Raw genomic sequence first — 55365 nt, forward strand, 5'->3', positions numbered from 1 at the left:
ACACGACAGGGCCGAGGCCGAAGACGTCGTTCAGGAAGCGATGCTGCGACTTTGGCGGATCGCACCCGAGTGGCGACAGGGCGAAGCGCAGGTGTCGACGTGGCTCTACCGCGTTGTCGGCAACCTTTGCATCGACCGTCTGCGCAAACGCAAACGCTCGGTGGGCATAGACGAGATTGCGGAGCCGGCTGACGATACGCCGTCGGTTTCGGACCGGATGCAAGACAACGCTCGGCTGCAGGCGCTCTCTGACGCGCTGGCCGAAATGCCGGACAGGCAGGCGCAAGCTGTGTCGCTCAGGCATCTGGAAGGTCTCGGTAATCCTGAGATTGCCGAGATCATGGAAATTAGCGTCGAGGCTGTAGAAAGCCTCACGGCGCGAGGAAAACGGACGCTCGCCAAGATACTGGCGGGCCGTAAGGCGGAACTGGGGTTTGGCAATGACTGACAAACACGACCACTTGGATGATTTCGAACTGGACGCCCTTTTTGCGAGCGCGCGAAAGGCCGACCTCGAACCGTCGCCGGATTTTATGGCGCGGCTCTTCGACGATATCGACTTGGTGGCCGCCGAGGCCCCGCCTGCGGAAGAGCCTGCAGTGCGCGGAGGTCTTTTCGCGTCGATCTGGGACGCCGTCGGCGGCTGGATCGGGGCAAGCGGGCTTGCTGCCGCAACGGCGGCGGGGGTCTGGGTCGGTGTTGTTTCTCCGTCCTCGCTTGATAATGTGACGAGCGCGTTTTTTGGCGATAGCGTGTCTGTCTCGCTCTTTGCGAGTGACGATGTCTTGGGAGTCGATGGCTGAAAATGACCGAGAAACCTAAATCCCGTATGCGTCTGGGCCTGCGTATCCTGCTGATCGCATCGCTCGCGCTGAACCTGATGATTATCGGTCTGGTTGTCGGCGGTATCGCCAAGGGCAAGCCCCCGCGTTCGTTCGGTGGCGGCTACGATTTCAGCCTTGGCGCTGTCGGTGCCGCGCTGGACGAAGACGACCGCCGCGCGCTGCGCGATGACCTGCGCGGCCGTGAAGACCTGCGTCCGCCGCGCCGCGAAGAGTTGACCGCTATGCGTGATGCCTTCACCGCTGCCATTATTGCCGAACCTTTTGATCGTTCGGTGTTGGAGACGCTTTTTACCGAGCAGCGTGATCGTCAGTTCGAGGTCATGCAGGCGGGGCAGCAGGCGATGCTCGACCGGCTTGACCAGATGTCGTCGGACGAGCGCAAAGCCTTCGTCGAGCGCCTTAATCGCCGTGACTGGGGGCGAGGTGGACCAGGGCGCGACGATCACTAAACTCAGGCGGCCGTGACGAGGGTGACCTTGTTGCGGCCCATTGATTTGGAACGATAGAGCGCGTCATCGGCGCGCGACATGACGGTGGTAAAGTCCTTATCCGCTGTCGTTCCCATCGCCACCCCGATCGACATCGTGACCCGCGCTTCACGTCCGCAAGGAAGCATGATCGGCGTGTCCTCGATATGGTTCCGAACACGCTCTGCGGTGCGCTGTGCGTTGTGGATCGAAGTTTCGGGCATGGCGACGAGAAACTCCTCGCCCCCGATCCGCGCCACGAGGTCGAATGCACGGACGTTGCTGCGAATACAGTCGGCCACGGTGCGCAGGACCTCATCCCCGCCCACATGCCCGAAGGTGTCGTTCACCGTTTTAAAGTGATCGATATCCAGCATCATTAGCGCAAAATCCTGATCCTTCTGGTTCGCTCGTTCCGTCAGAGCGGTCAGGTAGGGCTGCGCATAGCGGCGATTGTAGAGCCCGGTGAGTTCGTCGGTGACAGCCGCCTCAAGCCCGGTGCGCACCGTATCACGCAGCTTCTTCATCCGTGCGACGCGCTTCAGGAGCGCTCTGGTCCGGATCGCAAGTTCAGCCATCAGCGAATCCCGCATCGCGACATCATCGGCACCTAGATCGAGCACCATCGCGGCAAGGTTGCTGGCATCGTGCGGCAGGATAACGAGCTGCGCGGCGTGACGGCTTTCGGGACGGCTGCGGAGGTCGGCTATCAGTTGGAAAAGCTGTCCGTCGTTGCTCATCCCGTCCGTATGACGGCTGTCGACAATGAAAAGATCGGGCCGTTCGGCATCTGAGCCCGCCTGATGGACCTGCTCGGGCGACAGCAATTTGACCTGAGTTCCCAGTGCTTGCGACATCGCGCGGGAAAGTCCGATGGTGGTTGGCGACGCCACGCCGACGACCGCGACCTTGTTGGGCAGGATCAGCGGTTCGGACACCTCGGCAAAGCCGAACGCTTGGCTGGTTTCATTGCGTAGACGGAGCTCGGCATCGGCTTCACTCGCCCGAAGCAGACTGCGGATGCGGGCATGAAGCAGCATGTCGGAGAGCGGGCGGGGGAGCACCTCGTCGACGCCAAGTTCCAGCGCCTTTAGTCGCAATTCGGGCGAGGAGATGTTGCCGATGCCGATGATCGGCACCTTCACGTTACCATCGCGGCCGATCCGCGAATTACAGAGCGCCTTTAGTCCGTTGCAGTCGCTCACATCGGCCAGCACGAGGTCAATCGGCACCTCGGACATGACGCGCCGCGCCTCGTTGATCGACGCGCAGGGATAAACGCTGTAATGGGCACAGCAGAGTTTGACCTTGAGAACGATGCGGTTCGTCGCCACGCTGTCGAGAATAAGAATCCGACCTGACATAAAGGTCTCCTAAGGTGCGTTTGAAGCACTCTCGGGCAAAAGAGTTAAGAAACAGTTTCCCGCAGACGGAGAATGGGAATGAAACGTGAACAGGGCGAAACGATTGCCTTGCAGGCGCTAGCTTGGCTGGCGAGCAACGAAGAGCTGATGCCGATATTTATGGGATCGACCGGCGTATCGGTCGATGATGTTAAAAATCAGGCGGGTCAGCCCGAATTTCTACTTTCGGTGCTGGAGTTTATCACGATGGACGACAAGTGGATCGTGGAGTGTTGCGACGCGCTGAACGTGCCCTACACGACTTTAATGGAAGCCCGCGCCGCACTGCCCGGCGGCCAACACATGCACTGGACCTGACCTATGCCGATCCAGGGAATCATCTTCGACAAAGACGGAACGCTCTACGATTTCAACGCGACGTGGGGCGCGTGGACGAAGAGCCTGCTGGAGCAGGAAGCCGAGGATGCGGCGCACCGCGCGGCGCTTGCTGATGTGCTTGGTTTCGATCTGGAGAGCGAGCGGTTCCGCAAGGACAGCATCGTGATCGCGTCGACGTCGGACGAGGTATCTCAGGTCCTGTTGCCGCTCATTCCAGAAGAAAAGCGCGACAACTTTATGGATCGCCTGAATGCGCTGGCTGCGGTCGCGCCGCAGGTGGAGTCTGTGCCTTTGTCAGACTTCTTGAGTGAACTCAAAGGCATGGGGCTGAAGGTCGGCGTCGCCACGAACGACGGCGAGAGTTCTGCGCTCGCGCATTTGGGTCGGTCGGGAGTTGCGGGCGATTTCGACTTCATTGCCGGATACGACAGCGGTTTCGGCGGCAAGCCGGAGGCCGGTCAGTTGCTCGCGTTCTGCGATCAGGTCGGCGTCGCGCCGCAGCATTGCGTGATGGTCGGCGACAGCACGCATGACCTCGAAGCAGGGCGCAAGGCTGGGATGAAGGTCGTTGCGGTGCTGACGGGTATCGCAGAGGAGCCTGAACTGGCGCCACATGCGGACGCTGTCCTGCCGTCAATTGGTGAACTGGCGGAGTGGGTGCGCGCTCAGGCCTGACCGATCAGGCGCAGAGTGAGATCGGTAGCACGGCGGGAACGGCTGTCGATTTCCTCGTCCTTAAGCAACGGAACCGAGCCAATAACGCGGCGGATTTGCAGGTCGCCAATCAGAAGATCGTAGTAGATCTCGGCCGCTTCTTCGGGCGCGCCGTCTTCGATAAAACGTCCGAAAATCTTGGTGAGGAGGGGGATGATCGACGCGCGGCCCGCGTCTGCCAACGTGCGCCCCAGCATCCCCGTATCATGCACGTCACCGGCCGCAGCGCGGTTCAGAACCACGGCGCGTTGGCCGGTGAGGGTGTTCAAAAGCTCAGGTCCGAAAGCCAGCAGGATGTCCCGTAGCGAGGCATCCTCGGTCAGCGCCGATTGCAACTGTTCGAGCGATGTTTCGGCGTTTCGCTCGACCATCGACAGGAACAGGCCCTGCTTGTTCCCGTACCATTTATAGAGCGTTTCGTTCGACGCCTTGGCCCGTTTCGCCACCTCGAGCATCGAAGTCGCCTTGTACCCCTTGAGCGCCAGCAACCCGTAAGCTGCCGTCTCGATCTGGATACGTCGTTCGGCCTGTTTTTCTTGGTGCATCATGTGCTCCTGCCCGCATTGCTCGAAGTGTAACGAGGTATACGGTTCGCCATCAAGAATACGGCGGGCAGGTCATACGAATGCCCCGTGACTAGCCTTTCAGACAGGCCGAAAGTGCCTTCGCCGTGTCCAGAATAATGGCAGTTGCCTGATGTTCGTCAGCGGGTAGCGCCGCACCGAGGGGATCGACCACGGCAAAGCGCACATCCTGACCTTCGGCTACGAGTTCGGCCCATCCAAGGTTCGTCTGGGTGTCGGTCAGAATGCAGGTCACGCCTTCCTCTGCAACGCGGTCCCGAAGGGCGGCAAGGTGCGCCGCGCCAGGGTTCGACGCATCGGAGAGAGCGATCATGTCGGTCGATGGCATGTCGAAAGCGGTTTCGAAATACTGGAAGCCATCGTGGGACACGACGTATTTTCCATCCTGCACGTCCGTGAGGAAGGCGATGGCTTCGATGTTTATGGCATCGACCTCGGCCACGAAAGCGTCAGCGTTTTTGCGATAGCTCTCGGCGTTTTCGGGGTCGGTCGCCGACAGGGTTTCGGCGACAATGCCTGCCCAAGCAATTAGCGCGCTCGGCGACAGCCATGCATGCGGATCGAGACTGCCGTGGTCGTGATGTTCGTCTTCTTCCTCATCATGGAATTCGCGCATTGGAAGCGGTTCCCAACCGTCGGCGTGTAGGAATTCAACACTCGTCGCGTTGGCAGCCAGCGACTCGATGGGCGCTTCGAGGAACGGCGTCAGTCCTTCGCCGATCCAGAACACGATGTCCGCATTGGTCAGCATCCGCGCCTCGGACGGGCGCATCGCATAGTCGTGCGGGCTAGCACCGGGCGGGAGGAGAACGCCGACATCCGCATTGTCGCCCGCAACGGCTTCGACCAGCGAACGCACGGGCGCGATATCGGTCACGATTGTCAGCGGATCGGCGCTGGCAGTGGTGGCGAGCAGGGCGAAAACGGCGGACATACGAATCATCATGGGCCTCTTGTGTTGCGGACAAGCGGTGCGTATAAAGGCAGTGTTATAGTATAACAAGCGTGCAAATGACAGAACAGATCAGCGGCTTCGTTCCGCACGACCATCACCATTGCATCACCTCGGCGCTGGACACAGCCGCCGATCAATGCCGTGAGCGCGGCGTGCAATTCACCCCCGTTCGCAAGCGTGTGCTGGAGATTTTGCTCGAAGCGCACACGGCGATGGGGGCTTACGATGTGCTCGCGCGTTTGGACTCCGAAGGGTTGGGCTCCAAACCGCCTGTGGCCTATCGCGCGCTGTCTTTTCTGGTGGAGCAGGGCTTTGCGCACCGGATCGAAAAGCTGAACGCCTTTGTTGCCTGTTCGCATCCCGCCGCCACGCACAGCCCCGCGTTCATGATCTGCCGCTCGTGCAACACGGTGGCCGAGGCCGACATGCCCGAGACGTTCGGCGCGCCTGCGCAGCAGACGGGCTTCACTATCGAAAAGACCGTGATCGAGGCCGAGGGCATCTGCCAGAACTGCAAGGACTCCGAATGAGCCTGATTTCCGCTCGCGGTCTGACGGTGCGCCACGGTGCGCAAACCGTCCTGCAAAACGTAGATTTCGATATCGACAGCGGCGAAATCGTCACCATCGTCGGCCCCAACGGGTCCGGCAAATCGACGTTGCTCAGGGCGCTGATCAACGCGGTGAAACCAGCGACGGGTTCGGTCAAACACAAGCACGGGCTGCGGATCGGCTATGTGCCGCAAAAGCTTCATGTCGATGCGACACTGCCGATGACCGTGCGCCGTTTCCTCGACCTGCCGCGCCGTGTGAGCGATGTGGAGGCCGAGGCCGCATTGGACCGCACTGGCGTGCCCGAGCTTATCAAGCGCCAGCTTGATGGCCTTTCGGGCGGTCAGTTGCAGCGTGTTCTTCTGGCGCGCGCTCTGCTGGGTGCGCCCGATATCCTGCTGCTGGACGAGGCAACACAGGGCCTCGACCAACCAGGCGAGGCCGCGTTCTACCGGCTGATTGAAGATGTCCGGAACCAGATGGGCTGCGCTATTTTGATGGTCAGCCACGAACTGCACGTCGTCATGAGCGCCTCCGACCGGGTCATTTGTCTGAACGGTCACGTCTGCTGCGAAGGCACGCCCGAGGTCGTTTCTGCCGCGCCCGCATATCGCCAGTTGTTCGGCACGGGGACGGGCGGCGCGCTGGCGCTTTACCGTCACGACCACGACCATTCGCACGACTGCGCGCATGATCACGACCATCACGAAGGGCACCATCACTGATGTTGGACGATTTCCTCATCCGCGCCATTCTGGCGGGCGTCGGTGCCTCGGTCGCGGCCAGCCTTCTGGGCTGTTTCGTCGTCTGGCGCCGCATGGCGTATTTCGGGGATGCAACCGCCCACGCGGCGATCCTTGGCGTAGCGCTGTCGCTGGCGTTCGGATTCTCGACCCTGATCGGCGTGAGCGCAGTGGCGCTGCTGATGGCTTTGTCGATCTTTGCGCTGACCAACCGCCAGATCGCTGTCGACACAATCCTCGGCGTTCTGGCGCACGGCGCTTTGGCGACCGGCCTTGTGGCGATTTCGCTGGTGCCGAGCGCGCGCATCAACCTTGAAAGCTACCTTTTCGGGGACGTGCTGATCGTCGGCAAAACCGACCTTGCGGTGATCTGGATCGGCGCTGCACTGGTCGCGCTGGTCATCTGGCGGCAGTGGTCGCGGATGCTGACCGCAACGCTTTCGCCCGAGCTGGCCTATGCTGCGGGCATCGACCCGAAACGCCAGCAGATCATCCTGACGCTGCTTCTTGCCGCTGTTGTCGCGGTGGCGATCAAGGTGATCGGAGCGCTGCTCATCACTGCGCTTTTGATCGTTCCCGCAGCGACCGCCCGCAACCTGTCCCGCACGCCCGAAGCGATGGCGTTCGCCTCCATCGGGTTCGGAGCGGCCAGCGCGGTTGGCGGGATCGGCTTGTCGTTCCAAGCCGACACGCCCGCCGGTCCGTCTATCGTCGTGGTCTCAGTCGTGTTCTTTGCGGCGGCGCTATTCGTGCGCCGCCTGCGGGGGCTTTAAGCGGCCTGCGAAGTGACGTGCTGGGCCAGCAGGTTCTCAGCGATCTGGACCGCGTTAAGGGCCGCGCCCTTCAGCAGTTGGTCGCCCGAAATGAACATCGCGATGGTCTGGCCCGTCGGGTCGATCAGGTCGGTGCGGATGCGGCCCACTAGGACGTCTTCGATACCGCTTGCCTCACAAGGCATCGGGAAGTGGTTGTTTTCAATGTCATCGACAACCCGCACGCCCGGCGCGCTCGACAGCTTGTCACGCACGGACTCCGGCGACACGAAACCGTCGAAACGCACCGACAGCGCGATGGAGTGAGCGCGGAGCACAGGCACGCGAACGCAGGTGATGCCGACGGGCAGACGGGGCAGGTCGAGGATGCGGCGCGTTTCGGCGATCACCTTGGTTTCCTCGCCATTATAGCCCGTTTCGGGGTCGATATCGGCGTTATGGCTAAAGAGGTTGAAGGCCATCGGGTGCGGCATGATCTGCTGCTCGAACGGCTCGTCGTTGACAGCGGCGGCAGTGGCCTGACGCAGTTCGTCCATCGCAGCGGCACCTGCACCAGATGCGCTCTGGTAGGTGACCATGTTCAAACGCGTGATGGCCCAGCATCGCAGCAGCGGTGCGAGAGCGGTCGTGGCGATCGCAGCAACGCAGTTGGGGTTGGCGATGATGCCTGCATGAGGTGCGATGGTGCCGCCGTTGGCTTCGGGCACGATCAGCGGAACGTTCGGGTCCATGCGAAAAGCGGAGGAATTGTCGACCACGACAGCGCCAGCCGCGACGGCGAGCGGGGCGTACTTGCGCGATACCGTGGCACCGGCGGAGAAGAACACGATGTTGCAGGCGTCAAAGCTACGCTCGGTCAATTCCTGAACCAGAACCTCGCTGCCACGGAAGGGCAGGCGCTGACCTGCAGAGCGGGCCGAAGCCAGCAGGCGCAGCTCACCGACTGGCACGTCGCGGTTTTCGAGGCAGTTGATAATTTCGATACCCACAGCGCCGGTCGCGCCGACAACGGCGATCACTGGCAAGGGCGGAATGGATTGCTGTACGTTCATGGGTCTCTCCGGCAGGCTGGCGGGAGGAGGACGGGGAACGCTGTGATTATCTTGCTTTCAACCCCGTCCGGCTCCGGCGGGGTTGGCTTCGCTTAGATCGTGACATCCGACCACGCGAAACGCACCCCCGCCGAAGCGGTGGTCATTTTGGTGGTCATGGTTTTGTTCATCAGGATCGTCATGGCGTTTGGTTAGCCGAAGAGCGGCGCGCAATGCAATTATTATTTTCGCACTGCGCGCGAGTTGGCTCAGACCTCGGTCCAGATGGTGACGGGGCCATCGTTGATCAGGGACACCTTCATGTCGGCACCGAAGCGACCGCAAGCGGTCGGGATGTCGAGCTTGGCAACCTCGTCCTTGAACATCTCGTAGAGGCGCTCGCCCTCAGCGGGGCGGGCGGCGGCGGAAAATCCGGGGCGGTTGCCGCGCGAGGTATCTGCGGACAGGGTGAACTGGCTGACGATGAGGGCGCTGCCGCCCACGTCGACGAGCGACTTATTCATCTTGCCGGCGTCATCCTGAAAAATCCGCATTTTCGAGAGCTTAGCAGCCAGTTTGGCGGGCAGCTCATCCGTGTCGCCCTCCATGGCGCAGACCAGAACGAGCATGCCGTGGCCGATCTCGCCGACCACTTCGCCGTCGATCTTTACGGATGCTTCGGAGACGCGCTGGACGAGTGCTCTCACAGCTCGTTGCTCCACGGCGGGTTCGCGCCCGCGCGGCTGACGGTGATCGCGGCGGAGCGGTTGCCGAGGCTCAATGCGGCCTTGATCGTGTCCTCGTCGAGCGACGCGATATCGTCTTTCGACAGCTTGCCAGCCGACTGGAGCGAGGCCAGAACGCCTGCGTTGAACGTGTCGCCAGCGCCGACGGTATCGACGACTTCGACCTTGTTGGCGGGCACGAAGACCACGTTCTCGGCGGTGATTCCGTAGGAGCCGTTCGCGCCTTCGGTGATGCAAACGAGCTTCGGACCCTTGGCGATGATCTTGCGGGCGTTCTCGATCAGATCGCCTTCGCCGACGAGCCAGTTCAGGTCTTCGTCCGACAGTTTGATGATGTCACATACTTCGGTCATGCGCTCGATACGGGCGCGGTAGGCCGCTTCGTCGCGGATGAAACCGGGGCGGATGTTCGGGTCCATCATGATGACGCGCTTGGGGGCTTCGCGCAGGCAGAGCGCCTCGTAGGTCGCGCCGCACGGCTCGACGGGCAGGGAGATGCCGCCAAAGAACATCGCGTCGGCGGTGACGTCGTTCGGGAGGTCCTCGATGGCGAGCAGACGGCCCGCGGTGCCTTCGTCGTAGAACGCGTAGGTCGCTTGGCCGTTGACCAGTTTGACGAACGCGACGGTCGACGGGCGGTCAGCCAGAACGACGTTCGAGATGTCCACCTTCGACGCCTTCAGCGTATCGGTCAGAACCTCGCCCATCATATCTTGGGCGATGCCCGAAAAGAAGCCGACCTGCGCGCCGAGACGGCCGAGCGCGATCGCGGTGTTGAAGACGGCGCCGCCTGCGTAGGGGGCATAACATGCCTCGCCTTCGGTCGAGGTGCGGGGCAGCATGTCGATAAGGGCTTCACCACAGCACAGGATCATTTTGGCCTCTTTCTGGTAGCGATAACGGTTTCGCCGTGGGTGCCGTGAAACGACCTGCCAGTCAAGCGTTACTGCATGTATTCCGCGTAGTAGGCGATTCCGCCGACGATCAGAGCAACAACGATGACCGCAAAGGCGATCTTGATCGCCGAGTACGGCCGCTCGCCTTTGACCTTGCCCGTCTGCCCGTTGACGACGAACCGATAGGACTTGCCCTTGTAGCGATAGGCCGCAAGCCAGATCGGCAGCAGGACGTGCTTGAACGTGATGTCGCTGTGCACGGTATCCATCGAACTGATGCGCTGATGGTCGCCGCCGATGTCACGTTCGATGTCGCGGCGGATCTGGCGCTCCATCACTTTCTTGGCGTTCTCGAAGCCCTCATCCAGCTGGATCTGGTAGCCCTCGGCGTTGAAACCGGCGAGGAAGTTCGGATCGTAAGGTTTGAGCGATTTCAGTTCCCAAGGCTCCAGCGCGTCAGTGTGCTTTCGCGGGAGGGAATTCGACGCGAGGATCAGAACGTCATCGAAGAAGCGCTTTACGCGGCCTGACGCGTGGGTCCAGCGGGTGTGGCGTTGCTGGTAGGTTTCGGTCTTACCGTTCACCGTGCGCGTTTCGGTGGTATAGTAATCGTCGCCGCGCTGGCCCGAATATTTGGTGCGCGTGTCGGCGTCGTAGGTCCAGAACGGCACGTAGACGCCGTTCATCTTGCGGCCTTTACGGGCATATTCGGTCAGGCCACTCGGCGCGAACCAGAGGCGCCCCATCCACTTGTTCATTGCTGCATGCGCCTGAGGCTCGTCCAGCAGGAACGGCAACAGACCTTGCGGCTTGATCTGACGATGCAAGCCTGTGTCGGTCACGACGGGCGTTGCGCAGAACGGGCAGGTGGTCGCGTGATCCTTTTCGTGGATTTCGATCTGCGCACCGCAGTTGGGGCAGGGGCTAATCCGCACTTCCTCGATCTCGTGCGGCAGGAGGTTTTCACTCAGCGCTGCTTCGAAATCGAGCTCGCGGATCGGCTCGGCGTATTTCTCGATGCCCTTTTCGACGACCTCGGTGTGGCCGCAGAAGTCACAGATCAGACGGTTCTGGCCCGGATCGAAACGCATGTCTGCGCCGCAGCTCGGGCAAGGGAAGCGGTGTTGTTCTTCGACCATCTGATCGCTCCGTTATGCGCGGATGTTCTTTTCGTCTCAGACTGCGGGGGGCGGAGGCGGCGGAGGCGGTGCTACGGTGAACAGCTGCGCAAGTTCTGCGATCTCGCCTGCCTTGGTCCAGCCTGACATGCCCGCCGACCACACGAGCGTTTCGCGGGTCAACTGTCCACCGCCAGCCATACGGCCAAGGTCGGCGCGGCTAAACGGGCCGGTGGTCGCGCCGTTTTCTGCGATGTGCCACACGGTTTCCACCGGCGGCGGGGGCGGTGCTGCGGGGGCGGCGGCTTGCGGCTGTTGCTGACCGCCCATCGGACCCCAAGGCCCCATGTTCATGCCCATCGCCATACCCATGCCGGCGCCCATACCCTGACCCATCGCGTTGCCAGCGGCAGAGTTCGGGTTGTTCATCGCCTCGGCCGCGCGCCACTTCATGTGGTCGTCGAGGTTGCCAGCGATGCCGCGCGAGGTGCGGGCGTCGAGCGCTTTTTCCACATCCTCGGGGAGGCTGATGTTCTCGATATAGAATTCGGGGATCGACAGGCCGTATTGCGCAATCGTCGGCGCGATGGCATTCGCCACCAGATCGCCGACGTCCTTGGTGTTCGCAGCCATGTCGAGCACGGGAATTTCGCTCGACGCGATGGCGCGGCTGAATTCCTGAACGATCACGTTGCGGATCTGGAAGCTGATCTCGTCTGAGGTGAACTCGCCATCAGTGCCGACGATTTCGCGCAGGAACAGGCCCGGATCGGCGACCTTGATCGCGTAGGTGCCAAAGGCACGGATGCGGACGGGACCGAACTCCGGATCGCGCATCATGATGGGGTTCTTGGTACCCCATTTCTGATCGCCGAAGCGGGTGGTGTTGACGAAGTAGATCTCGCTTTTGAACGGCGACTTGAACCCGTGGTCCCAGTGCTGGAGCGAGGTCATCACCGGCATGTTGTTGGTTTCCAGCTGGTAAAGGCCCGGCTGGAAAATGTCGGCAAGCTGCCCTTCGTGCACGAAAATCGCGGCCTGACCTTCGCGGACCGTCAGCTTGGCACCGTACTTGATTTCGTGGCCGTAGCGCTCGAAGCGGTAGACCATCGTATCGCGGGTGTCGTCGGTCCACTCGATGACGTCAATGAATTGACCGGACAGAAAATCCAGAATGCCCATACCAAAGGCTCCTCTTGCTCAGGTCGCGTTACCAGTAAGCTCACTCGCTATCCGGCGGACGATCGGGCCTGCCTCGTCGGCGGTCATGCCAACCCTCAGGCGTGAATCGTACAGTATCCGAAGTAGCATTTCATCGTATCCTGTTAGTAACGCGAACTCTTCATCGTCGTTAAAAATAGACGGACGGGCACGCGGACTATCATTCGTGAGCCCCATGCCTTGGGCGAGCTCTTCGTGAACGCAGGCCTGCTTCATCAGCGTCGGGTGTTCCGCGCGGATGATGGCGAGGGCCTTGTTGTAGGTGACGCCGTCCGGCTTGAACGTGCTGATGACGAGGCAAAGCTGTTCGCGCGGCAGGTTCAGCGCGTAATCGAGCGAGGACTGTTCAATACCCGGAATCAGTTCGCGGATGCGATCCGCAGCGCCTTTGCGGTCGTCCTCATCAAGGAACAGGACGTGGAAATTCGGGCGGCTATTGGTCATGGTGATCGGCACGCCCGACAGGGATGACAGGCGGCGGGTGTAATCGTTCACCATGGCGTAGTCGGTGTACTGGTCTTCCGTCGCGACATTGGCGCCGAATTCGACCGCCATGCGGATCGGGTTTTCCCAGCGGCGGAGCGAGGCTGCTGTCGCCTCGGCCCGCAGGGTGGTGCCGTCGCTGGTGTACTCGTCGTGGAGCGCCACGTCGATGAAGCCGGTCGCCAGCTGCGTATCGGTGAACGGCGTGTCCACGCTGCCGCCGTCCGTGCGCATCAGATGCTGGTTTACCAGATCGTTTTGCAGACGGCGGTAGTAGGTCGCCAGCTGGCTGCTGGCGGTCGACGCGGGGCGGGTGCTGATCGACACTGGCTGAGCGGGGGCGGTGACCTCCGGACTCCGTGCCACGGCGGCACGCGGTACGGCCACGCTGTCGGGGGACAGGTTCGTACAGCTCGATAGCAGTGTGGTGAGAAGTACTGCTGCGAGTCCGGTGGTTCTATTCATCAGGCGCCCGTCGAAGTTCCTACGTTTGCCCTGCTACCATCGGCCTTCGACTTCGCGGATGCTAGTGCCGATTTCAATTCGAGTTCCATCTTTTGCAAATCTGCCTCAGCGGCGGCACGTTTCCGCTTGCCTTCGTCGGCAATGCTGAGGCTCTCGTCGATGGTCGCGATCAGCGTCGCGTTGGCCAGTTTCACCGCTTCGATATCGAAGACGCCGCGCTCCATCTCGGTGCGGATGGTCGCGTTCGCCTGCTGGAGTTTTTTGGCGTTCGAGGTCAGCAGTTCGTTCGTCAGGTCAGTCGCCTCGCGCACGGCGCTGGCGGCTTCGGCGGACCGCTGGATGGTCACAGCCTGCGCCAGTTGGGTTTCCCAAAGCGGCACGGTGTTGACGAGCGTCGAGTTGATCTTGGTCACAAGGGACTTGTCGTTCTCTTGCGCAAGACGGATCGACGGCAGCGACTGCATCGTCACCTGACGGGTCAGTTTCAGGTCATGCACACGGCGTTCGAGGTCATCGCGGGCCGCACGCAGATCGCGAAGCTCCTGCGCCACCATCACACCGTTTTCTTCTGATGCGGCCTGCACTTCGGCGTCCTTGGCGGGGATGATAGTGCTGTCCAGTTCGGCCAGTTTCGCTTCGCCTGCCGCGATGTAGAGCGCCAGTTCGTCGTAGAATTCGAGCGTCTTGATATATAGCTGGTCGAGGCTTTCGATGTCCTTGATCAGCTCGTGCTCATGACGGAGCAGATCATCCGTGATGCGGTCGATCTGGGCCTGCACTTCTTCGTATTTCGCGACGAACTTGGCCATCGGCTTGGCCTTGCCCATGAGGCGTTCCCAGAACGATGGCTTGCGATTGGGGTCGAGTTCGCTGACCGAAAATCCGCGGATGGTGGCCACGATTTCGCGCAGCGAATTGCCTGCGGGGCCGACTTCCTGATTTTTGACGCCGCTCAGCATGGCTTGGGAAATCTGCTGAAGCTCGGCCTGCGCGCGGCTACCGAACCGCACGATGGAGTTGGTGTCGGTGATGTCGATTTCGGCCATTCGGCGCGAGATTTCATCACTCGTCGGCTGGTCCGCCTGATCAAGCGAGACGGTGACGGCATTGGGCTCAGGCAGGACGGCGGCTGTCACTTTTTGCACTTCGGCCAAGGTGGCTTCGGCCTTTGCGCGGACGTTCTCGGACATCGTATTCTCCTGTTAATCGGGCCTGACGCCCTCGCGTTGTAATCGGTCGCGCAAGACCTTGATCTCAATATCCATGTCGAGGCGGTTGTTCTCGCGCAGCTTGCCGGTCATGGCAGAAAAATTGGTTTGCAGGTCCGAGAGTAGCGCCTCGTATTCGGCGCGTGAATTCTCGTCATGGGTCTTGCCGTAGTGTTCGGCAAATTTCAGCGACGCATCGCGGGCACCCATCAGATAGACGCCGAGGTACTTGCGCGCGCCCGTCAGATCGCGCGGATCGCTTTGCACGGTGTCGATCATCCGCTGCGCTTCAAGCTGGAACGCAGCCACCCGCCCGTCGAGGCGGCGGTCGCCCAGCGTTTCGATCGAATTGCGCATATCTGCGAGATATATTTCGGCTTCATCCACGACGCGGCTTACGCGGCTGGCTTGGAAATCATCCACGCCTTCGGTGCGCTTGTCCTTCAGCGGATCGATCCCGAACGCGGCAAGGTGCAGGGCAGTCCCCGCAATTCCAAAGATCGCCGCAGCCACCGAAGGGGAGCCGTGGCTCAGCGCCGCGCCTGCGATGCCGACGCCTGTCAGAACACCGGCAAGGATCTTGCGCGGCAGAGCAGGGCGTTTCGCGATGGCGCGGGCGTTATAGGCCGCTTCGGCGCGCAGGCCGTCGCGGAGCAACCACGCGCCAAGGCCCAAAATGGCAGCAGCAGGCAGCCCGAATGCCAGTGCAGTTGCACCGCCTTTGACCGAAAAGAACGCGAGCAAGCCCGCAGGCACGAACATCACATTGGAGCGTGCGCCAGCAGGATCGACCTTGCGGTTTTCAAATGGACTGACGGTATCGCGGGATTGCGGGTCGGGGCTGTATTTGCCGCCATAACGCTGCGCCATCACATGCCTCCGACGACACCGACGACGGTGCCGAAGAGCAGAAAAATAAGCAGGCCGTAAGCAATATGGCGAACGGGATCAGGCATCCGGTCCCTCGTTATAAAGTGTCAAACCGCATGTAAGCGCTTGGCACCGCCAAACAAGGCAAAGGCATGGAAATGCTGCCTGCGCGCGCCCATCGCTATAATCAGGATGGGCCGCACTGGATCGTCTGGCAAGTCTTACCGAGGCTTTTTCGGCGTGAACTTGCGTGGACCTTTGGAAGGGCCCGCATCATCGCGCGACGCGAAAAGTTTGCGGTCCGGTGCCTTGCTGCCGAAGGTCTTGCCACCACTGGGCTTGCCGTCAGTCGGCTTGTTGCCGAAAGTCTTACCGCCTGCGGGGCGTCCGTCAGTCGGTTTGGTGCCGAAAGTCTTACCGCCAGTTGGCTTCCCGCCGGACTTCGCCGACGATTTGCCGCCGACAGTTCGGCCGCCAGCGATCCGGCCCTTGGGGTGGGCGTCTTCGTTGCGGCGGGTGCGGACGGGCTTTTTCTTGGGCTCTTCGAGGGGCTGCATATCGCCGTCGAGGCCAAGCTGGTCACGCAGGACGCGGCGCTTGATCTCTTCGACCTCGCCAGCCTTGAGGTTGCCGATCTGGAACGGGCCGTAGGAGACGCGGATCAGGCGGTTCACCACGGCGCCGATGGCTTCCATCGCGCGGCGAATTTCGCGGTTCTTACCTTCACGGATCGAAATGGTCAGCCACGCATTCGCGCCCTGCTGACGGTCGAATTGCACCTGCATCGGCTGATATTTGACGCCTTCGACGTCGATACCCGCGCGCAGACGGTCGAGGTCCAGCTTGCTCGCCTCGCCCTTGACGCGGACGCGGTAGCGGCGGAGCCAGCCTGTCGACGGTAGTTCAAGACGACGCTTCAACTCGCCATCGTTGGTGAGCAGCAGCAGGCCTTCGGAATTGAGGTCGAGGCGGCCAATGCTCATCACGCGCGGCATGTCTTCGGGCAGAGCCGAGAAGACCGTCGGGCGATCTTTTTCATCGCGTTCGGTGGTCACGAGACCGGAGGGCTTGTGATACAGCCAAAGGCGCGCGGGTTCCGCAGCAGCCATCGGCACGTCATCGATCATCACGCGGTCTTTGTCGGTCACGTTGAGAGCGGGACTCTCGATGACCTTGCCATTCACCTTCACGCGGCCTTCCGCAATCATGCGTTCGGCTTCGCGGCGCGAGGCGACGCCTGCGCGGGACAGAACTTTGGCGATGCGGTCGCCTTCCGGGGTCTCGTTGCTCATGCCGCCCATTAGACCACTCCGGCGTCGCAGTTCAATGTCCCGCGCAGGTTTTGCGCAATTTACCTTACCGTCAGGCCAAGCTGGGCAGCCAGAGCACAATCGACGGGAAGGCGACGAGCAAGGCGATAGTGATGCCGTCCGCGACGAAGAAAGGCGTCACGCCGCGGAACACGTCCTGCACGGAAAGGTCATCTCGCACACCGGCCACGACGAAGCAGTTCAGGCCAATGGGCGGGGTAATCAGACAGAACTCCGCCATTTTCACCACGAGGATGCCGAACCAGATCGCGCACATCGGACCCGACATGCCAAAGGTGCTGTCCGCTGCGGATACCATCTCTCCGCCGTTCAGCGCCATCACGGCGGGATAAACGACGGGCAGGGTCAGGAGCATCATGCCGATGGCGTCCATGAACATGCCCAGCACCGCGTAGGCCAACAGGATGCAGACAAGGATCAGCATCGGGGACATTTCCAGCGAGGTCAGCCAGTCCGAAAACGCGCCCGGCAGGTCGGCGAAGCCGAGGAAGCGCACGTAGATCAGCACGCCCCAGATGATAGTGAAGATCATCACCGCGAGCTTTGCGGTCTCCAGCAGCGCGCCTTTGAACTCACCCCAGCGCATGCCGTTGTAGAGCGCCATGAGGAACACCACGAACGCACCGATCGCGCCGCCTTCGGTCGGGGTGCCCCAAGCCTCTCCGCCGAAGGGGTTGTAGACGAAAAGCACGATGGTCAGGACGACGATCAGGATCGGCGCGGCGGGAGGCAGGGCGGCAAAGCGCTCCTTCCACGTAAAGCCGCCAACCGAGGGGCCGAAGCCTTTGATCGTCATGGCCATGCCGATGATCAGCAGCGCATAGACGATGGCCGAGAAGACACCAGGGATGAAGCCGGCCAGCAGCAGCTTGCCCACGTCCTGCTCCACGATGATGGCGTAGATCACAAGGATTGCGGAGGGCGGGATCAGCGATGCCAGCGTGCCGCCTGCCGCCACGACGCCTGCCGCGAAGCGTTTGTTGTAGCCGACCTCCAGCATTTCGGGGATCGCGATGCGGGCAAAAACGGCGGAGGTCGCGATGGACGCGCCGGATACAGCGGCAAAGCCTGCGGTCGCAAAGACCGTTGCCACCGCCATGCCGCCCGGCACCCACGCGATCCAGCGTTTCGCGGCGGTAAATAGCGCCTTAGTCAGGCCCGCGTAGTAGGCGAGGTAGCCGATGAGGATGAACGTCGGGATGAGGCTGAGCGCTTGGCTCGCGACCTTCGAGTGCGGCACCTGACCGCCGGTTTTCACGGCGACCTCCAAGGCCCACATGAACTGCGCGGGGTCGTAGCCTTTCTTCGCCCAGAAAATCCAGATCAGTCCGGTCAGACCTGCGAGGCCCGCCGCGAAGGCGACACGCATCCCGAGGACGACCATGACCAGAAGTCCGGCAGAAACGACGAGACCGATTTCAATACTTTCCATGTCCGGTCTCCTTAGTCGTGACCAGAGACCTGTTCGGCCTCTTGTGCAGCTTGGGTTGCGACATCGACCGGCAGCGGCACGGCCACCGGCTCGGTTTCGCCCGTGATGATCGCCTTGGTGTAGGACACGAGTTGCAGCACGAGCCGCACGCACAGCACCGAAAACGCGACAGGCGCGAGCAGTTTGGCAGGCCAGATTGGCAGGCCGATGTCCATCGTACTGTCACGGCTCCAGAGCGGCATCGACATGTCAAAGCTGCGCTGGAAGTGCGCGTAGGAGCCCCAGACCAGCAGCACCATGAGGACAAGGATCGCAAACGTGGTGATCCACTCGGCGATAAATAGCGGGCGGCCCGAGAGCCTGCCGACCAGCATATCCATGCGGATGTGGCCGCCATCGCGCTGCGTGAACGAGATGCCCATGAAAGCGATCAGCGGCATCGCCTGTTGGATCCAGTCCACATATCCGGGTAGCGGGTCGTTGAAGAAATTACGCGACGAGACCGAAAACACCGCTAGCAGCATCAGGCCGAACACGGTTAGGCCACTAACGAGCGCGAGCAGTTTTTCGAGTTTGTAGAAGTTCCGGTCCAGACGGCTGAGTGTGCTGTCGTCTTCCAGAACCGAAGCAGATCCGGCCATGGCGCGGTCCTTTCCATAGGCTGAACCCCGCGCCGCGAATGGCGGCACGGGGAAAGCTGCGTTCGTGAGTGGGTTACTGCCCTTCGGCTACCATTCCCGAAACGAGGTCGTAGAGTTCCTGCGCAGGCAGACCGCGTGCGTTGTTCTCTTCGATCCATGCGTCGGCAGCCGGTCCGGCAGCAGCTTCGCGGAACGCCGCGATCTCGTCATCGGAGAAGGAAACCTGTTCGATGCCCTTTTCTTCGAGCAGCGGCCACCACTTGGCCATGGTCTCGTTCTCATAATACTCGATGTAGTAATCGAGTGCCTCTTCGACCGAACCGTCAAGCGCCGCGCGCTCGTCGTCGGTCAGTGCCTCATAGGCGTCGATATTCACGATCACGGGGCAGTTCACCGCGCCAGGGTTGAGGTTGCTGGTCCACCACGTCGCGTTCTCGATCGTACCGAACGACATGTGGGCGTGCGGCGCGAAGGAAGCCGCGCGGATCACGCCGCTGTCCATGGCCTGACGCACTTCGGTCGCCGACATGGAGGTCGGAACAGCGCCGACAGCGGCCAGAGCCGCACCGATACCGCCCGTGGCACGAACGGTCAGGCCGTCGAAGTCCGCGATGCTCGACGGGACATCACCGACGCCTGCAAGGTTGTACTGCGGCAGGGGCGAGGGCATGAGCAGCTTGGCGTTCCAACGTGCAAGGTCGGCAGCAACCGCAGGGTGCTCGTAGACGGCCATCGAGATATCGCGCTCTTGCTCAAGCGACGAAATGCCGAGGAACGGCAGTTCCATTACGGTGATCGACGGGTTTTTGTCGGGGTGGTAGCCCGCGCAGAACTGCGCCATCTCGAACGCACCGATTTCGATGCCGTCGAGGTTCTCGGTGTTCTTTGACAGACCGCCGTAGGAGATGTTCATGGTGAACTCGCCGCCGGTTTTTTCCGAAACGAGTTCGGCCAGTTTCTCGACGTGTTCGGTGAACGCGCGGCGCTTACCCCAGAGCGAGACATTCCATTCGGTGGCCATGCCTTCGGACGCGAAAGCAACGGCGAGCGCCGCGATGGCACCGCGGGTCAGAAATTTGTTCATGATCTCCTCCCAGAGATTTTTGTTTCCTCGGGAGTAGTCTGCTCTTTTTTTCGTGATCACCCTATGAGGGATTTCGCCCATTGATCGGACGCTGCCCTGCGGATTTCCGCAGAGCTACAGAAGCTCGCCCTTGTTTAGGCCGAGCTTCACGATTTTCTCGTTGAGAGTACGCCTGCCGATACCGAGCGCCTCTGCCGCGGCGTCCATCCGCCCCTTGTGGGCTTTGATGGCTTTGCCGATCAGCTCGCGTTCGAATGCGGCGACCGCTTCGCGCAGGGTTTCGGGCACATCGTCCAGTTGGTCGGTGCGCAGCGCCTCAGCGATGGAGCCGCTCCCGCGCCGTGCCAGCAGGATGCGCCTCTCGCAGACGTTGCGCAGTTCCCGCACATTACCGGGCCAATCGTGGGCCAGCAGGGCGGCGGTGTCCTCGTTCGATAGGACTTGGCGGTCGATCTCGTAGACGCTCGCGAATTCATCAAGGAAGTGCGCGGCCAGCAGCATGACATCGTCGCGGCGGTTCCGAAGGGCGGGGATGGTGAGCACAACGGTGTTCAGGCGGAACAGAAGGTCCTGCCGCAGCCGCCCATCGCTCACCGCCTGCTCGACGTCCTCGTTCGTGGCCGACAGGAACCGCAGATTGACCGGAACGGGTTCGGTGCTGCCGATGGGGAGCACCTGTTTATCCTCGATAATCCGAAGCAGCTTGGCTTGCACGGCCAGAGGCGCGGAGCAAATCTCATCAAGGAACAGCGTGCCACCCGACGCCGCCAGCAAACGACCGTCGCTTTCGCCATATTTGCCGAACATCTCGACTTCAAAAGTGTCTGGCGACAGCGCCGCGCAGTTCAGCGCAAGGAATGGCGCGGCAGGATCGGGGCCAAGGTCGTGGAGCGCGCGGGCCACAAGCTCCTTGCCCGTGCCCGTTTCGCCCTGCACCATGATCGGCGTGTCGAGCGTGGCAAAGTCGATGATGTCGGCGCGCAGGTTTCGCACGGCCACAGTCTGTCCGAGGAGCAGGCGGTCAAGACCCGAAAGCTGGATCAGCCGCGCTTGCAAGCGCTCGTTGGTCTTCTGCATCCTGTTCTGCTCTGCCGCGTGGCGCAGAATGGTCAGCAAGCGGCGCGGCTCGTAGGGCTTTTCGACAAAACTGTAAGCGCCGCTCTGCATCGCATTGACCGCCATCGGGATGTCGCCGTGAGCAGAGATCAGAACCACAGGCGGCGAGGTGGATTTGTCGAGCGAGGCCAGCAGTTCGGTCCCCGTCATCCCCGGCATGCGGACGTCCGACAGGATGACATCGGGCAAGAAGCCCGCCGCCAGCTCTTGAGTTTTCTCGGCGCGAGCCAAGGCGCTGACCTCCCAGTCTGCGGCCTCCAGCAGCTCGACCAGCGACAGGCGCATGGCTTTGTCGTCGTCCACCACGATGATGCGGAAGGGATGGCCGGAGATCATGCGTCACCTCGTTCGTTCGCAGTCGGGGCTGGGAAGGTCACACGGAAAAGCGCGCCGCCGTCTTCGATATTCGACGCCTGCATGGTGCCTTCGTGATCTTTGACGATGCTGGAGGAAATCGCGAGGCCGAGGCCCATGCCGCGCCCGCTTTCGCGGGTGGTTACGAACGGCTCCTGAAGGTCTGCGAGGGTCGCGTCACCAAGGCCGTGCCCGTTGTCCTGCACCTCGAACCAAGGGGTCGGGTCGCTGCCGATGCGGATGATAACGGTCGGCTCGTCGGTATCCTCAACCGCATCGATAGCGTTGCGCAACACGTTGGTGATGACCTGCTCGACGTGCAGTTTGCTGCCGCGGATCAGGACGGGACCATCGGGGCGGTCGAAGGTGATCGCCGTGCCTGTGCTGTCGATATTCGGCGCGACCAAGGAAAGCGACGCATCCATCGCGGCAACGAGGTCGAATTCCGCGAAATCATCGGTGTCGGAGCGGGCGAAGAATTTGAGTTGCCGCGTGATGCCTTCCATCCGGTCGATCAGACCGCCGATACTGGCTGTGAGGCGGTTCGGCCCGCTTGGCCCAAGCTCTGCTGCAGCAACATGGTTGCGCATCGCGGCGATGGGCTGGCCAAGTTCGTGGGTGACAGAGGCCGCGAGGCGACCCAGCGCGGCCAAACGGCTGGCGCGCTCCAGTTCGCTCTGGGTACGGCTCAAACGTCGCTCTGCCGTTCTGCGATCAACGATCTCCTGCGCGAGGCGTTCGTTTGCGAGGCGGAGCTTGGCCTCCTCTTCCTCGGAACGCCTCAGTGCCGTCCCGATGCGCCGCGTGCGCTGAATCTGGAAGGCAATCAGGATCGAGCCGAGGATGATCACTACAGCCGCAGCCGTCAGCCACGCGAGGGCAGAGGAGCGTTCATCCGCCATGAAGTAGTGAATTTGCCAGTTATGCGGCGCCGCGTTGGCGCTGAGATGCAGCCAATCGCGCCCCGAAAGTTTTGCCGTGTTGTCCGAGAGTGACCAGCCGAGCGGCTCCAGCTGCTGATTAGGGAACTGACGGGAAAACAGGATCACATTCCGCTGCGATGCGCTGAGCGGTTCGGTCGTGCGGTAGAGGTAGTCGCGGTTGGAGGCGAGCAGGATGACACCGTCCTCATTGGCCATGAAAACCGTCTCGCCAGAACTGCGCCAGCTTTCCTCAAGCGCGCCAAAGTTGATCTTGATCACGACCACGCCAAGTACGCGGCCCCCTGTGGCAAGGACCGGATCGGCAATGAAATACCCCGGCTGGCCGGTCGTCGCGCCGATGGCGTAGAACCGGCCCTGTTTGCCCGCGAGCGCGTCCTGAAAGTAGGGGCGGAACGAATAGTCCTCGCCGATGAAGCTCGACGGTAGGGCGTGGTTCGACGCGGCGATGGTTAGGCCCTGCGGATTGATCAGGTAGATCGCATCAAGGCCCGATTGATCGGCGAAGTCCTCGAACCGGCTATCGACGATGGTCGTGTTGCCGTTGAGGAGGCTGCTGACGACAAATGGGTCCTTGGCGAGAATGTGGGTCAGGTGGGAAAACCGGTCAAGTTCGGCATTCACCGACGCGCGGTAGAGCGACAGGCGGCCGCGGGCTTTCTCAAGCTCCTGACCTTGGAAATATTGATGCGCCACGAGGGCTGCCCCCAGCGAGACGAGCCCGATGAAAACCAGTGACAGGATGACCGAAAGGTAGCGCATAGACGGAGTTGTGGTCCGAAAGGACCGTTCTGGGCAAGGGCTATCGGGTTGGGCGGTCGCGGGAGGGGCGCTGCCCCTCTGGCCTGCGGCCATTCACCCCGAGGTATTTTCGTCAGAATGAAGCGGTTGGCGGAGCGCCTCGGCCAGGAAGTCGTAGACGAAGCGTAGGCGGCGGTTCTGGTAGATCTCGCGGTGCGCGACCAGCCAGATCGGATAGCTGATGGGGCGCATGGCGGGAAGGGCTTCGGTGACTTTGGGCTCTGCATTGCCGATCTGTTCGTCGATGAAGCCGATGCCAAGCCCCTGTTTGACGTGTTCCCACATGACGAGGAAGTTGTCGGCGATGATGGGGAAATTCGCTTCGGTCAGGTCGAAGCCGAAACTGGCGAGGGAACGCGCGATCATGGCCGGATCATCGGGAGCGATGAAGCTGGCGCGAGAGAGGTCGGCTTGGGTTTCGGGATTACCGATCGAGCGCAGGTAATCCGGCGTTGCGTAGAGGCGGGCGCAGGTGTCGCGGAGTTTGCGGGCAACGAGGTTTGGCTCTTCGGGACGGAAGTTGCGCAGGGCGATGTCGGCTTCGCGGCGGAGGAGGTCCGAGGCGGAGTTCGAGACAACGAGACGGATAGTGATGCGAGGCTCGGCGGCGCGGAGCTGAGCTACGATCCGCGGCATGATCAGGGCGCCGTAGACATCCGAGCAGGCGATGAGGACCTCGCCCTCCATCGCTTCGTTCTGGCTGACGGCGGAGAGCGAGAGGCGGCTGGCAGCTTCGCCCATCTGGCGGGCCGCGTCCATGAGTTCATGTCCCGCAGGCGTCAGGCGCAGGCCGCGACCAATGCGTTCGAAGAGCATCACGCCGAGTTCCTGCTCGAGCGCGTCGACTTGTCTGCCGAGGGTGGGTTGGGTCAGGCCGAGGGCGCGGGCGGCGGCGGACAGCGAGCCTTCCTCTGCGGTGACGAGGAAAGCGCGGGCGCGGTTCCAGTCGAAGTTGATCGATCTCCAATCCATGCAAATTCGTATATCACTCAGGCAAATTCAGTCAATTTTATTGAGATTGAGGTGTGGGTATAACCTCCGCAGAGCCGAGAATGTTCGGCACCTCAACCAGTGAACCGATGCTTTGAGCGAGCCGCTATGTCGGCGGGCAACGGAGGAGGTTTGCCTGAAAACGGAGGCCGAGATGGCTGTTCTTTCTGATCCTTTGTCCACGCCCTATGCGCGGCTGACGGGCGTGTTCTACCTTTTGATCGCGGTGTTTGGCGGGTTCGCGATCCTCTGGGTGCCGTCGCAATTGCAGGTCGCAAGCGATGCTGGTGCAACGATGACAAACCTAATCGAACGGCGAGGGCTGTTCCTCGCGGGGATGGGCGGGGAAGTGGCCATTCTACTGGCTGAAATCATGTGCACGGCAATGCTGTATTTCATGTTCAAACCGGTGAGCGCCACGCTGTCTTTTGCAGCATCACTCGCACGGCTGTGCATGGTCGGCGTGATGGCAGCGATGCTGTTTTTCAGCGTCGCGGCGCTGGGTGTGGCAGAGGGGAGCTTGGCCCCCGGTTTGGCCGATGAGGTCCGGGCCGAGGTGGTGGCTGCGCTCCTTTATGTGCACGACGCGGGCGTTTGGGTTTGGCAGGTTTTCTTTACGCTGCACCTCGTAATGCTGGGCTGGTTGGTCGCGCACTCGCGGCGGTTTCCGCGTGTCCTCGGTTACCTGATGATTGCGGGCTCTGCGGGGTATCTCTGCGACAGCCTGAGCGCGTTTGTCTGGCCTGGTGCGGGCGGGCTGGCACTGGTGACAGGTGTGCTGCTTGCGCTGGTGAGCTTTGCCGAGGTCGGGTTTGCACTTTGGCTTGTCAGCTGCGGTCAGCGGTCAGTGTGAGGAACGTGGATATGAAGCGTGTTTGTATTATTGGAATTTCGGGAAAACTCGGCCGCTACATGGCGCAGGAGGCGCTGGATCGCGGGTATGAGGTGCACGGTGTTTGTCGACCCGAGAGTGTGGGCAAGCTGGCCGATATCGCGGATCGCATCACGGTATTTCCGGCGCGGACGGACGATGCTGAGGTTGTCGCGGAAGCGGTAAAGGGATGCGACGGCGTGCTGACGGTGCTCGTGCCTTGGGGCGTGAATGACTATGCGTCGGGAACGGCGCGGGCGGTGCTGGAGAACGCGGAGCCGGATGCGCGGCTGGTGTTTTCCTGCGGTTGGCACATCAGCCGCGACGGGCAGGACGTCTATTCGATGAAACTGAAAATGATCGTTGCGGTGTTCGGAAGGGTCGCCAAATGGCTGCGTGCTGCCGACCTTGATGACCAGGTGAGGGCGACGGATATGATCTTTGCCTCGGACCGTGACTGGACGGTTGTTCGCGGCTCGAACCTTGAGGAGGGGCCGAGTGAAGGGTTGCCCGTCTGGGCAGAACACGTCGGCGATCCGGTACTTGCTGCGAACATCACGCGGCGGGTGGATTTCGCGAAGTTCATGGTTCACGCGCTGACCGACGATACGCTGATCAGGCAGGCGCCTGCCATCGTGAGCGGCGTTCGGAGAGTGTGAAGGGCGGGGGAGGGGCTCTGCCCCTCTGGCGCTTTGCGCCATTCACCCCGAGGTATTTTTGTCAGCGTGAAGCTGGGGTCACACCGCAACGACAGACGGTTTCGGGCGGGCCGCCGGTTCCGAGTTCGCGTCGATGAAATTGAGTACGAGCGGGCGGATGTTGTTGCGCCAGCTGCCGCCTGCAAAGATGCCATAGTGACCGGCGCCGGGCTCGACGTGCCAAGCTTTCTTCTCTTCCGGCAGGCCGGTGAGGAGGTCGAGCGCAGCTTTACACTGGCCAGGCGCCGAGATGTCGTCTTTTTCGCCCTCGACGGTTTTGACCGCGACGGTGGTGATCTTACCGATGTCGATGGTGTGGCCGTTGACGGTGAATTCGTTCTGGGCGATCTCGCGGCCTTTGAAGACGCGCTCGACAGTCGAGAGGTAGAATTCGGCGGTCATGTCCATCACAGCGAGGTATTCGTCGTAGAAGACGTTGTGCTTGTCGTGGTCGCTGGCCTCGCCTTTGGCGACGCGGAAGATCTGGTCCTGGAACGCTTTGGCGTGGGTGGCCGCATTCATCGAGATGAACGACGTCAGCTGCAGCAGACCCGGATAGACCTTGCGGCCAACGCCGCGGTATTTCATGCCGACGCGCTGGATCATGGTCTGTTCGAGCTGGCCCATGGTGACCGAGCGGCCGAAGTCGGTGACTTCGGTGTGGTTCGCTTCGGGGTCGATCGGGCCGCCGATGAGCGTCAGCGAGCGCGGCTGTGCTGCCGGATCAAGCTCTGCAAGGTATGCGGTTGCGGCGAGCGTCAGAGGTGCGGGCTGGCACACTGCGATGACGTGGATGTCGCTCCCGAGTTGTTTCATGAAGTCGACGAGGTAGAGGGTGTAATCTTCTACGTCGAACTTGCCTTCGCTGACGGGAATGTCGCGGGCATTGTGCCAGTCTGTGATGTAGACTTCACAATCGGGCAGCAGACTGATCACCGTTTTGCGCAGCAGCGTAGCATAGTGGCCCGACATCGGGGCGACCAGCAGTACGCGGCGCTTTTTCGGTTTGCGGTTATGGACCTTGAAGTGGATGAGATCGCCGAACGGGCGGCTGACGATGGTTTCGACCGTGACGAGGTGGTCGCGGTGGTCATCGTTGCTGGAAATCGAGGGGATGCCCCAGTCGGGTTTGGCGACCATGCGTTCGAACGAACGTTCGGTGACTTCGCCCCATGCGCCGAGCCATTCCACAAGCGGATTGGCGGTCATTGCCATCGCAGGGTAGGCGGCAAATGCGCGCGCAGATGCACCAAGCCATTGATTTGTGTTTCGCACGCTTTCCATAAAGTCGTAGGTGTACATATACTTCATGTTGACGTCTCCATGTCGCACGGGGGCTCAAGCGCAGCATTCACTCATGACGGAAGTCACATGCTGCATGTGCAAAAGTAAGGTGAGGAGTAGCCCGTGACAACTGATGATTTGACCGAAGACGGTGTTGGCAAGGCTGAACTCGCGAAGCTCGAAGCGAATATGGCGCGAATTGAAGAGCTTACGGCGCGCATCGGAAAAGCGTTTGCGACTAAAAGACACGTGCCGCAGGCGTTGCAAGGACCGGGGCAGGAGCTCTATTTCAAAGCCGCTGTGAACTATTGGGCCGATGCTGTGAAAGATCCGGCCAAGGTTTTCGAGCAGCAGGTGTCCTATTGGGGCAAGGCGCTGCATCACTATATCGAAGCGCAGCAAGCCTTTGCCAAAGGCACGTTCGAAGCGCCGCTGGATTGTCTTCCGGAAGATCGCCGGTTTTCGAACCCGCTATGGAAATCGCACCCCTATTTCAACTTCATCAAGCAGCAGTATCAGATACAGGCACAGGCGATCACGACCGCCGTGGACGAAATTGACGGGCTGGATGAGGTCGAACGTCAGCGCCTTCGCTATTTCAGCGCGCAGATCGTGGACATGATGTGTCCGACCAACTTCCTGCCGACCAACCCCGACGCGCTGCAAAAGGCGCTGGAGACGGAAGGGCAGAGCCTTGTGGACGGTCTTGAGAACCTCGTGCGCGATCTGGAAGCCAACAACGGCGAGTTGGTCGTATCGCTGGCTGATGGCACCGCATTCCAAGTCGGCGAGAACATAGGCGCGTCCGAAGGCAAGGTCGTGTTCCAGAACCACCTTTTCGAACTGATCCAGTACAGCCCGACGACAGAGCAGGTGCACACCACGCCGCTGCTGATCTTCCCGCCGTGGATCAACCGTTTCTATATCCTTGACCTCAAACCCAAAAACTCGCTGGTCAAATGGATCGTGGATCAGGGCTTCACGCTCTTTGTGGTGTCGTGGAAGAATCCCGATGCGAGCTACCGCGATACCGGCATGTCGGACTACGTGCAGGACGGTTACCTCACCGCGATTGATCAGGTGAAGGACATCTGCGGCGTCAAAAAGATCAACACCATTGGCTATTGTATCGCGGGTACCACGCTGTCGCTGACGCTGGCGCTGATGAAGCAGGAGAAGGACAAGTCGGTCAACTCGGCGACGTTCTTTACCACGCTCACCGATTTCGAGGATCAGGGCGAGTTCGGCGTGTTCCTCACCGACGATTTCGTGGACGGCATCGAAGAAGAGTCGATGGCAAAAGGCGTGCTCGAAAGCTTCTACATGTCGCGGACCTTCAGCTATCTGCGGTCCCGCGATCTGATCTATGGCCCTGCGATCAAGAGCTACATGATGGGCGAGGCGCCGCCCGCGTTCGACCTCTTGTTCTGGAACGGTGACGGCACGAACCTGCCCGCCAAGATGGCGGTCGAGTACCTGCGTGGTCTTTGCCAGAAAAACCAGTTCGCCCGCGAAGGGTTCGAGGTTGCCGACCATCTGGTGAAGCTCGCCGAGGTCGATGTGCCGCTCTGCGCCATCGCTTGTGACACCGACCACATCGCCGCGTGGAAGGCCTCCTATCAGGGCGTCCAGCAGATGGGATCGAAGGACAAGACGTTCATCCTCTCCGAAAGCGGCCATATCGCAGGCATCGTGAATCCTCCCTCCAAAGGCAAATACGGACACTGGACGAACGACGACCTGTCCTTGTCGCCAGAGGACTGGAAAGCCGGTGCCGAGAAGCACTCTGGCACATGGTGGCCCCGCTGGGGAGAGTGGCTGGCGTCCAAGTCCGGCAAGATGATCGACGCCCGTCATCCCGGCGATTCGGGCCGCGAAACGCTTGGTGATGCACCCGGCACTTACGTTAGGGAACACCCCGAGCTTTAGAACGTATGCTCTAAGCCCTTGTAATGACTGCGGTGCAGAAAATTAATTGCTGCACCGCAGAAAAATCCTTGAAATGCTGCAGCGCAGCAACCATACTCTTAGACAAGATGATGAACGCGGCCACCGCCGCAGAACACCTAGTTTAAAGGGTAGAGACATGACCAACGATTTCACCGCCTACTTCAAAGACATGATGGGTGCTTTCCCGATGGACACCAAGTCGATGGAAGCTGCCATCAAGAGCCAGACCGCTCTTGCTGAAAAGATGTCGGCTGTCGCTATCGAGGCTGCTCACAAGTCGACCGAACTTTCGGCCAAGTGGACCCACGAGACCCTGACCAAGATGGCTGATGTCACCGCGGTTAAGGAAGATCCGTCGGACTACGCCAAGTCGATGACCGATTTCGCTTCGGCTTCGGCTGAATCGGCTGCCGAGCACATGGCTGAATTCGCCGAAATCGCCAAGAAAGTTCAGACCGAAACTCTCGAACTGATGATGGCTGCTGGCAAGTCGGTGTCGGAAGACATGACCAACGCTGCACAAAAAGCTCAGGCCGAAATGACTGCTGCTGCCAAGAAGGCCAGCACTCAGGCTGCTGCTACCACCAAGAAGGCAGCCGCAACTGCCTAATCGGGTCTCCCGACCTTTCCTCCTCCCTTGTGGTCGGGCCCAAGAAGGCGAGCTGTTCACAGCTCGCCTTTTTCTTTTGCTTTCCTTTTAAGAAATTCCCCCCTACGCTTTCTGCATTGCCGCACACGTTGGGAGGGTTCCGTGGTCGACACAGAAAAGCCGCTGCTTATCAAGCGTTACGCAAGCCGTCGTTTGTACAACACCGAAACCAGCGACTACGTTACGCTCGAAGACATTGCGACGTTCATCCGTGACGGGCGTGAGGTGCAGATCGTCGACCTCAAGTCCGGCGATGATCTGACCCGCCAGTATCTTCTTCAAATCATTGCAGAACACGAAAGCCGCGGCGAAAGCGTGCTGCCCGTAGATGTGCTGACCGATCTGGTCCGTAGCTACACCAGCTCCGCCTCGACCATCGTGCCGCAGTTCCTCGCCGCGTCGTTCGAAATGCTCCGCGAGAGCCAATCGAAGATGATGGAAAACATGTCGATGACGAACCCGATGACCAAGGTTCCGGGCTTCGAGGCGCTGCAGGCGCAGCAAGCGGCATTCTTCAAGGCGATGACCGGCGGAATGATGAACGGCTCGTCCGGTCCCGAGATGGAAACGGGCGAAGCGCCGTCCGATCTCGATCAGATCAAGAAACAGCTCGCCGAACTTCAGGCCCAGCTTTTGAAGATGGGCAAATAAGCCTTTCGGGCGCCGCATCGGGACGAAACCATGGTTGCTTCAGCCGGTCGTATCACCCTTTGGGGCGTCGAAGTCTTCGTCGCAACTGCGGACGAAGCATCCATCTCGGCAGCAGCGCGGCGGCTCGGGTCGTCGGCTGCGACCGTCAGCCAGCAGCTCAGCAACCTCGAGACTGCGATCGGCGCCACTCTTCTGAACCGCAACGAACGACCCATCACGCTCACCCAAGCGGGCGAGATGTTCCTGCGGCGTGCGCATACGATCCTGAATGAAGCCGATCAGGCCAAGCAGGAGCTTGCGACCGCAGAATACGGCCTGATGCGGCTGCGGGTCGGGATGATCGAGGACTTTGAGACAGACGTCACGCCGCGCCTTTTGGCGGACATGGCGCAAAGCTGGAGCAACTGCCAGTTCCTGCTGGAAACGGGTCCGTCGCATCGTCTGCACGATATGCTCGAACAGCGTGCGCTGGATGTGATCGTCGCCGCCGATGTTGGCCTGCCGTCCGAGGGGATGGAGCAGCACCTGCTGATGGAGGAGCCGTTCGTCATCGCCGCGCCCAAAGGAATGCTGCATTCCGGCGATGCGCTGGCCGACCTCAAGGGCCTACCGATGATCCGCTACACGACGCGGCACCACATGGGGCAGGTGATCGCGACACACCTTGCGCGGCACAACGTCACCGAAACGCACCGTTTCGAACTGGACAGTTATCATGCGACGATGGCGATGGTGGCGAGCGGGGCAGGCTGGACGATCCTGACGCCGCTGGCGCTTCTCCGTGCCCGTCGGTTCAGCGATCAGATCGACGTGGGGCCGCTGCCCCTCGCGCCGTTGTCCCGCCAGATTACGCTGCTGGCCCGCCGTGGGCAGCTCAATGAAAAGCCTGCCGAAATTGCCGGCAGGCTCCGCACGTTATTGTCCGAAATGGTTCAAGGACCGGCGATTGCCGCGCACCCTTGGCTCGAAGGTCAGCTGACGGTTACTCAGGTACCGTAGGCCGCCTCGACCGAGGTCACCTCGTCGGCCGCATCAATCAGCGTCTGGGCCACGAGGTCGCATTCATCCAGCGTCAGGCGAGCGGGCAGGCGCACGTCACAAGCCTTCATCAGCATATCGCGGGTCATCGGCAGATCGCCTTGGCCGTCGAGAAACTGCCAGTTCCAGAACGCGCGGGCGTTGTCGCGGCTCGATCCGAAGACCTGCACCTTGATGCCGCGCGCAGCCGACGCATCAGAAAACGCCTTGATCGTCGCATCATCCATGCCGACCAGATTGAACTGGATCGAGTCCGGAGCACGCACTTCGCCCGGCAGCTTGTCGGGCACCTTCATCCACGGTGACTGGTTTAGACGGCGCGCAACGTGATCGTGGTTGCGGCGGCCGTCGACGACACGGCGCGGGATCTCGGGGATCTGGGCACGCACGAGCGCGGCGGACAGGTTGTTCAGGCGGGTGTTGTAGAGCGGAAGCTGGTTCTGCCAGCGCTCGAACGCCTCCTGCAGACCCATGTTTTTCTTCCAGTTATGCTCGTAGGCGCCGGACATGATGACGGCGCGAGCGATCAGATCGGGATCGTCAGTAACCATGATGCCACCTTCGCCCGCGTTCAGCAGCTTGTAGCTCTGGAAGCTGAAGCAGCCGATCTTGCCGATGGTGCCGATGTTCTTACCGTTCCATGTTGTGCCAAGGGAGTGGGCGGCGTCTTCGATGACAGGAATGCCGGCAGCGTCACAAGCCGCCATGATCGCGTCCATGTCGGAGGTGTGCCCGCGCATATGGCTGATGATGACCGCCTGAACTGTCGGCAGCTTGGCGTGGAAATCGTCGAGGTCGATGCGGTAGTTGTCGGCGCACTCGCACAGCACAGGCACGCAGTCGGCGTGAACGATCGACGACGGCACAGCGGCAAAGGTGAAGGCGGGGATCATAACGCGGCTGTCGCGGGGCAGGCCGAGCGCCTTCATCGACAGGAACAGCGCGGCAGAGCAGGACGCGACCGCGAGCGCGTATTTGGCACCGAGGAACTCCGCGAACTCCTGCTCCAGCAACTGCACGGGAGAACCTTCGTTCGTGTAACGGAAGAGGTCGCCGCTCGACAGGATGCGCTGCACTTCTTCGAGTGCGGCCGCGGGGATGGGTTCTGCGTCGTAAACGTTCGGCGGAAGTGTCATATTCAGAATTCCCGAAAACTCATTTCGGAAAAGCTAACACAGGGTTGGTAACATTTCTACGAAGGTTTGAATGTGTTCGCGGTTAACGGCCGATCCGGTCGCGCAGGTCGAAGGTGAACATTGCCAGCGCAAGGAGCGGACCTTGCCCGAACGGACCGAGCGGAAGTGGCGCAACGGGCAGCTTGGCCAGCGTGTCGAAGCGTTCGGCCTGACCCGCGACAGCCTCGGCCATCACTTTGCCAGCGAGGCCCGCGAGTGCAACGCCGTGACCCGAGTAGCCGCCGACCGAGAGAATGTTCGGTGCCACGCGGTTCGCATAGGGCAGGCGGGAGCGGGTGATGCCCAGCGTGCCGCCCCACGTATAATCGAAGCGCTTTGCCGCGAGTTGCGGGAACATGTCGGTCATCCGCTTGTGCAGCGCTTGATCCATGTTCTTGGGAAACTTGCGCGAGAAATTAGCGCGGCCGCCGAAAAGGAGACGTTTGTCGTCCGACAGGCGGAAGTAGTTCACCACCCACGAGGAATCGAACACGGCCACATCGCGGGCGAGGACGTCGAGCGCTTCGTCGCCCAGCGGCTCGGTCGCGCCGATGAAGCTGTTCACGGGCAAGGTTCGGGCGTCGGACGGCGTGTTGAGGCCGCGAATGTAGCCGTTGCCCGCAAGGATCACGTGATCCGCAGTCAGCTGGCCGTTCGGTGTGTGGATCACAGCGCGCGGGCCGGTGTCGATGCGCAGCGCCTCGGTCCGTTCAAAGATCGTCGCGCCGGCTTTCTCGGCCTCACGCGCGAGCGCCAGCACGTAGCGCAGCGGATGCACATGGCCCGCGTTCATGTCGAGCGTGCCGCTCCGGTAATTTTCGGTGCGGACGATGGCGCGCACTTCGCCGGTCGACAGGACGGACATACCGTGGGTCGGGTAGTGCTTATCGAGGTGGGCGACGTCCTCTTGGAACTCGGTCAGATCGCCGGAGCTGTCGCCATGCACGATCCCGGGTTTAAACCCTGCCTCGGGCGCATGTTCAGCGCAAAAATCGCGGACCATGAACGCCGCTTCTTGGCTCATCGCCCAGAGCGCCTTGGCATTGTCGAACCCGACGCGCTTTTCCAGCCAACGCTGGCCCTGATTAAAGTCGCTGCCGACCTGTCCGCCGTTGCGGCCGGACGCGCCCCAGCCCGCGCGGTGTGCTTCGATCACGGTCACATCAAACCCGCGCCGTGCCAGCTCCAGCGCTGCCCAGAGGCCGGTGAAACCCGCGCCAACGATGGCAACGTCCGTCTTGCGCATCCCTTTCAGCGAAGAGCGCTCCGGCGCAGGCGTGGCGGTCGCCGCATAGTAGGACGGCGGGAACGTCGCGATGGCGTCGTTGGCGTAAAGCGGATTGGTCATTCGCTCGCTTCCGGTTTGACGGTGAACTGCTGGGCTTTCACCTGCTTTGCGTCATCCGTTTTCGCATCGGGGCGATGGGCAACCACGCCATCCAGCGAAGCCGCGCCTTTCATCGATTTGAAGCCCGCTGCCTTGCGCGCCTGACCGCCGTGGCTCTTCATCCCGCTCGACAGGCCAACGGGTTTGACGATCTTGGTCGGGCGGCGCGGCGGCTTTGGCATCAGACGTTCAGCAGAAGGTGTTCGCGTTCCCACGGGCTGATGACCTGAAGGAATTCTTCGTACTCGGAGCGCTTCACGATCGAATAGACGCGCGCGAATTCTGGCCCCAGAATTTCGTGCAGTTTGGTTGCTTCGTCGAAGATGTCGAGCGCCGCGCCGATGTCGCGCGGGATATCCTCGTCGCCTTCGTAAGCGTCGCCCTTGAACGACGGGCCCGCCCGTTTTTCTTCCATCAGGCCAAGGTAGCCGCAGGCGAGCGATGCCGCGATGCCGAGGTAGGGGTTACAATCCATACCCGCGAGGCGGTTTTCAACGCGGCGCGCAGCAGGGCCCGACAGCGGAACGCGGATGCCGGTCGTGCGGTTGTCACGTCCCCAAGCGAGGTTGATCGGCGCAGCGTGGTCGCGCACATAGCGACGATAGCTGTTCACGTAAGGTGCAAGCACCGCGATGGCCGAGGGCAGGTGCGTTTGCAGGCCACCGATGAAGTGGAAGAACGCGTCCGTTTCACCGCCAGCGGGGCCGGAGAAAATGTTCTGGCCGGTTTCGCTGTCGAGCACCGAATGGTGGATGTGCATCGCGCTACCCGGCTCATCGGCAATCGGCTTGGCCATGAAAGTGGCAAAACAGTTGTGGCGCAGGGCAGCTTCGCGGATCAGGCGCTTGAAGAAGAACACTTCGTCAGCCAGCTTCACCGGATCGCCGTGGCGTAGGTTGATCTCCAGCTGGCCAGCGCCGCCTTCCTGCGTGATGCCGTCGATCTCAAAGCCTTGGGCTTCGGCAAAGTCGTAGATGTCGTCGATCACGGGGCCGAATTCGTCGACCGCCGTCATCGAGTATGCCTGACGCGCTGCAGCGGGGCGGCCCGAGCGGCCCATCATCGGTTCGATGTTCTTCGCGGGATCGAGGTTGCGGGCCACGAGGAAGAATTCCATCTCGGGCGCGACGACGGGCTCCCAGCCTTGCTTGTGATAGAGGTCAACCACGCGGGCCAGCACGTTGCGCGGCGCATAGGGGATCGGCTTGCCCTTGCGGTCGTAGGCGTCGTGGATCACCTGAAGCGTCCAGTCACCCGTCCACGGCGCAGCGGTCGCGGTGGACATGTCGGGGCGCAGGATCATGTCGCGCTCGATAAATCCTTCGTCGCCAGCCGCATCGCCCCATTCACCGGTGATGGTCTGGTAGAAGATGCTGTCGGGCAGGTGGAAGTATTCCTGCTTGCCGAACTTGCTGGCGGGCACGGCCTTGCCGCGGGCAATACCAGGCATGTCGGCAATGATGCACTCGACTTCGTCGAGGCGGCGATCGTTAAGGAATTCGCGGGCTGCTTCGGGGAGGTTCTCGGTCCAATCGCTCATGATGCGTGGTTCCTTTCTTTGAAGAAGGCACCGATCCTGCGGGCCATCAAATCCTTGTGGACGGGTTCGCCAACCTGAGCGACCGCCTCGTCCAATAATTGGTCCGGCACAACGCCGCGTCCACGTGTTTCGGCAAGCTGTTTGACAAAGCTGCCTTCGAATTCGGGGTGGGCTTGGACCGTGAAAATGTCATTGCCGTAAACAAGTGCGGCGTATTCGCAAAAATCGGAGGTGCCGCAAACCTGCGCGGTGTCCGGAAGGACCGAAATCTGGTCCTGATGCCATGCGTTCATGACGATGTCTTCGTCGCCGAATTTGTAGGTCTGGCGACCGACAGACCAGCCGTGCGGGTGCTTGACCACGGTGCCGCCCATCGCTTGCGCGATGATCTGGTGGCCAAAGCAGATGCCGACCATCGGCACCTTGGCCGCGTAGGTGTCGCGGATGAACTGCTCGAGCGGCTTGATGAACGGCAGGTCTTCGTAAGCGCCGTGGCGCGAGCCGGTCAGGATAAAGCCGTCGGCGGCGTGCGGACCGTCCGGAAAATCGAGGTCCACCACGTTCCAAGTCTCGTATTCGAAACCTTCGTTCGCCAGCAGCTTTTGGAAAAAGGTGTCGTAGTCTCCGGTTTCAGCGATGAGCGCATCCGGTGCGTGGCCGGTCTGCAGAATGCCGATTTTCATGTGTCACCAATGGGCGGCCCGATGGAGGTCAGACCGTATCAAGATAGAGTTCGAGTTTTTCCTCGTCCGACAGTTCGTCGAGGTAGAGCAGTTCCTGCCGCTTAGTCATAACAAGGTTATCGATCAAGAGACGCGGGAAGATCCGTTCAGCGAGGAAACTATGCTCGAAACGGTCGATTGCCAGTTCCCACGTGTCAGGAATCTGCGCCATCTCCTGTTCGTAGGCATTGCCGCTGATCGGCGGGGGCGGGGTCATCTGGTCTTCAATGCCCGTAAGCGCCGAACCCAGCACGGCCGCGAGGAACAGATACGGGTTCACATCGCCGCCCGCGACGCGGTGTTCGATGCGGCGCGCGGCAAGGCTGCCACCCGGAACGCGGATCGACGCGGTGCGGTTCTCATAGGCCCAGCAAATACCCGTAGGTGCGTGGCTTTCGGGAACGAGGCGCTCGTAGCTGTTGTCGTGCGGCGCGAAGCACAGCGCGAGGTCGGGAATACCGCGAAGGCAGCCCGCGATGGCTTGGCGCAATTCTTCGGTGCCTTCAAACGAGCCGTCGGCAAAGATGTTCTTGCCGTCTTTGTCGAGGATCGAGAAATGGACGTGCAGGCCGTTGCCCGCGTAGTCCTCGTAAGGCTTTGCCATGAAGGACGCCGCCATGCCGTGCTTTCGGGCGAGGCCGCGCACCAGCATTTTGAACAGGTAAGCGTCGTCCGCAGCCTTGAGCGCGTCTTCGACATGAACGAGGTTCATCTCGAACTGGCCGAGGCCGACTTCGGACGTTGCCGCTTCGGTCTCGATATCCATCGCCTCGCAGGCGTCGTAGAGATCGTTGAAGAAGTTATCGAATGCATCCAGCGCACGTAGCGACAGGATTTCCGCACCGGGGCGGCGCTTGCCTGAACGCGGGCTCTTCGGCTGTTGGATTTCCTTGCCGGAGTCGTCGATGAGATAGAACTCCATCTCGAACGCAACGACAGGAGTCCAGCCGCGCGCCTTGAAGCGGTCGACAACGCGGGCGAGCGCGTGACGCGGGTCACCATCGAATGGCGCGCCCTCTTCAGTGTACATCCACATCGGCAGGAGCGCCGACGGCGTCGCCAGCCAAGGCATCGGCACATAGCCGCGCTCGGTCGGGCGGAGAACGCCATCGGGATCACCGACTTCGAACACCAGCGGCGAGTCCTCAACGTCCTCGCCCCAGATATCGAGGTTCAGTACGGAGAGCGGGAAACGCATCCCGTCTTTTTCAATTTTACGGGCAAATCGGACCGGAACGCGTTTACCGCGCGCCTGTCCGTTCAGATCCGCAGCGCCCGCACGAATGCTGCGAACATGCGAATTCTCATCAAGCCAAGTCATACCTTCCACCCCAAGCGGGCTGCGGCCCCAGTGGAAAGTGCTGATACTGCACACCTAACGAGCGCGGGTTCCGCATGAACTCCGCCGACGTGGTCCGAACCTGGGCCTTTGATCCTATATGATCACTTTGTCGATCGGGCGTTTTCACACCATCGAAAAATTTGATCATAAATTGATCTTATTACCGTATCAGATTAAACCGCAAGCGAATTTTCTGCCGGCTCTCCTGCGGCATGTGCTTGTTCAGCTGCCTATTCACCAGTCCGAAGATGCCGATCACGGTGAGCGTCAGCAGCACGAAGAAGCCCGCGAGGATCGGGTAGGGGACGAACGGGTTGAACGTCTTGTCCGCGAAGTAGTTCGCGTAATAGAGCGCGTCGCCGTTCTGGCGCATCGCCGGAAAGCCCGAGAAGAACACCAGCGTCGTCGCGTGGAACAGGAAGATCGCTTCGTTCGTGTAGGCGGGCCACGCGAGGCGCAGCATGGTCGGGAAAGTGATGCGGCGGAAACGGGTCCAGCCGCGCATCCCGTAGGCGTCGGCGGCCTCGATATCACCCTTGGGGATCGAGCGGAGCGCACCGTAAAAAATCTCGGCTGAGTAGGCTGCGGTGTTCAAAAACAGCACCACAAGCGCGCCGAGCCATGCCGAGCTGAACGGCGAAAAGAACGGTGAGACGCCCTTGAGAGACAGGAACGCGAAGTAGGCAAAGAAGAACTGGATGAAGAGCGGCGAGCCGCGGAACAGCAGGATGAACGTGTTCGCCAATTTGCGCAGGATAACATTGTCGCCGGCCTTCGCCACTGCGGTCGCGACGGCAAGGAAGAACCCCAGCACCAGCGCGATCGCGCCGAAGTAGATGTTCCACAGCATGCCCGAGCCGATCAGCACGACCTGCTTGCAGATGGTGAAGTCGTCACGGGGCAGGAGGCGTTCGCCGATGCCGATGCTGCGCAGACCGTAGTCCTGAATGATGTCCCAGCAGCTCATTACGCGGCCTTTCTCTGGGCTTCGCCTGCGGCGGTGGCCTGTCCGTGGCTCAAGCGTGCGGAGATGCGCGCGAACACAATCTCGGAGACCTTGGTAAAGCAAAGATAGAAGATCAGCAGCGCGAGGAAGTACCAGACGCGCCAGTCACCATGCGGGTAGTCGGTAAAGCGCGGGGTCTTCTGACCGCCAAGCTCGCGGGCCCAATAAACGATGTCCTCGACGCCGAGCAGGAACAGCAGCGGGGTGGCCTTGATTAGCACCATCCACAGGTTCGACAGACCGGGGAGGGCATAGACCCACATCTGCGGCACAAGGATACGCCAGAACGACTGGCGCGGGGTCATGCCGTAGGCTTCGGCGGTTTCCATCTGGCCGCGCGGCACGGAACGCATGGCGCCGTAGATCACGTTGGCCGCAAAGGCGCCGAACACGATGGAAAAGGTCAGTACAGCGAGCATGAAGCCATAGCTTTCATGGACCCACTGCGGCGCATTGTTGAGCGGAAGTTTCGCCTCTGGACAGACGAGGAAGTCATTGCCCTGACGGATCGGCTGGTCCCAATCGGGACACTTCACCTGATGCCGCAGATACTCGAACAGCTGGTCGAGGGCGATGACGAAAAACAGGAAGAACGCGATGTCAGGAACGCCGCGGACAACAGCGATGTAGGTTTTGCCGAACCAGCGCGCCGGCGCGAATTTGCTGCGCGCAGCAGACGCGCCGCCGAAGCCGAACAGAAGGGCCATCGGAGCGGTAATTGCCAGAAGCAGAAGGACGGTGCCGAACGCCCAGTACATCGACATATGCTTGCCGGTGGTGAGGTAGCACCAGAGCCAGCTTAAACCGGCGAGAGTATCGGGATCAGAACACATCGCGTTTTCAAATAAAGGTGGGGGCAGCTAAATGCCGCCCCCGATCCGAGATTAGTAGGTGGTGGTCTCTTCGCCGAACCACTTGATCAGCAGCTCGTTAAGCGAACCGTCTTCTTTCATCGAAGTGATCGCTGCGTCGAACTTGTCCTTCAGCTCGGTGTCCGACTGGCGCAGACCCATGCCGATGCCACCGCCGAGCGGAACGTCTTCGCCAACGAACATCAGGTCGGCGTTTTCTTCGACGAACGGTGCAAGGAAGTCCTTGTCAGCGAAAACAGCGTCCGCTTCGCCGCTCATGACAGCTGCGAGGGTTTCGTCGCCGGTTGCGTATTCCAGCAGGGTCGCGCCGGTTTCAGCAACGTGAGCTGCCTGAATGGTCGATGCCTGAGCTGCAACGACGCCGCCTTCGAGGTCAGCGCTGTCCGACATAGCGACGTATGCCGAAGCGGTCGGCGGGTAGTAGTCCTGAGTGAACGAGATGACTTCAGCACGCTCGGCAGTGATCGACATGCCGGCCATGATGTTGTCGTAGTTGCCCGAGACGAGGTTCGGAATGATCGAATCCCAGTCGTTGGTGACCCACTCACAGGTCAGTTCTGCACGTGCGCAGAGCTCGTCGCCCAGTTCACGCTCGAAACCGTCGACTTCACCGGCGTCATTGATGAAGTTGTACGGCGCGTAAGCACCTTCGGTGCCCATGCGGACGACGTCTTGTGCGAAAGCAGCGGTCGAACCCAGAGCGACCAGTGCGGTGGTGAGAACAAGCTTTTTCATTTCTCTCTCCTTGTTGGGCCTTGCGGCCTTTGGGATGTCCGTTTGGCCGGACATCCGATTGAATTTATGTCTCCAGACTGACTATTCGCCTGTCTTGCGCAAGTGGTATCTCGCGTCACACAGGGGCGGAATGCGAAAGAAACTGTTGGAGGCGTTCCGACTTGGGCGATCCGAAGAGTTGCGCCGGTGCGCCTTCCTCTTCGATGCGGCCTTTGTGGAGGAATACGACGTGGTCGCTGACGTCATGGGCCATGCGCATGTCGTGGGTCACGATGATCATGGTGCGACCTTCTTGGGCAAGGCCCTTGATAACGCGAACGACTTCCTGTTCCAGCTCGGGGTCGAGCGCGGAAGTCGGTTCATCGAACAGCAGCGCCTTGGGCTCCATGCAGAGACCGCGGGCAATCGCCGCACGCTGCTGCTGGCCGCCCGAAAGTTGCGCGGGGTAGGCGTCGCACTTGTCGCCGATGCCGACCTTGTCGAGGTACTTGCGCGCGCTTGCCTCCACCTCGGCTTTGTCACGGCCAAGCACGGTGACAGGAGCTTCCATGACGTTCTGCAGGATCGTCATATGCGCCCAGAGGTTGAATTGCTGGAACACCATCGACAGGTTCGTGCGGATGCGTAGAAGCTGCTTGGTGTCGGCAGGACGGCGGTTCAGACCTTCGCCTTTCCAAGTGACCGGCTCACCGCTGAAGATCACCTCACCCTGCTGACTGTCCTCGAGCAGGTTGCAGCACCGCAGAAGCGTCGATTTGCCGGACCCCGAAGAGCCGATCAGCGAAATGACCTGTCCTGCCTCGGCGCGGATGTCCACGCCTTTCAGCACTTCGAGGTCACCATAGGATTTGTGCAGATTGCGTATCTCGATGACTGGCGGTGTCGTCACGTTGTTGTCTGTCCCTGTTGCACGCCGCAGTAGCACCGGATTCCCGGCTCCACGCAACATTCCCTGATGCGGCAGGTTAGGACGAATACAGCAGTCTGTGCAATGAATTCGCTCGAAAACGTGCAGTTGCCCAACCGGCAGGCAGTTTTACTGCCTTGTTAGGCTGAGGCGGATACGGTTGCTGTCCTGATCGGTCAAGCCCAGAAGCGGCGCAACCATACGCATAAGGGTATCTTCCTCCGGATCACGGTCTCCGTCGGTCAAAACGACTTCCCACATCGCGCGGATAACCCCTTCGCGTTTTTCGAGCGCAACCGACTCCTTGATAGCGCGGGTAAAGCGAACGGTATCCGGCGCCTCTGCTTCGATCTCCTCGCACTCGCGGCGCATCTTGGTCGCATCGAACGGCGAGAGGTCGAATTGTTTGGCCAGAATACGGTCGATCCGGTCGATTTCTTCAGGCGCATATTCACCGTCAGCGCGTGCAACGCGAACGAGAAGTGCCCCGATCGCCAGACGGGCATCGGTTTCGGTCAGAGGCGGTCGGGTCGGGGCGGTCAACTGCCGCAGAAGGTTGCTCAGCATAGGTTAGGTATAGGTGCGCAAATGCGGACCGAAAAGACCTGCTCACGACAAAGCGTTGTAAAGCGTCGTCAATCGGGCCATTTCGTCGCTCAGACCATAGGGGGCGTTTACGACGAACATGCCCGAGCCGACCATGCGGTGACCTTCACGGGCGGGCGGAAACTGGACCTCGTGCTTGATGCCGTCCGGGATCGCCTGCTCCAGCGCGCGGATCATCGGACGATGCAGACCATCGGTCAGGATCGGGTACCAGAGCATGATGACGCCGACATTCCACTTGCGATGAACGGTCTGGATCAGCCGCGCCATCGCGTCGTAATCGGTCTTCATCTCGTAGGACGGATCGATCAGCAGCACTCCGCGACGTGGATTGGGCGGGCAAAGCGCGTTGGCCATTTCAGCGCCGTCGCGCTTCTCGATCACCGACAGATTGCCAAGAACCTCGCGCAGCGCCTCGTTTTCGCGCGGATGCAGTTCAGCCAGACGCAAGCTATCCTCGGCACGCAGCAACTCGGATGCAATGAGCGGCGAGCCCGGGTAGGTGTTCGCCCCGTATTTTGCGCGCACCTCGGCCAACGCCTGCGCGTAAGGGTGATCCGCTTCGAACCAACCCAGTTTCTCGGCAATATCGATGCCCGCTTTCGCCTCGCCGGTCTTCACCGCTTCCGCCGAATCCAGTTCGTACAAACCGCGGCCCGCATGGGTTTCCATGTAGCTCAGCGGCTTGTCCTTCTTGGTCATATAAGCAAGCACCCAAGACAGCAACGCGTGCTTCTGGACGTCCGCCATATTACCGGCGTGATAGATGTGCTGATAGGAGAGCATGGCTGCTTTTGTGCTTCAAATATCCCGGGGGTGAACGGCCAAAGGCCGGAGGGGGCAGAGCCCCCTAAAACGAGCGGCGCCCGAAGGCGCCGCAATCTCTTAGACCAGTCGCGAGTTCTCGACCGCCGCGCGGACGAAGTCCGCAAACAGCGGGTGCGGCTCGAACGGCTTGGACTTCAGTTCGGGGTGGAACTGGACGCCGATGAACCACGGGTGGTCCTGCCATTCGACAATCTCCGGCAGACGGCCATCCGGCGACATGCCTGAGAAGCACAGACCGGCGTTCTCCAGCTTCTCGCGGTACTTCACGTCGACCTCGTAGCGGTGACGGTGACGCTCGGCGATGCGGGTAGTGCCGTAAACTTCGGCAACGCGCGAACCTTCCTTGAGTGAGGCGTTGTACGCGCCAAGACGCATGGTGCCGCCCTTGTCGTCGGTTTCCTTGCGGGTGACGGTCTGGTTGCCCTGGATCCACTCTTTGAGGTGGTAGACGACCGGCTCGAAACGCTTTGCCCCTGCTTCGTGGTCGAACTCTTCCGAACCCGCTTTTTCGATGCCGGCAGCGTTACGCGCGGCTTCGATGACGGCCATCTGCATACCAAGGCAAATGCCGAGGTAGGGGATCTTGCGCTCGCGGGCGAACTGGGCCGCCTTGATCTTGCCCTCGGTGCCGCGCTCGCCAAAGCCGCCCGGAACGAGGATCGCGTTGTATTGGCCGAGGCGCTCGCCAACGTCTTCCTTGTCGAAGTCTTCTGCGTCGACCCACTCGACGTGGACCTTCACACGGTTGGCCATGCCGCCGTGGGTGAGGGCTTCCTTGATCGACTTATAGGCGTCTTCGAGCTGGACGTACTTGCCCACGATCGCAACGCGGACGTCGCCGTCGGTGTTGTGGATGCGGTCCTGGACGTCGAGCCAGCGCTCGAGGTTCGGACGCGGAGCTGGCGAGATACCGAAGGCGTCGAGGACGGCTTGGTCGAGGCCCTGACCGTGATAGGCCAGCGGAGCCTCGTAGATCGACTTAAGGTCGTAGGCGGGGATCACGGCGTCGGGGCGCACGTTACAGAACAGGGCGATCTTATCGCGCTCTTTCTCGGGAATCGGATGCTCGGAGCGGCAGACCAGAACGTCAGGGGCCAGACCGATCGACTGGAGTTCCTTGACCGAGTGCTGGGTCGGCTTGGTTTTCAGTTCGCCCGACGCTGCCAGATAGGGCAGGAGGGTGAGGTGCATCAGGATGCACTCGCCGCGCGGACGTTCGTGGGTGAACTGGCGGATGGCTTCGAAGAACGGCAGACCTTCGATGTCGCCGACGGTGCCGCCGATTTCGCAGAGCATGAAGTCGACTTCGTCCTCACCTTGGCGAAGGAAATCCTTGATCTCGTTGGTGACGTGCGGAATCACCTGAATGGTTTTGCCGAGGTAGGCACCGCGGCGCTCTTTCTCGAGCACGTTCGAATAGATGCGGCCCGACGAGATCGAGTCGGTGTTGCGTGCAGCAACGCCGGTGAAACGTTCGTAGTGACCGAGGTCGAGGTCGGTCTCCGCACCGTCGTCGGTGACGAACACTTCGCCATGCTCGAAGGGCGACATCGTGCCCGGATCGACGTTCAGATACGGATCGAGTTTGCGAAGACGGACGCTGAAACCGCGTGCCTGAAGCAGGGCGCCGAGAGCAGCAGAAGCAAGGCCCTTACCAAGGGACGAGACCACACCGCCGGTAATGAAAATGTAACGCGCCATCGGACAGGCAACCCCCGTGTTGTCAGTTCATATATCGAAAAGAGAGAAGGGCCGGATTACGCAGCCAGCCCTATCAACCACGGGATTTAATTATAACCGGATTCGCCCCGCAAACGCAACCGGACACGCAACATCGTGTTGGGCCAAATGGCCTCAATACCTATACGTAGTGATTACTAGGTAGAGACTTAGTTCGACGCCGGTGCCGGCGGCAGATCGGGGTCGGTTTCTTCAGCAGGGGCCGCATCGTTTGCAGCATCCGACGGAAGAACCGGCGGCAGCAGATCGCTACCCAGACCCGGAAGAGCCGTACCGTCTTCGCTCTGCTCTGCAGCGGGCAGGCTGTCCAGAGTGGACGACGAACCGAGCTGTTGGCGTGCGATGATGGTCAGCGCCAGAGACGAGATGATGAACGCGATTGCGAGGCCCCAAGTGACCTTGCCGAGCGCAGTTGCTGCGCCGCGAGCGGACATAACGCCGCCACCGCCGCCGCCCATGCCAAGGCCGCCGCCTTCGGAGCGCTGCATGAGGACAACGCCGATGAGGCTCAGTGCGATGATCAGATGTACGACGAGTACGACGCTTTCCATGGGGCTCTATCTCTGCCTTCTGTGAACGCGAGGTATCTAGAGGGACAAAGCGCGGGTCGCAACCCCTCATCGGGCCGCAGACCGGACTTTCTCTGGATTGGCGGTCTTGTGTGGTGGAAAAGAAGGAATAGAAGAAGCCTATGGTTAAATCTTTCGACATCCGCCCCGCCGTTGCCGCCGACGCTCCCGCCATTGCGGACGTGCAGGTTGCCTCTTGGAACACGACCTATCGCGGGCTGCTGCCTGACGCGCTGATCGACCGGATCACCGTGCCTGATCGCACGCAGCAATGGACGCGGATCATCAACACCCTTGATGAAAACGGCACTGGTAAGGTGTTCGTCTGCGAAGCGGATGGAAAGGTCGTCGGCTTTGCTAGCGTTGGCGCGCAGCGCGAGCCGAACCTGAAAGAGAAGGGCTATGACGCGGAACTGACCTCTGCTTACCTCTATCAGGAGAACCAGCGCCAAGGCATCGGCAACGCGCTGGTGAGTGCCTGTTTCGAAGAAGGTGCACGACTGGGATATAAAGGTATCACCGCTTGGGTTCTCACAACGAACACGCCCGCGCGGGCGTTCTACGAGAAATTCGGCGGTGAAATCATCGAAGAACGCGAATCCGACGATCGTCACGAAGGGGTGTCAGAGACCGCTTATGGCTGGTCGGATCTCGCCGCTAAGGTTGCAAAGTCGGTGTCCTGAGCCGCCTCTGCGACGTTTCGTTTCGATTTCATGACAGAATGCGGTTCCCTGCCCACAAAAGCACCGCTATACGGACGCGGGTTTTGAGCCGCTAATCGAGGAGACTCAGGTATGGCCAACGTAGTCGTCGTCGGTGCCCAATGGGGTGACGAGGGTAAAGGCAAGATTGTGGACTGGTTGTCGGAACGCGCCGATGTGATCGCGCGATTCCAGGGCGGCCACAACGCCGGCCATACGCTGGTGATCGACGGAAAGGTCTACAAGCTGCACGTTCTGCCTTCGGGCGTCGTTCGCGGCGGTAAGCTGTCCGTCATCGGCAACGGTGTCGTTCTCGACCCTTGGCACCTTGTGAAAGAGATCGCTTCGGTCCGCGAGCAGGGCGTCGATATCTCCAAGGAAACGCTGATGATCGCGGAAAACACGCCGCTGATCCTGCCGATCCACGGTGAGCTTGACCGCGCTCGCGAAGAAGCCGCTTCGGCTGGCACCAAGATCGGCACCACCGGTCGCGGCATCGGTCCGGCATACGAAGACAAAGTGGGCCGCCGTTCGGTTCGCGTGGCCGACCTCGCTGACGATGCGACGCTCGAAGCCCGCGTCGACCGCGCGCTGCTGCACCACAACGCGCTGCGCAAAGGTTTGGGCATGGAGCCTGTCGACCGTGACGCGCTGATCGCACAGCTCAAAGAGATCGCTCCGTCGGTTCTCGAATTCGCCGCTCCCGTTTGGAAGGTTCTGAACGAGAAGCGCAAAGCCGGTAAGCGTATCCTGTTCGAAGGTGCTCAGGGCGCGCTGCTCGACATCGACTTCGGCACCTATCCGTTCGTCACCTCGTCGAACGTGATCGCAGGTCAGGCCGCAACCGGTGTCGGCATCGGCCCGGGTTCGATCGACTACGTCCTCGGCATCGTCAAAGCCTACACCACCCGCGTGGGTGAGGGTCCGTTCCCGACCGAACTGCACGACGAAGACGGTCAGCGTCTGGGCGAGCGCGGCCACGAGTTCGGCACCACCACGGGCCGCAAGCGCCGCTGTGGCTGGTTCGACGCCGCTCTGGTCCGTCAGACCTGCGCGACTTCGGGCATCACCGGTATCTCGCTGACCAAGCTGGACGTTCTGGACGGCTTCGAGACGCTGAAAATCTGCGTGGGCTACGACCTCGACGGCAAACAACTCGACTATCTGCCGACCGCTGCGGACGAGCAGGCACGCTGCACCCCGATCTACGAAGAAATGCCGGGCTGGTCGGAATCGACCGAAGGCGCTCGTTCGTGGAACGACCTGCCGGCCAACGCCATCAAGTACGTCAAGCGCGTCGAAGAGCTGATCGAGTGCCCCGTTGCGCTTCTGTCGACCTCGCCGGAGCGTGAAGACACCATCCTCGTCACCGACCCGTTCGCTGACTGATGGACTACAAGCGTCGCAAACGGCTGGCGCTCCTGATCCTGCTGGTCGGGATGCCGGCCTATGTGATCTTCGCGGTGACGGTCATGTCCAACATCGACCGTTTCCCGAAGTGGGTTGAGCTGCCGACATATATCTTCCTCGGCCTTGCGTGGGCCCTGCCGTTCCGCTGGGTGTTCCTCGGCATCGGCAAAGAGGATCCGGACAAAGAAAAAGAAAACGCCGCGGCCAGTTTGGTCCGCGGCGTTTTCCTTTAGAACAGTTCGATCTTGAGATCGGCTTCGCTGGAATCGGAGCTCAGGTTGGAGGCGTTTCCGCCCTCGAGGTGGACCCTTCGCTGCGAGTACATGACATATTTGTCCGACAGCTGCCGGATCAGATCGTCCACGCCTTCGCGGATGTCCGCAGAGAGGTCACGGTCGCGGATGAATTTGTTCATCGCGCGGAGCATCTCGTCGATGGTCTCGGCCTGCTGGCGAATGACGTCGCCGTTCTGTGCGCAGGACAGCGCCTCGCGAATGGAGCCTTCGATGTTGTTGGCCGTCGCGCGCTTTTCTTCCTGCTGCATCGAGTTCAGTTCGATGAGCTGTTCGAAGTTCGTCGTCACGTCGCCAACGCTACTGCGCGCCTTTTTGAGCGTGTTGGTTTGCGAATCCAGCCGCTCCAGCACGCCGCTGCGATAGCGGAAATCGCCCTTGCTCTCCGACTGGCTGGTGTAGACGCTGAGTTCGGTCAGCACTTCGTCCACGATGGGGCCAAGGCGTTCGGTGATCTCTGCGGTTTCATTGGCAAGGCGACGCACCTCGCCCGAGATGACGGCGAATTCCTTTCCGACCGAACCGGCGCGGGCAGAAGCGATGGTGGCATTGATCGCGATGATCTTGATCTCGCGGCTGAAACTTTCGACGCTTTGCAGCTCGTAGCGCATACTGTCGATCGACTTGGCAATCGTTGCCATGGTCTGACGGGATGCGGTGATTTCCGCACGGACGCGTTCACCCACTGCAATCGCGTCGGCCAGATCGGCCTCAAGCGCGCGCTGATCCTCGCGGTAGGACTGCGCCATGGTGTCGAGGTTGCCCAAGTGCGCGACGGCGGCGTCGGTCTTTTCACGCTCCTCGATGATCTTGTCTTCGATGTCGTGGAGATACCGCATGAAGCTCATCGAGCATTCGTTGGTCTCGTGCGCGATGTTCTTGGTGAGATTGCTCAGCAAGTCGATCAGACGGGGGAGGTGCTCTTTCATAGACATGGTCGGTTCCCTCTTACCCATTTGGCAGCAACTTTTTCAGAACGGTGTCCAGCTGTTGATGATCGACCGGCTTGGTCAGCCAGCCGGTCGCGCCGGCCTGCTTGGCCTGATCGCGGCGTTCCTGCTGGGTGTCGGTCGTCAGCACCAGCATCGGAATAAAACGGAACTGCGGCTGCTGGCGTAGGAAGCCGATCAACTGCGCGCCGTTCTTTCCTGGCATGTGGAAGTCGGTGATGACCATCTTGGGCTGCACGCCGGTACGCAGCTTTGCCACGGCATCTTCGGCGCTATCGGCCGTCAGCGTGGTATGGCCGAACCGCTTGAGCAGCGCGTCCATGCTCATCAGAACTGTGGGGCTATCATCAACGATGAGGATCAGTGCCATTCCTTAACCTTTTATACCTGCTTGACCGAGTGAGGCTTGTTGAAGACCGAGCGCCAGTCGCCCGTGTCTTCTGCCCCTTTGACGGGCATTCCCGATGCCACCACGATTTGAACGACAGCGGTGTGTGCGGACGTACAGTCAGTTACGTCGAGCACCGCGTCTGTGTTAGCGACCATCCACGGATGGAGTTGGTCGATATCCGTTATGTCGACGTGCCCTTCAAACACCGCCGCTTCGGGTGTCAGTGATATTGGCATTCGATCATCTCCCGTAGGTTCAGGGCGAGCAGGATGGAGCCGTCGCCCAAAAGCGCCGTGCCCGCGTACATCTGATGTCCGCTCAGAACGCCGGTCATCGGTTTGACGATGGCGTCCACGCCCGGATGGAATTTGTCGACCACGAGGCCGGATTCATGGCCGTCCACATCGACCACCATGACGCTGAGCGTCTGGGGCTCCTCGATGTCGGGGCATTCGAACAGATCGCGCAGGCGCACCAGCGGAATGAGGCGGTCGCGCAGGACGACCATTTCCGCGTTGCGGTGGCGGCGGATTTTGGCGGGGTCGATCTTCTGGCTTTCGACAACGCTATCGACAGGCACACCGTAGAGGCCATCGCCAACCTCGACCATCATCAGGCGCTGGACGGCCATCGAAAGCGGCAGCGAGAGCGTCACGGTGGTGCCGAAGCCCTGTTCGCTGTCGATGCCGATCTGGCCGCCCATGCGGCGCACCATGCTGCCGACCGAGTCCATGCCGACGCCGCGGCCCGACAGGTCGGAGACCTCTTCCTTCGTCGACAGGCCAGGGAGGAACACCAGTTGCAGCGCTTCGCTGCGGGACATGTTGGCGGCCTTTTCCTGATCGACCAGTCCGCGCTCGACCGCTTTGGTCAGCACGCGGTCTACGTCGATGCCCTTACCATCATCGGAGATTTCGAGAACGACGTTCTCTTCCTTGTGGTAAGCGCGGATACGGATCGTTCCCTGACGCGGCTTTCCTGCCTGTTCGCGGGTCTTGGGGTCTTCAATGCCGTGGTCGATTGAATTGCGGATGAGGTGAACCACGGGTTCGGACAGCTCGTCCACGATTGCTTTGTCCGCCTCGGTGTCTTCGCCATCGACGAGGTACTGGATGTCCTTGCCCAGCTTGCGCGACAGGTCGCGGACGAGGCGATTGAAGCGGCTGAGGATATTGCCGACAGGCACCATGCGGATGTGCATGATCGCCGCCTGAAGCTCTTCGGCGATGCGGTTGATCGTGTTGTGCTGCGATTTGATCTCGCGCACCAGATCACCCGCGTTGTCGGCAGCTTCTGCCTTTTGGGCAAGGAAAGGCATTGCGTTCTTGGCCACGATCAACTCGCCTGCGAGGTTCATCAGCGTATCGACCCGTTCTGCATCGACGCGCAAATGGCTGCTGGCGCGGGGGGAGGGCGTGCTGACGGCGGGGCTGGCAATCTCGGCGGGCGTATCCTCCGGCGGTTGAGGCTGCTGCGGCTCAGGCACGGCGGCGATGGGTTCGCCGAGCGGGGCAAAGGGCTCGTCGTCTGGGGTATCCACGACAGCGACAGTGCCGCCAGCCATCTCGACCTCGATGTCGTGTATCCAGTGCTCCAGCGCCTCGCGCAGCGACGCGGTGTCATGGACAGGCTTGGTACAAACGGCACTGAGTTCCAGCGCGTGGGTCAGACGCTCCAGCACCTGATCGATGCTTTCAAGGCACTTGCGCTCCGAGATGTCGTGCTGTTCGGAGGCGAGCAGTTCTTTCTGCGATGCCAGCAGCTTCGTCGCCATTTCTCTGAGCGCAGCATCGGGTTCGGGCGCGGCCTCCTCGGTGGCAGGAGCCTCGGTCAGGCCGATGGTCTGAATGCTGATCTCGCTCGCGACATATGAGAAGTGGTCTTGTACCTCTGCGGGGCTGGCGTTGGAAACGACGAGGAAGCCAATCTGCACAATGAACGGATCAATGGCGTCGAGTTCGGGCCAGCTTTCGGGCTCCTGTATCTGCATCCATAGCAGGCCAGGCGTTTTAAGCACGTTCTGAAGCGGGTCGTCGCCGGTGAAGAATGCATTGGGCGACGGCAGGTAGGTGACGAAGGTCAGACCCTCTTCCGCACCGGGCAGGGGCGGGACGCCCTCGGGCCATGCGTCGAACGCGGGCGTGGCTTCGTCCGTGTCCTCTGCCTCCACCTCGTCCGCCGAGCCGTCCTCAAGCTGCAAACGCAGGCGGCGGCTGAGTTCGGCGCTCGTGTCCTCGGCGCCTGCTGGCAGGCTTTCTGTCGCGTCGATCTGGTCCAGCCATTCGACAAGCCGGTCGAGCATTTCGAGCAGTAGGTCCGCGATGTCCGAGTTGAAGCGCACGTCGCCGGCACGCACGGCGTCCAGAAGGTCTTCGCCTGCGTGAACCGTACTGGTCAGCGGTTTGAATTCGAACAGACCCGATGCGCCCTTGATCGTGTGGACGGCGCGGAAAAGCTCGTCGATCTGCGCCTTGTTTGAGCTGTCGTTTTCAAGATCGAGAAGGCAGCGCGACGCGGCCTCGATCAGATCGCGGCACTCGGAGACAAATTGTTCGAGAAGCGAATTCATGGCAGCTCCTTCGGTACGAGCAGCTTCAGCAGGATCGCGATATCGTCCGGTGTCGCGGGTTTGATGAGGTAGTGGTTGGCGCCGGCGGCGTAGGCTTTGTCCTGATCGACAAGCTGCGCTTCGGTGGAGATCATGACAGCCGGAATGTGGCCGAGCGTTTCGGACTGGCGGGCGGTCTTGATGAACGTGTAGCCGTCCATCACCGGCATGTTCACATCGACGAACATCACGTCGACGTGGGTCTCCAGCGCCTTTTCCAGCGCCTCGACACCGTTTTCCGCTTCGACGGTTTCCCAGCCCTGCTGCTCCACCAGTGCACGGTGATACATCCGGACAGTTGTCGCATCATCGACGATGAGTGCTTTGAGTTTGCGTGTCGTCATGAGCTTGGCCTCTGATAGACGATCGACTCGGGGAACCGTCTGACCTGAAAAAGGGAAGTCATGCGGCTGATACTCTCGGAGTGGCCGAGGAACAGGAAACCTCCCGGATTGAGCGCGTCGAACAGCGCGTTGATGGCGAGTTGGCGTGACTTATCATCGAAGTAGATGAGCAAGTTCCGGCAGAAGATGACGTCGTATCCGCGCAGTTTCCGGCAGTCGTCGCGGTTGGACAGGTTCATGCGGAACAGGTGTACAGCTTCGCGGATGTCGTCAGAAATCTGGTAACGGCCACCGCTGAGCGACGTGAAATTGCGCTTGAGCACATCGGGCGGCAGGTACTGGACACTGCGGCGGCTGTAGATGCCTTCAAGCGCGCGATCGAGCACGTCGGTGTCGATATCGGCGCCTTCCAGCTCCACATCATAGGTCGCGAGCCCTGGCCAGTTTTCCATAAGCTGGAGGGCGATCGAATACGGCTCCTCACCCGTCGAGCTGGGCAGGGACAGGATGCGCAGCGGGCGGTCCGCATTACGATCGGAACGGGCCAGTTCGTTCATCACGTGGGAAGTGAGAGTCTTGAACTGGTGTTCCTCGCGATAGAAGTAGGTTTCGTTCACCGTCATGACGTTGACGATGTTCTGGAATTCTTTCTGACTGGACTCGAAGCGGAGCGAGATGAAGTAGTCGCGGAACGATTTCGCTCCTGTCTCTTCGATCCGCTTCAGCAGGCGCTTGTCGACGAAATAGCGTTTGCTTTCATCGAATTCGATGCCGGTCTTCTTGTAGAAGTACTCGCAGAAAACATCGAAGTCCTGTTTGCTCAGTGTCAGGACGCTCATATAGGTCCCTCTGAGTGAATGGCTTTGATGCGGTCGATGGCGTGGTTCGTGGCGAATTGCAGATAGGCATCGCCGCTGAAGCGTTCGATGACGGCTTCGAGCACGGGAAGTTCATTGATGCTGCCGATCTCGCTCAGGCGGTCCACGGCGACGCCGACGACGTTCGGGTTGTCCTCGGTTTCCAGCAGAACGCCGAGCCATTCGGGCGCGTCCGAGATCGTTAGCAGGCGGATGATGTCGACGGCCATAATGCGCACATCGGCATCGGCGTCGATCAGCAGTTTCTTGACCTTCTGGGCCGACCGCTCCGGCATCTGCTGGAGGGCATAGACAGCCTCGTTGCGGCGTTCGGCTTCGTCACCGCGCAGTTTCGCGATGAAGGTGTCGACGACCTTCGGGGAGTCCAGCGAGATCAGCGAGTTGATGATGGCTTCGCGAACCGCGGGCGTGTCTTCTTCTTCCAGACGGTCGACGAGCGCAGACAGGGCGGCCTTGCGTCCATAGAGCGCCACAGCAGCTTCGCGTCGGCGGTTCGCGTCGGGGCTGGACAGTTCTTTCTTTGCTTCCACGGTCGAAAGGTCGTCGACACCGGTATCGTTATCGCGCTGGGATTTGACTAGCATTTCGACCTCCGTATCGGCGCGACCATTCCAAGCCACCGCTTCATTTGTTCAGGGATGTCCTCTGCATCCAGCACGACGGTTGCGCCGTCCTTTTCGATCAGTTTGCCGGGCATTCCGAAGACAGCAGAACTGTCCTCCGACTGTGCAATCGTCACGCCACCGCGCTGGTGGATCTGCGCCATTTCGGTCGATCCGTCGTCACCCATGCCAGTCAGCATCACGCCGATCAGGTTCTTGGCATCAATCTTGTCGAGCGCCGTCATGACCATTCGCGACACGCTGGGGTGCCACGGGAATTGCGGATCAGAGGGGACTGGTTCGGCCATGATCCTGTTGAACTTGCGGTTCACGACCACGTCGCGGCCACCAGCGGCGAGGTAGACCTTGCCCGCCGCCAGAGGCATAGGCTCTGTCACTTCGATCACGTCCATTGGGCAGGCGGCATCAAGGCGCTGGGCAAACGTCGTGGTGAATTTCGGCGGCATGTGCTGCGCGATCAGGATCGGCATTGGGAAGGGGCCGCTGATCTGTTCGAGGATGTGTTGCACGATGCCAGGACCGCCTGTGGAGCTGCCGATCAGCAGCAACTCGGCGCGCGGACGGGCGAGGTTCAGGCGGCGGCTCTGCGCGGGCGTTTCCTGCTGGGCATTGCGATTGGCCGCAATACCGCGCGCCTCGCGGGTGCGGCGGGACGCAGACGCGTCATAGGCAGAGCGGATCTTGCGATGCAGTTCATCGACCACGGAGCTGAGGTCCACCGACACCGTACCGTCAGGTTTGGCCACAAAATCCACAGCGCCGAGTTCCAGCGCCTCGAATGTCGCGGCGGTGCCTTTGTCGGTCAGCGAGGACAACATGATTACAGGCGTTTTCCGCCGCTCCATGATGTGCGCAAGGCAGGTCAGCCCGTCCATCTTGGGCATGTTGATGTCCATCGTGATGACATCGGGCTGGAACTGTTCAAGCTTCTCCAAGGCGTCTTCGCCGTCGCGCGCGAATGTAATTTCGATATCGCGCTCGCCCGCGAAACTCTCGCGGAGAACGCGCCGCATCAGTGCAGAGTCCTCTACGAGTAGCAGCCTCATGCCTTGGCATCCCCTGCCTGAAGTTCGTCCGCGTTCAGCACGTCGAAGGCCGAGCTTTCGAGGACCAGCACCATCGACTTGCCGCCATGCGCCTTGGCGACATGCTTCACAAAGCGGGCGGCTTCGGAGTTGAGGGCAGGCGGGTCGGTGAGTTCGTTGCGGGTGACGCGTAGCACTTCGGTGACGCTGTCGACGATGTAGCCGGTCATCACGCCGTCGCTGTTCAGAACGATGATCCGTTGGCGTTCGCTCCGCTCGCAGGGGGCGAGGTGGAAATAGCGCCGCATGTCGATCACCGGCAGAACCATGCTGCGCAGGTTGATGATGCCTGCGACCTCGGCTTGGGCCTTGGGCACTTCGACGAACTGTTCGGGCAGGCGGATGATTTCCTGCACAGCGTGGATACTGATCCCGAAGTCTTCTTTGGCGAGTTTGAAGACGACGAGCTGTACGTCTTCGAGGTCTGCTGCGTCTGCCGATGTGTTCATATCGTCATCCTCCACAGTCTGTTCGGTCATTTCGGTCGAGATTGCGCTCATGGCCTTTTCGGCTTCGGACAGATCCACGCCGCTGATGCTTTCCCCAGCCGACAGAACCGACACGAGCCGCTGGCCGCCGTCGAGTTTGCAGATGCATTCGATCTCGTTCGCGCCGTGGCGTTTGACCCCTTCGGGCACGTCATCGACCAGATCGCGCGGGACGCGGAGCACTTCGCGAACGCGGTCCACGATCATGCCGACACGGCGGTAACCGTCACCGTCCTTGATCTGGAGGACGACAACGCGATTGCTGTCCTTCTGTTCGGTCCGCGCTTGGCCAAGGCAGTCGCGCAGGCTCACCAGCGGCAAAACGCGGTCGCGCAGTGTGCAAAGCCCCACAACGCTGAACGGCGCGTTCGGCACTTCGGCGATCTGGGTCGGGACGCGCACAATCTCGTCAACGTCAGCAAGGTTGAAGGCGTATTCCTCCTCGCCGATCAGCAGGGACACGATCTGGAGGACATCGTCTTGGACTTCCTCGGTGTCAGTCGTCTCGGTGGCTTTGCCGACCTTGCCGGACGAACGCCCCGTCGAGCCGCCAACGACTTCTTTCACCTGAAGCTCTGGCAGACGGCCAGGATCGAAAAGCTGCACGAGGTCATGATCGTTGAAGTTCTTCACCACCCCGCTGAGTAGCTTGGAGTCGATTGTCTTCTCGACGGCGTCGACGTTTTCGATGCGATCGACGGGGACGTTCAGCACTTCGGCAACGCGGTCTACGACCAGTCCGACCTTCATGCCGTCATCGACCACCAGAACCCGCGAAGCATCGCTGGTCTCTTTGTGCTCCACGCCGAGCATGGAGCGCAGATCGAAGACTGGCAGAACTTCACCGCGCAGATTGGCAAGGCCGAGCATACTCGGCGGCGCCATCGGAACACGGGCGAGGGCGGGTACGCGAATGATTTCC

Annotated in this window: 59 protein-coding genes (2 of these 59 running past the window's edge); 17 read left to right on the forward strand and 42 right to left on the reverse strand. The window is 61.0% G+C overall.

Annotation, left to right across the window (positions count from 1 at the left end; all coding sequences use genetic code 11):
• The 3 genes in view from IF204_RS02225 to IF204_RS02235 are tightly spaced (at most 2 nt apart) and all read left to right on the forward strand, a layout consistent with a single transcriptional unit that may run on beyond the window.
• Positions 1 to 448 carry the 3' portion of an RNA polymerase sigma factor gene (locus IF204_RS02225; RefSeq protein WP_194094322.1) on the forward strand. The gene continues 140 nt to the left of window position 1, outside the view, so only the last 448 of its 588 coding nucleotides appear in the window; its start codon lies beyond the left edge, outside the window; its stop codon occupies positions 446 to 448.
• Positions 441 to 803 carry a hypothetical protein gene (locus IF204_RS02230; RefSeq protein WP_194094324.1) on the forward strand — a complete coding sequence of 121 codons (363 nt, stop codon included), beginning with the start codon at positions 441 to 443 and terminating at the stop codon, positions 801 to 803. The genes IF204_RS02225 and IF204_RS02230 overlap by 8 nt, the downstream gene beginning before the upstream one ends.
• A gap of 2 nt (positions 804 to 805) precedes the next feature.
• On the forward strand, positions 806 to 1294 hold the full coding sequence (locus tag IF204_RS02235; protein WP_194094326.1) for a periplasmic heavy metal sensor: 489 nt from the start codon (positions 806 to 808) through the stop codon (positions 1292 to 1294).
• 2 nt (positions 1295 to 1296) lie between these two features.
• On the opposite strand, the gene IF204_RS02240 is transcribed toward IF204_RS02235, so the two are convergent.
• Positions 1297 to 2676, reverse strand: coding sequence for a diguanylate cyclase (locus tag IF204_RS02240; protein ID WP_194094328.1), 1380 nt, complete (start codon positions 2674 to 2676; stop codon positions 1297 to 1299).
• Between the two features lie 78 nt (positions 2677 to 2754).
• On the opposite strand from IF204_RS02240, the gene IF204_RS02245 reads away from it, so the two are divergent.
• A complete protein-coding gene (locus tag IF204_RS02245; protein ID WP_407658880.1) occupies positions 2755 to 3033 on the forward strand; it encodes a DUF3572 domain-containing protein in 279 nt (92 codons plus the stop codon).
• Between the two features lie 3 nt (positions 3034 to 3036).
• Positions 3037 to 3729 (forward strand): HAD family hydrolase, encoded by a 693-nt coding sequence (locus IF204_RS02250; RefSeq protein ID WP_194094332.1) that lies wholly within the window; start codon positions 3037 to 3039, stop codon positions 3727 to 3729.
• Here the strand turns inward: IF204_RS02250 and IF204_RS02255 are convergent.
• Together IF204_RS02255 and IF204_RS02260 are read right to left on the reverse strand one after the other, a co-directional pair.
• Complete coding sequence (locus IF204_RS02255) at positions 3720 to 4313, reverse strand: TetR/AcrR family transcriptional regulator (protein ID WP_194094334.1); 594 nt, start codon at positions 4311 to 4313, stop codon at positions 3720 to 3722. The genes IF204_RS02250 and IF204_RS02255 overlap by 10 nt on opposite strands.
• Before the next feature lie 91 nt (positions 4314 to 4404).
• Positions 4405 to 5295 carry a zinc ABC transporter substrate-binding protein gene (locus tag IF204_RS02260; protein WP_194094335.1) on the reverse strand — a complete coding sequence of 297 codons (891 nt, stop codon included), beginning with the start codon at positions 5293 to 5295 and terminating at the stop codon, positions 4405 to 4407.
• 68 nt (positions 5296 to 5363) lie between these two features.
• Between IF204_RS02260 and IF204_RS02265 the strand changes: the two genes are divergently transcribed.
• Genes IF204_RS02265 through IF204_RS02275 form a run of 3 tightly spaced genes read left to right on the forward strand, consistent with a single transcriptional unit; the run spans position 5364 to position 7374 of the window.
• Positions 5364 to 5837, forward strand: coding sequence for a Fur family transcriptional regulator (locus IF204_RS02265; protein WP_194094336.1), 474 nt, complete (start codon positions 5364 to 5366; stop codon positions 5835 to 5837).
• Positions 5834 to 6583, forward strand: a complete 750-nt coding sequence (locus IF204_RS02270; RefSeq protein WP_194094337.1) for a metal ABC transporter ATP-binding protein — start codon at positions 5834 to 5836, stop codon at positions 6581 to 6583. The genes IF204_RS02265 and IF204_RS02270 overlap by 4 nt, the downstream gene beginning before the upstream one ends.
• On the forward strand, positions 6583 to 7374 hold the full coding sequence (locus IF204_RS02275) for a metal ABC transporter permease (RefSeq protein WP_167637770.1): 792 nt from the start codon (positions 6583 to 6585) through the stop codon (positions 7372 to 7374). Before IF204_RS02270 ends, IF204_RS02275 begins: the two co-directional genes overlap by 1 nt.
• Here the strand turns inward: IF204_RS02275 and IF204_RS02280 are convergent.
• The 15 genes from IF204_RS02280 to IF204_RS02350 form a co-directional block, all read right to left on the reverse strand.
• Positions 7371 to 8426, reverse strand: a complete 1056-nt coding sequence (locus IF204_RS02280; protein WP_194094338.1) for an aspartate-semialdehyde dehydrogenase — start codon at positions 8424 to 8426, stop codon at positions 7371 to 7373. The two genes, IF204_RS02275 and IF204_RS02280, sit on opposite strands and share 4 nt — an antisense overlap.
• 248 nt (positions 8427 to 8674) lie before the next feature.
• Positions 8675 to 9112 carry a D-aminoacyl-tRNA deacylase gene (gene dtd, locus IF204_RS02285; protein ID WP_194094339.1) on the reverse strand — a complete coding sequence of 146 codons (438 nt, stop codon included), beginning with the start codon at positions 9110 to 9112 and terminating at the stop codon, positions 8675 to 8677.
• Complete coding sequence (locus IF204_RS02290; protein WP_194094340.1) at positions 9109 to 10026, reverse strand: carbohydrate kinase family protein; 918 nt, start codon at positions 10024 to 10026, stop codon at positions 9109 to 9111. The genes dtd and IF204_RS02290 overlap by 4 nt, the downstream gene beginning before the upstream one ends.
• A gap of 68 nt (positions 10027 to 10094) precedes the next feature.
• Complete coding sequence (locus IF204_RS02295) at positions 10095 to 11186, reverse strand: zinc ribbon domain-containing protein (protein WP_194094341.1); 1092 nt, start codon at positions 11184 to 11186, stop codon at positions 10095 to 10097.
• 36 nt (positions 11187 to 11222) lie between these two features.
• Positions 11223 to 12347, reverse strand: a complete 1125-nt coding sequence (locus tag IF204_RS02300) for an SPFH domain-containing protein (RefSeq protein WP_194094343.1) — start codon at positions 12345 to 12347, stop codon at positions 11223 to 11225.
• Between the two features lie 18 nt (positions 12348 to 12365).
• The gene (locus tag IF204_RS02305; protein ID WP_194094345.1) at positions 12366 to 13334 is read right to left on the reverse strand and encodes a DUF2927 domain-containing protein; all 969 of its coding nucleotides are present in this window, start codon (positions 13332 to 13334) and stop codon (positions 12366 to 12368) included.
• Positions 13334 to 14524: a toxic anion resistance protein gene (locus IF204_RS02310; RefSeq protein WP_194094347.1), complete on the reverse strand. Its 1191-nt coding sequence runs from the start codon at positions 14522 to 14524 to the stop codon at positions 13334 to 13336. Before IF204_RS02310 ends, IF204_RS02305 begins: the two co-directional genes overlap by 1 nt.
• 12 nt (positions 14525 to 14536) lie before the next feature.
• Positions 14537 to 15412 (reverse strand): 5-bromo-4-chloroindolyl phosphate hydrolysis family protein, encoded by an 876-nt coding sequence (locus IF204_RS02315; protein WP_194094349.1) that lies wholly within the window; start codon positions 15410 to 15412, stop codon positions 14537 to 14539.
• Between the two features lie 221 nt (positions 15413 to 15633).
• Positions 15634 to 16713: a pseudouridine synthase gene (locus tag IF204_RS02320; RefSeq protein ID WP_456085614.1), complete on the reverse strand. Its 1080-nt coding sequence runs from the start codon at positions 16711 to 16713 to the stop codon at positions 15634 to 15636.
• Positions 16714 to 16774: 61 nt separating this feature from the next.
• Positions 16775 to 18175: a TRAP transporter large permease gene (locus IF204_RS02325; RefSeq protein WP_194094351.1), complete on the reverse strand. Its 1401-nt coding sequence runs from the start codon at positions 18173 to 18175 to the stop codon at positions 16775 to 16777.
• A gap of 11 nt (positions 18176 to 18186) precedes the next feature.
• Positions 18187 to 18816, reverse strand: coding sequence for a TRAP transporter small permease subunit (locus IF204_RS02330; RefSeq protein WP_194094353.1), 630 nt, complete (start codon positions 18814 to 18816; stop codon positions 18187 to 18189).
• 73 nt (positions 18817 to 18889) lie between these two features.
• Positions 18890 to 19900 carry a TRAP transporter substrate-binding protein DctP gene (gene dctP, locus IF204_RS02335; RefSeq protein WP_194094355.1) on the reverse strand — a complete coding sequence of 337 codons (1011 nt, stop codon included), beginning with the start codon at positions 19898 to 19900 and terminating at the stop codon, positions 18890 to 18892.
• Positions 19901 to 20014: 114 nt separating this feature from the next.
• Positions 20015 to 21352, reverse strand: coding sequence for a sigma-54-dependent transcriptional regulator (locus IF204_RS02340; protein ID WP_194094356.1), 1338 nt, complete (start codon positions 21350 to 21352; stop codon positions 20015 to 20017).
• Complete coding sequence (locus IF204_RS02345) at positions 21349 to 23073, reverse strand: sensor histidine kinase (protein WP_194094357.1); 1725 nt, start codon at positions 23071 to 23073, stop codon at positions 21349 to 21351. Before IF204_RS02345 ends, IF204_RS02340 begins: the two co-directional genes overlap by 4 nt.
• Positions 23074 to 23166: 93 nt before the next feature.
• Positions 23167 to 24084 carry a LysR family transcriptional regulator gene (locus IF204_RS02350; protein ID WP_194094358.1) on the reverse strand — a complete coding sequence of 306 codons (918 nt, stop codon included), beginning with the start codon at positions 24082 to 24084 and terminating at the stop codon, positions 23167 to 23169.
• A 172-nt stretch (positions 24085 to 24256) separates the two neighbouring features.
• On the opposite strand from IF204_RS02350, the gene IF204_RS02355 reads away from it, so the two are divergent.
• Both IF204_RS02355 and IF204_RS02360 read left to right on the forward strand, forming a co-directional pair.
• Positions 24257 to 24955: a DUF4386 domain-containing protein gene (locus IF204_RS02355; protein WP_194094359.1), complete on the forward strand. Its 699-nt coding sequence runs from the start codon at positions 24257 to 24259 to the stop codon at positions 24953 to 24955.
• A gap of 11 nt (positions 24956 to 24966) precedes the next feature.
• Complete coding sequence (locus IF204_RS02360; protein WP_194094360.1) at positions 24967 to 25632, forward strand: NAD(P)-dependent oxidoreductase; 666 nt, start codon at positions 24967 to 24969, stop codon at positions 25630 to 25632.
• A gap of 78 nt (positions 25633 to 25710) precedes the next feature.
• On the opposite strand, the gene phaZ is transcribed toward IF204_RS02360, so the two are convergent.
• The gene (gene phaZ, locus IF204_RS02365; protein ID WP_194094361.1) at positions 25711 to 26982 is read right to left on the reverse strand and encodes a polyhydroxyalkanoate depolymerase; all 1272 of its coding nucleotides are present in this window, start codon (positions 26980 to 26982) and stop codon (positions 25711 to 25713) included.
• A 96-nt stretch (positions 26983 to 27078) separates the two neighbouring features.
• Here phaZ and phaC point away from each other — a divergent pair, with 96 nt between their 5' ends.
• The 4 genes from phaC (at position 27079) to IF204_RS02385 (ending at position 31204) form a co-directional block, all read left to right on the forward strand.
• Positions 27079 to 28884 carry a class I poly(R)-hydroxyalkanoic acid synthase gene (phaC, locus tag IF204_RS02370; RefSeq protein WP_407658882.1) on the forward strand — a complete coding sequence of 602 codons (1806 nt, stop codon included), beginning with the start codon at positions 27079 to 27081 and terminating at the stop codon, positions 28882 to 28884.
• Positions 28885 to 29041: 157 nt separating this feature from the next.
• The gene (locus IF204_RS02375) at positions 29042 to 29515 is read left to right on the forward strand and encodes a phasin family protein (protein WP_167637788.1); all 474 of its coding nucleotides are present in this window, start codon (positions 29042 to 29044) and stop codon (positions 29513 to 29515) included.
• A 141-nt stretch (positions 29516 to 29656) separates the two neighbouring features.
• Positions 29657 to 30205, forward strand: coding sequence for a polyhydroxyalkanoate synthesis repressor PhaR (phaR, locus tag IF204_RS02380; RefSeq protein ID WP_167637789.1), 549 nt, complete (start codon positions 29657 to 29659; stop codon positions 30203 to 30205).
• A 30-nt stretch (positions 30206 to 30235) separates the two neighbouring features.
• A complete protein-coding gene (locus tag IF204_RS02385; protein ID WP_194094362.1) occupies positions 30236 to 31204 on the forward strand; it encodes a LysR family transcriptional regulator in 969 nt (322 codons plus the stop codon).
• Here IF204_RS02385 and IF204_RS02390 read toward each other — a convergent pair.
• The 14 genes from IF204_RS02390 to secG all read right to left on the reverse strand — a co-directional run bounded on the left by IF204_RS02390 (position 31192) and on the right by secG (position 44654).
• A complete protein-coding gene (locus tag IF204_RS02390; protein ID WP_194094363.1) occupies positions 31192 to 32379 on the reverse strand; it encodes a DegT/DnrJ/EryC1/StrS family aminotransferase in 1188 nt (395 codons plus the stop codon). The two genes, IF204_RS02385 and IF204_RS02390, sit on opposite strands and share 13 nt — an antisense overlap.
• A gap of 82 nt (positions 32380 to 32461) precedes the next feature.
• Positions 32462 to 33766 carry an NAD(P)/FAD-dependent oxidoreductase gene (locus IF204_RS02395; protein ID WP_194094365.1) on the reverse strand — a complete coding sequence of 435 codons (1305 nt, stop codon included), beginning with the start codon at positions 33764 to 33766 and terminating at the stop codon, positions 32462 to 32464.
• Entirely contained in the window at positions 33763 to 33987 is a 225-nt protein-coding gene (locus IF204_RS02400; RefSeq protein WP_194094367.1) for a hypothetical protein, read from the reverse strand. The genes IF204_RS02395 and IF204_RS02400 overlap by 4 nt, the downstream gene beginning before the upstream one ends.
• Positions 33987 to 35345, reverse strand: a complete 1359-nt coding sequence (locus IF204_RS02405; RefSeq protein ID WP_194094369.1) for a glutamine synthetase family protein — start codon at positions 35343 to 35345, stop codon at positions 33987 to 33989. Before IF204_RS02405 ends, IF204_RS02400 begins: the two co-directional genes overlap by 1 nt.
• Positions 35342 to 36028, reverse strand: coding sequence for a type 1 glutamine amidotransferase (locus IF204_RS02410; RefSeq protein WP_194094371.1), 687 nt, complete (start codon positions 36026 to 36028; stop codon positions 35342 to 35344). Before IF204_RS02410 ends, IF204_RS02405 begins: the two co-directional genes overlap by 4 nt.
• Positions 36029 to 36056: 28 nt before the next feature.
• On the reverse strand, positions 36057 to 37388 hold the full coding sequence (locus tag IF204_RS02415) for a glutamine synthetase family protein (RefSeq protein ID WP_194094373.1): 1332 nt from the start codon (positions 37386 to 37388) through the stop codon (positions 36057 to 36059).
• A gap of 181 nt (positions 37389 to 37569) precedes the next feature.
• Entirely contained in the window at positions 37570 to 38376 is an 807-nt protein-coding gene (locus IF204_RS02420; RefSeq protein WP_194094375.1) for an ABC transporter permease, read from the reverse strand.
• Complete coding sequence (locus IF204_RS02425) at positions 38376 to 39248, reverse strand: ABC transporter permease (RefSeq protein ID WP_194094377.1); 873 nt, start codon at positions 39246 to 39248, stop codon at positions 38376 to 38378. The genes IF204_RS02420 and IF204_RS02425 overlap by 1 nt, the downstream gene beginning before the upstream one ends.
• 51 nt (positions 39249 to 39299) lie before the next feature.
• On the reverse strand, positions 39300 to 40022 hold the full coding sequence (locus tag IF204_RS02430; protein ID WP_167637799.1) for a transporter substrate-binding domain-containing protein: 723 nt from the start codon (positions 40020 to 40022) through the stop codon (positions 39300 to 39302).
• Between the two features lie 115 nt (positions 40023 to 40137).
• The gene (locus IF204_RS02435; protein ID WP_322743249.1) at positions 40138 to 40911 is read right to left on the reverse strand and encodes an ABC transporter ATP-binding protein; all 774 of its coding nucleotides are present in this window, start codon (positions 40909 to 40911) and stop codon (positions 40138 to 40140) included.
• A 147-nt stretch (positions 40912 to 41058) separates the two neighbouring features.
• Positions 41059 to 41496, reverse strand: coding sequence for a tellurite resistance TerB family protein (locus tag IF204_RS02440; RefSeq protein ID WP_167637801.1), 438 nt, complete (start codon positions 41494 to 41496; stop codon positions 41059 to 41061).
• Between the two features lie 42 nt (positions 41497 to 41538).
• Positions 41539 to 42321 carry a 23S rRNA (adenine(2030)-N(6))-methyltransferase RlmJ gene (locus IF204_RS02445; protein ID WP_194094381.1) on the reverse strand — a complete coding sequence of 261 codons (783 nt, stop codon included), beginning with the start codon at positions 42319 to 42321 and terminating at the stop codon, positions 41539 to 41541.
• 99 nt (positions 42322 to 42420) lie between these two features.
• Positions 42421 to 44064: a CTP synthase gene (locus tag IF204_RS02450; RefSeq protein ID WP_194094383.1), complete on the reverse strand. Its 1644-nt coding sequence runs from the start codon at positions 44062 to 44064 to the stop codon at positions 42421 to 42423.
• 188 nt (positions 44065 to 44252) lie between these two features.
• Positions 44253 to 44654, reverse strand: a complete 402-nt coding sequence (gene secG, locus IF204_RS02455) for a preprotein translocase subunit SecG (protein WP_194094385.1) — start codon at positions 44652 to 44654, stop codon at positions 44253 to 44255.
• Between the two features lie 140 nt (positions 44655 to 44794).
• Between secG and IF204_RS02460 the strand changes: the two genes are divergently transcribed.
• The 3 genes from IF204_RS02460 (at position 44795) to IF204_RS02470 (ending at position 47016) form a co-directional block, all read left to right on the forward strand.
• Positions 44795 to 45355: a GNAT family N-acetyltransferase gene (locus tag IF204_RS02460; protein WP_194094387.1), complete on the forward strand. Its 561-nt coding sequence runs from the start codon at positions 44795 to 44797 to the stop codon at positions 45353 to 45355.
• Between the two features lie 111 nt (positions 45356 to 45466).
• Positions 45467 to 46762: an adenylosuccinate synthase gene (locus IF204_RS02465; protein WP_194094389.1), complete on the forward strand. Its 1296-nt coding sequence runs from the start codon at positions 45467 to 45469 to the stop codon at positions 46760 to 46762.
• A complete protein-coding gene (locus tag IF204_RS02470; RefSeq protein ID WP_194094391.1) occupies positions 46762 to 47016 on the forward strand; it encodes a DUF2842 domain-containing protein in 255 nt (84 codons plus the stop codon). Before IF204_RS02465 ends, IF204_RS02470 begins: the two co-directional genes overlap by 1 nt.
• Here IF204_RS02470 and IF204_RS02475 read toward each other — a convergent pair.
• The 9 genes in view from IF204_RS02475 to IF204_RS02515 are tightly spaced (at most 13 nt apart) and all read right to left on the reverse strand, a layout consistent with a single transcriptional unit that may run on beyond the window.
• Positions 47013 to 48011, reverse strand: a complete 999-nt coding sequence (locus IF204_RS02475) for a methyl-accepting chemotaxis protein (RefSeq protein ID WP_194094393.1) — start codon at positions 48009 to 48011, stop codon at positions 47013 to 47015. The genes IF204_RS02470 and IF204_RS02475 overlap by 4 nt on opposite strands.
• A gap of 13 nt (positions 48012 to 48024) precedes the next feature.
• On the reverse strand, positions 48025 to 48396 hold the full coding sequence (locus tag IF204_RS02480) for a response regulator (RefSeq protein ID WP_194094395.1): 372 nt from the start codon (positions 48394 to 48396) through the stop codon (positions 48025 to 48027).
• A gap of 11 nt (positions 48397 to 48407) precedes the next feature.
• Positions 48408 to 48653, reverse strand: a complete 246-nt coding sequence (locus IF204_RS02485; RefSeq protein WP_194094397.1) for a hypothetical protein — start codon at positions 48651 to 48653, stop codon at positions 48408 to 48410.
• The gene (locus tag IF204_RS02490) at positions 48638 to 50986 is read right to left on the reverse strand and encodes a chemotaxis protein CheA (protein ID WP_194094400.1); all 2349 of its coding nucleotides are present in this window, start codon (positions 50984 to 50986) and stop codon (positions 48638 to 48640) included. The genes IF204_RS02485 and IF204_RS02490 overlap by 16 nt, the downstream gene beginning before the upstream one ends.
• A complete protein-coding gene (locus tag IF204_RS02495; RefSeq protein ID WP_194094402.1) occupies positions 50983 to 51369 on the reverse strand; it encodes a response regulator in 387 nt (128 codons plus the stop codon). Before IF204_RS02495 ends, IF204_RS02490 begins: the two co-directional genes overlap by 4 nt.
• Positions 51366 to 52208: a CheR family methyltransferase gene (locus IF204_RS02500; RefSeq protein WP_194094404.1), complete on the reverse strand. Its 843-nt coding sequence runs from the start codon at positions 52206 to 52208 to the stop codon at positions 51366 to 51368. The genes IF204_RS02495 and IF204_RS02500 overlap by 4 nt, the downstream gene beginning before the upstream one ends.
• On the reverse strand, positions 52205 to 52831 hold the full coding sequence (locus tag IF204_RS02505) for a HEAT repeat domain-containing protein (protein ID WP_194094406.1): 627 nt from the start codon (positions 52829 to 52831) through the stop codon (positions 52205 to 52207). Before IF204_RS02505 ends, IF204_RS02500 begins: the two co-directional genes overlap by 4 nt.
• Complete coding sequence (cheB, locus tag IF204_RS02510) at positions 52825 to 53916, reverse strand: chemotaxis-specific protein-glutamate methyltransferase CheB (RefSeq protein WP_194094408.1); 1092 nt, start codon at positions 53914 to 53916, stop codon at positions 52825 to 52827. The genes IF204_RS02505 and cheB overlap by 7 nt, the downstream gene beginning before the upstream one ends.
• A protein-coding gene (locus tag IF204_RS02515; RefSeq protein ID WP_194094410.1) for a chemotaxis protein CheW crosses the window boundary here: on the reverse strand, positions 53913 to 55365 show its 3' portion. Its footprint extends 125 nt past the window's final position; only the last 1453 of its 1578 coding nucleotides appear in the window; the start codon falls outside the window, past its right edge — the gene reads right to left on this strand; it ends in the stop codon at positions 53913 to 53915. The genes cheB and IF204_RS02515 overlap by 4 nt, the downstream gene beginning before the upstream one ends.

Origin of the sequence: Marivivens aquimaris, assembly GCF_015220045.1 — a bacterium.
Classification (GTDB): domain Bacteria; phylum Pseudomonadota; class Alphaproteobacteria; order Rhodobacterales; family Rhodobacteraceae; genus Marivivens; species Marivivens aquimaris.

Coding starts and splice junctions, on each gene's coding strand:
- IF204_RS02230 (WP_194094324.1), top strand. CDS start 441: ATGACTGACAAACACGACCACTTGGATGATTTCGAACTGGACGCCCTT.
- IF204_RS02235 (WP_194094326.1), top strand. CDS start 806: ATGACCGAGAAACCTAAATCCCGTATGCGTCTGGGCCTGCGTATCCTG.
- IF204_RS02240 (WP_194094328.1), bottom strand. CDS start 2,676: ATGTCAGGTCGGATTCTTATTCTCGACAGCGTGGCGACGAACCGCATC.
- IF204_RS02245 (WP_407658880.1), top strand. CDS start 2,755: ATGAAACGTGAACAGGGCGAAACGATTGCCTTGCAGGCGCTAGCTTGG.
- IF204_RS02250 (WP_194094332.1), top strand. CDS start 3,037: ATGCCGATCCAGGGAATCATCTTCGACAAAGACGGAACGCTCTACGAT.
- IF204_RS02255 (WP_194094334.1), bottom strand. CDS start 4,313: ATGCACCAAGAAAAACAGGCCGAACGACGTATCCAGATCGAGACGGCA.
- IF204_RS02260 (WP_194094335.1), bottom strand. CDS start 5,295: ATGATTCGTATGTCCGCCGTTTTCGCCCTGCTCGCCACCACTGCCAGC.
- IF204_RS02265 (WP_194094336.1), top strand. CDS start 5,364: ATGACAGAACAGATCAGCGGCTTCGTTCCGCACGACCATCACCATTGC.
- IF204_RS02270 (WP_194094337.1), top strand. CDS start 5,834: ATGAGCCTGATTTCCGCTCGCGGTCTGACGGTGCGCCACGGTGCGCAA.
- IF204_RS02275 (WP_167637770.1), top strand. CDS start 6,583: ATGTTGGACGATTTCCTCATCCGCGCCATTCTGGCGGGCGTCGGTGCC.
- IF204_RS02280 (WP_194094338.1), bottom strand. CDS start 8,426: ATGAACGTACAGCAATCCATTCCGCCCTTGCCAGTGATCGCCGTTGTC.
- IF204_RS02290 (WP_194094340.1), bottom strand. CDS start 10,026: ATGATCCTGTGCTGTGGTGAAGCCCTTATCGACATGCTGCCCCGCACC.
- IF204_RS02295 (WP_194094341.1), bottom strand. CDS start 11,186: ATGGTCGAAGAACAACACCGCTTCCCTTGCCCGAGCTGCGGCGCAGAC.
- IF204_RS02300 (WP_194094343.1), bottom strand. CDS start 12,347: ATGGGCATTCTGGATTTTCTGTCCGGTCAATTCATTGACGTCATCGAG.
- IF204_RS02305 (WP_194094345.1), bottom strand. CDS start 13,334: ATGAATAGAACCACCGGACTCGCAGCAGTACTTCTCACCACACTGCTA.
- IF204_RS02310 (WP_194094347.1), bottom strand. CDS start 14,524: ATGTCCGAGAACGTCCGCGCAAAGGCCGAAGCCACCTTGGCCGAAGTG.
- IF204_RS02315 (WP_194094349.1), bottom strand. CDS start 15,412: ATGGCGCAGCGTTATGGCGGCAAATACAGCCCCGACCCGCAATCCCGC.
- IF204_RS02320 (WP_456085614.1), bottom strand. CDS start 16,713: ATGGGCGGCATGAGCAACGAGACCCCGGAAGGCGACCGCATCGCCAAA.
- IF204_RS02325 (WP_194094351.1), bottom strand. CDS start 18,175: ATGGAAAGTATTGAAATCGGTCTCGTCGTTTCTGCCGGACTTCTGGTC.
- IF204_RS02330 (WP_194094353.1), bottom strand. CDS start 18,816: ATGGCCGGATCTGCTTCGGTTCTGGAAGACGACAGCACACTCAGCCGT.
- dctP (WP_194094355.1), bottom strand. CDS start 19,900: ATGAACAAATTTCTGACCCGCGGTGCCATCGCGGCGCTCGCCGTTGCT.
- IF204_RS02340 (WP_194094356.1), bottom strand. CDS start 21,352: ATGATCTCCGGCCATCCCTTCCGCATCATCGTGGTGGACGACGACAAA.
- IF204_RS02345 (WP_194094357.1), bottom strand. CDS start 23,073: ATGCGCTACCTTTCGGTCATCCTGTCACTGGTTTTCATCGGGCTCGTC.
- IF204_RS02350 (WP_194094358.1), bottom strand. CDS start 24,084: ATGGATTGGAGATCGATCAACTTCGACTGGAACCGCGCCCGCGCTTTC.
- IF204_RS02355 (WP_194094359.1), top strand. CDS start 24,257: ATGGCTGTTCTTTCTGATCCTTTGTCCACGCCCTATGCGCGGCTGACG.
- IF204_RS02360 (WP_194094360.1), top strand. CDS start 24,967: ATGAAGCGTGTTTGTATTATTGGAATTTCGGGAAAACTCGGCCGCTAC.
- phaZ (WP_194094361.1), bottom strand. CDS start 26,982: ATGAAGTATATGTACACCTACGACTTTATGGAAAGCGTGCGAAACACA.
- IF204_RS02375 (WP_167637788.1), top strand. CDS start 29,042: ATGACCAACGATTTCACCGCCTACTTCAAAGACATGATGGGTGCTTTC.
- IF204_RS02385 (WP_194094362.1), top strand. CDS start 30,236: ATGGTTGCTTCAGCCGGTCGTATCACCCTTTGGGGCGTCGAAGTCTTC.
- IF204_RS02390 (WP_194094363.1), bottom strand. CDS start 32,379: ATGACACTTCCGCCGAACGTTTACGACGCAGAACCCATCCCCGCGGCC.
- IF204_RS02395 (WP_194094365.1), bottom strand. CDS start 33,766: ATGACCAATCCGCTTTACGCCAACGACGCCATCGCGACGTTCCCGCCG.
- IF204_RS02400 (WP_194094367.1), bottom strand. CDS start 33,987: ATGCCAAAGCCGCCGCGCCGCCCGACCAAGATCGTCAAACCCGTTGGC.
- IF204_RS02405 (WP_194094369.1), bottom strand. CDS start 35,345: ATGAGCGATTGGACCGAGAACCTCCCCGAAGCAGCCCGCGAATTCCTT.
- IF204_RS02410 (WP_194094371.1), bottom strand. CDS start 36,028: ATGAAAATCGGCATTCTGCAGACCGGCCACGCACCGGATGCGCTCATC.
- IF204_RS02415 (WP_194094373.1), bottom strand. CDS start 37,388: ATGACTTGGCTTGATGAGAATTCGCATGTTCGCAGCATTCGTGCGGGC.
- IF204_RS02420 (WP_194094375.1), bottom strand. CDS start 38,376: ATGAGCTGCTGGGACATCATTCAGGACTACGGTCTGCGCAGCATCGGC.
- IF204_RS02425 (WP_194094377.1), bottom strand. CDS start 39,248: ATGTGTTCTGATCCCGATACTCTCGCCGGTTTAAGCTGGCTCTGGTGC.
- IF204_RS02430 (WP_167637799.1), bottom strand. CDS start 40,022: ATGAAAAAGCTTGTTCTCACCACCGCACTGGTCGCTCTGGGTTCGACC.
- IF204_RS02440 (WP_167637801.1), bottom strand. CDS start 41,496: ATGCTGAGCAACCTTCTGCGGCAGTTGACCGCCCCGACCCGACCGCCT.
- IF204_RS02445 (WP_194094381.1), bottom strand. CDS start 42,321: ATGCTCTCCTATCAGCACATCTATCACGCCGGTAATATGGCGGACGTC.
- IF204_RS02450 (WP_194094383.1), bottom strand. CDS start 44,064: ATGGCGCGTTACATTTTCATTACCGGCGGTGTGGTCTCGTCCCTTGGT.
- secG (WP_194094385.1), bottom strand. CDS start 44,654: ATGGAAAGCGTCGTACTCGTCGTACATCTGATCATCGCACTGAGCCTC.
- IF204_RS02460 (WP_194094387.1), top strand. CDS start 44,795: ATGGTTAAATCTTTCGACATCCGCCCCGCCGTTGCCGCCGACGCTCCC.
- IF204_RS02465 (WP_194094389.1), top strand. CDS start 45,467: ATGGCCAACGTAGTCGTCGTCGGTGCCCAATGGGGTGACGAGGGTAAA.
- IF204_RS02470 (WP_194094391.1), top strand. CDS start 46,762: ATGGACTACAAGCGTCGCAAACGGCTGGCGCTCCTGATCCTGCTGGTC.
- IF204_RS02475 (WP_194094393.1), bottom strand. CDS start 48,011: ATGTCTATGAAAGAGCACCTCCCCCGTCTGATCGACTTGCTGAGCAAT.
- IF204_RS02480 (WP_194094395.1), bottom strand. CDS start 48,396: ATGGCACTGATCCTCATCGTTGATGATAGCCCCACAGTTCTGATGAGC.
- IF204_RS02485 (WP_194094397.1), bottom strand. CDS start 48,653: ATGCCAATATCACTGACACCCGAAGCGGCGGTGTTTGAAGGGCACGTC.
- IF204_RS02490 (WP_194094400.1), bottom strand. CDS start 50,986: ATGAATTCGCTTCTCGAACAATTTGTCTCCGAGTGCCGCGATCTGATC.
- IF204_RS02495 (WP_194094402.1), bottom strand. CDS start 51,369: ATGACGACACGCAAACTCAAAGCACTCATCGTCGATGATGCGACAACT.
- IF204_RS02500 (WP_194094404.1), bottom strand. CDS start 52,208: ATGAGCGTCCTGACACTGAGCAAACAGGACTTCGATGTTTTCTGCGAG.
- IF204_RS02505 (WP_194094406.1), bottom strand. CDS start 52,831: ATGCTAGTCAAATCCCAGCGCGATAACGATACCGGTGTCGACGACCTT.
- cheB (WP_194094408.1), bottom strand. CDS start 53,916: ATGAGGCTGCTACTCGTAGAGGACTCTGCACTGATGCGGCGCGTTCTC.